Below are 57,062 nucleotides of genomic sequence, written 5' to 3'. Positions count from 1 at the left end.
ACCACCCACGACAGACTGGTGGTGGAGAAGTCGAGGGAGCGCTGGATGTGCGGCAGCGCGATGTTCACGATGGTGATGTCCAGGACCACCATGAGCTGGCACGAGGCGATGACGAGCAGCGCCATCGCGTTGCCGCCACCGCGGGGTTCCGGTGCGGTGGTCGTGGGGGCGGACGCGGGTTGCGGGCTGCTGCTCATATCGGTTCCACGCTCGGGGAGCGGGCGTCGTGGCCGCCGGCGAACCGGGGTGTCCACCGGCGCGTGCACCGTTCGACCGTACGCCGGTCGTGGAGGGGTCACCACTCGGGTGCGGGAGGGCCCCGCGGGGGGCGGCGGGGGCGGCGGGCGGCTCAGTAGGGGTCGCGCGGCCGGCGGGCGCCGGGGCCCGGGCCGTCGGCGTCGTACGTCTCGTCGTCGTACGTCTCGTCCGCGGGGCGGGGCGGCGGTGGTTCGCCCGCCGTGAGGTGTTCCAGGACCTCGGCCAGTTCCTGGCAGGCCCGCTCCACCGAGCGTCTGGTGTTGCGCTGCTCGGTGATCACCGCTGACAGCAGCAGCGCGGTGAGGGCCATCGCGCCGTTGAAGGCCTGCAGCTTCGCCATCACCTCGATGCGGCTCAGGCCCGCGAAGGGCCCGGTGCCCTCGGTGGCCGCCAGCGTGGCGAGCACCGAGGCGAGCAGGGCGCACAGCATGGTCCCGGCGAGCTGGAAGCGCAGGGCGCCCCAGATCAGCAGGGGGTAGACGAGGAACAGCAGGCTGACGCTGCTGTAGGTGGCCAGCGGCACCAGGACGGCGACACTGACGACGAGCGCGGTGGCCTCCTTCCAGCGCCACCTTCGGGGGTGCGGGCGCCAGCGGGCGTGGTACAGCAACAGCAGGACCGGCGTGACGATGAGGACGCCCATCGCGTCGCCCACCCACCAGGCCAGCCACACCGGCCAGAAGTGACCCGCGGCGAGCCGGTCGGTCAGGACGAGCACCCCCGCCCCGGTGGTCGCGCTGATCAGCATGGCCGTCAGCGCGCCGAGGAAGACCAGGGCGAGGCCGTCCCGGAGCCGGCTGAGGTCGGTGCGGAAGCCGGAGCGGCGCAGCAGCAGGTAGGCGCACAGCGGCGCGACGGTGTTCCCGGCCAGGGTGACGAGGACGGCCGGGGTCAGCGCGGTCGTGATCGACAGGATGACGAGGAAGGCCCCGAGGGCGATGCCGGGCCAGCAGCTCAGCCCGAGGACCAGCAGCGCGGCCACGGCCACGCCGGTGGGCGGCCAGATGGGGCTGAACACCGCGCCCTCGACCACCAGGTGCCGCAGCAGGCCGAGGCGGCCCGCGCCGTAGTAGCAGGCACCGACGACCAGCGTCCGCATCAGGAAGACGGCTGGTCGGCGCAGCTCCTCGGTACCCACCACAGGAGCCATCAGACACCGTCGGGCCGGGGACGGCGAGGCGAGGGCGGCACCCGTCCGGCCCTATGGCTGAACGGCCGGGGTACGGGCTCCGGGGGCGGGGCGCGCCGCCCGACGGGGGCGCGGGCGTGGGGTGTCACGGCCGTACTCGCCCGACGGCGCCCGGTCCGTCACGGCTGCCGCGCTCGGGACGGCCGTCCCGGCCGCCCTGACCGCCGTGGCCCTCTCGACCGTCCGCCCCGCCGCGACCACCGTGGCCCTCTCGACCGTCCCCGCCGCCGCGACCGCCGTGGCCCTCGTGGCCGCCCGCACCGCCGCGCCCCTCGTGCTCGTCGTGCCGGTCGTGGCCGATGACCAGGACGGCCGCGTCGTCCTCGTGGCCTACGCGTGCGGCGCCCTTGATCACGGCGGCGGCCAGGGAGGACGCCTCGAGGCCGGCCACAGCCGCTATGCCGGCGAGCCGCACGACCTGGTCCAGGCCCTCGTCGAGGTGCATGGAGGGCCCCTCCACGACGCCGTCCGTGAGGAGGACGAAGACACCGCCCGCGGTGAGGCGGAACCGGGTCACCGGGTACTCCATGCCCGCCACGATGCCCAGCGGCGGCCCGCCCTCGTCGTCGGCGATGCCGGACTTGCCGTCGGCCGTGGCCCACACGCTCGGTATGTGCCCGGCGCGGGCGCTCTCCAGGACGCCGGTGGCGGGGTCCAGGCGCAGGAAGGTGCAGGTGGCGAAGAGGTCGCCGCCCAGGGAGAGCAGCAGGTCGTTGGTCCGGGAGAGCAGTTCGCCGGGGTGGCTGGTGACGGAGGCGAGGGCGCGCAGGCCGACGCGGACCTGGCCCATGAAGGCCGCCGCCTCGATGTTGTGGCCCTGGACGTCGCCGATGGACAGGCCGATGCCGCCGTCGGGCAGCACGAAGGCGTCGTACCAGTCGCCGCCCACGTTCAGGCCGTGGAAGGCGGGCGCGTACCGGACGGCCAGGTGCAGGCGGGGGGCGACGGGCAGGTCGCGGGGCAGCATGCCCCGCTGCAGGGCGATGGCGAGTTCCACCTGGGTGCGCTGCAGCTCCGCCCGCTGGCGGGCCTGGGCGGTGAGCGAGCCCAGTCTGGCGAGCAGCTCGTCACCGTCGTCCGTGGGGCGCTTGCGGGGCATCGTCACTCCGGCCAGGGCGGTCGCCCGTCTCGGGACAAATCGCTCGATTTTATCTCGTTGCGGGGCACACCCGCTGTGATCACACCGGCTGCGGGCCCCGAGCAGGGGTGTGGTTAGCATATGAGCGCCACCTAGCTCGAAAGATGGATCCGTGACTGTCAACGACGACTCGTTCACCAACTGGAAGAACCGCGAGGAAACCGCGGAGGCGATGATCCCGATCATCGGGAAGCTGCACCGGGAGCGGGACGTCACCGTCCTCCTGCACAGCCGCTCCCTGGTGAACAAGTCGGTGGTCAGCATCCTCAAGACCCACCGCTTCGCCCGGCAGATCGCCGGCGAGGAGCTCTCGGTCACCGAGACCATGCCGTTCCTGCGGGCGCTCACCACGCTCGACCTCGGTCCGTCGCAGATCGACATCGGCATGCTCGCCGCCACCTACAAGGCGGACGACCAGGGCCTGACGGTCGAGGAGTTCACCGCGCAGGCGGTGGCGGGCGCCACCGGCAGCAACAAGATCGAGCGCGGCGAGGGCCGCGACGTCGTCCTCTACGGCTTCGGCCGCATCGGCCGCCTCGTCGCCCGGCTGCTGATCGAGAAGGCCGGCTCCGGCAACGGCCTGCGCCTGCGCGCCATCGTGGTGCGCGGCGGCGGCGAGCAGGACATCGTCAAGCGCGCCTCGCTGCTGCGGCGCGACTCGATCCACGGCCAGTTCCAGGGCACCATCACCGTCGACGAGGCGAACAGCACGATCGTCGCCAACGGCAACGCGATCCGGGTCATCTACGCGAACGACCCCGGCGAGGTCGACTACACGGCGTACGGCATCAAGAACGCCATCCTGATCGACAACACCGGCAAGTGGCGCGACCGCGCGGGGCTGTCGCTGCACCTGCGTCCGGGCATCGACAAGGTCGTGCTGACCGCGCCCGGCAAGGGCGACGTCCCGAACATCGTGCACGGCGTGAACCACGACACCGTCAAGCCGGACGAGCGGATCCTGTCCTGCGCGTCCTGCACCACGAACGCGATCGTGCCGCCGCTGAAGGCGATGGACGACGAGTACGGCGTCCTGCGCGGGCACGTGGAGACGGTCCACTCGTTCACCAACGACCAGAACCTGCTGGACAACTACCACAAGTCCGAGCGGCGGGGCCGGTCCGCGCCGCTCAACATGGTCATCACGGAGACCGGCGCGGCCTCCGCGGTCGCCAAGGCGCTGCCGGACCTGAAGGCCCGCATCACCGGCAGCTCCATCCGCGTCCCGGTGCCGGACGTGTCGATCGCCATCCTCAACCTCCAGCTCGCCCGCGAGGCGTCCCGCGAGGAGGTGCTGGACTACCTGCGCGACGTGTCGCTGACCTCGCCGCTGCGCCGCCAGATCGACTTCATCAGCGCGCCGGACGCGGTCTCCAGCGACTTCATCGGCTCCCGCCACGCCTCGATCGTCGACGCGGGGGCGCTGAAGGTGGAGGGCGACAACGCGATCCTGTACCTCTGGTACGACAACGAGTTCGGCTACTCCTGCCAGGTCATCCGGGTCGTCCAGCACGTCTCGGGCGTCGAGTACCCGACGTTCCCGGCCCCGGCTGCCTGACCGGCCCTCCCTCTGCACGCGCCCGTCGCCCCGGTGAACCAAGTGCCGCCGGGGCGGCGGGCGTTCGTGGTTCCGGGCGGCAGTCGGGCAGGTGCGCGCCGACGCTTGTGGGAGCGCTCCCCCGGCGGGATGATCGGGGCATGAAACCGATGCCCTTCGTGCGGCCGTACCGGGTGTCCGACCGCCCGGCGCTCGGGGAGGTCTGCGTCCTGACCGCCCACAACGGGCAGGACTCCTCGGGGGTCTACCCCGACCGGGAGTTGATGCCCACGCTGTTCGCCTACCCGTACGCCGACCACGAGCCGGAGCTCACCCGGGTCCTGGACGACGGTTACGGGCGGGCCGTGGGGTACGTCGTCGGGACGGCGGACACGCCCCGGTTCGTGAAGTGGTTCCGGGACGAGTGGCTGCCCGCGGTCGCCGACCGGTACCCCGAGCCCGGCGGGGCGCCCCGCACACCGACCGACGAGATGATCGGCCTGCTGCACGACCCCGAGCGGATGGTGCAGCCGCAGCTCGCGCCCTTCCCCGCGCACCTGCACATCGACCTGCTGCCGCCCTGGCAGGGCCGTGGCTACGGACGCGCCCTGATGGAGGCGTTCCTCGACGCGCTGCGCGAGAAGGGGGTGCCCGCGGTGCACCTGTGCATGGCGCGGGCGAACACCCCGGCGCGCGCGTTCTACGACCGGCTGGGGTTCCAGGAGATCGACGTCCCTCAGGAGCAGGGGCCGGTCTGGTACCTGGGACGGCCGACCGCGCGGTGACGGCCTGCCCGGTCCGCGGTGAGGCGGCGGACCGGGCAGGCCGGCGGCGGGTCAGCCGGTGGTGAGCAGCTCCGCCAGCGCCTCGCCCGTGGCCGGGTGCACGCCCAGCAGCGCGGCGCCCCGGGACGTGGCCGCCGGTGCCTGCTGCCACGGGTCGTCGCAGCCCAGCAGCCCGGCCAGCGCGTCGCAGACCGCGGGGTGGGCGGCGAGCAGCGAGACGCCCCGCCCGGCGTGCGGGCCCACGACCCCCTGCTCCCCCACCGGTGACGGCGGTGCCTCCCACGGCGGGGTCCAGGCGTCCAGGGCCGCGAGCCGTGCGGGGAACAGCCGGTCGGCCTCGCGGATGAGCAGCGGGGCCAGCTCCGTACCGCCGGAGCGCAGGGAGGTGATCAGGCTCGGCAGCCAGGGCAGCAGCACCTGGTCGGGCAGGCGCGCGAACGCCTGCGAGACGGCCTCCACCACGAAGTCGGCCAGCGCCGGCACCGGTTCCAGCGCGTGCAGGAACCCACTCAGGTAGCGGGGGTACGACGGCACGACCAGCGGGTTGCCGAGCAGGCCGGCGCAGCGGGCGCGCAGCTCGGTGCGGGAGAGCGTGCCGAGGTGGGTGCGGGCCGCCCACAGCAGGGCGGTCTTCGCCGGGTCCCCGGGCCTCGACTGGGCGACGGCCAGCTCCAGTTGGGTGCGGTCGCAGCCCAGGGACAGGGCCAGGCCCTCCATGCTGAACAGGAAGCCGAGCATCGCCCCGACCTGGCGGACGGTGGCGTCCTCGTCGGTGACCGCGGTGGGCAGCAGCGTGCAGTAGTGCGCGTACCCGGTGGTGACGAAGGACTCGATCCACGCGGGCAGCGCGGGCTCGTGCGTGCGGTGGTACGCGAGCAGCCGGCGCACCCGGCGCAGCACCTCGGGAGCCCCGTCGACGCCGCGTTCGCGGGCGAGGACCTCCAGGGCGCGGGTGCCGAGCTCGTCGGCGAGGCGCCGGCTGCGCAGGTGGAGCAGGGCGTCCTCGACGGTCTCCAGGACGGCGCCGGTGGTGGCCCGGGGGTCGTAGGCGGTGCGGCGCAGGCGCTGCTCCAGCACCTGCTCGATGCTGACGCCCTCGTAGCCGAGCTCGATCAGGGCCCGCTGGTGGGTGCCCAGGGCCAGGTCCCAGGACTCCTGGACGGGGCGTTCGCCCAGGCGCCGCTCCCCCATGATCGGCCGGGCGGCGCCGTGGGGCAGCAGGCGGCGCAGGATCCACAGGACGTCGGAACAGGCCTCCAGCTCCGGCCGGGAGGCGATGTCCAGCAGGGCCCGCTGGACGCCGCGCTGCTGGAGCTTGAGGGCCAGGGGGGCGAGCCGGTCGTGGACGTCACGGGCCAGCGGCGGCAGCGCGTCGTAGCCGACCTGGCCGACGCGGTCGCCGCCCATCATGCTCTCGACGAGCCGCCGCACGTCCCGCCGGCCCGGTACCACGTCCTTCTCGATGCAGGTGACGGCCGCGTCCTGGAAGTCGTACGGCGTCGGCTTGGCGCGGTCGCGCATCCCCGCGAGGAGGATGGACGTCTCGAACACGGCGATGGCGTCGGCGGTGGAGGCGAGGTAGCCGTTGCGGCGGGCGGCGCGCACGATGTCCACGGACCAGCCGAGCAGTTCGGCCTCGTCGAGGCGGTCCAGGGCCGGCGGGCGGCCCAGGAATCCCGAGAGCTTGTCGGCGGGCGTCCCGGACGGTGCGGGCACCGCCGGCAGTACGGCCTTGCGGCCCTGCTTCTTGGTGCCCGCCTGGCCCGCCAGCCGGAACGGTTTCACTCCGGTGCGCCGGACGTTCTTCGCCCACTCGGCGGCGGCGATCGACACCGAGCCGCCCGCCAGGCCGAACTGGGCCTCGATGGCGGCGTGGCTGGACGGGATCAGGCCGTGGCGCCACGTGGTGCCGCTGGGCGGGCTGATGGTGAAGGTGTCCGTGCCGTGGACGCCGAACTCCTCGACGCGGCTGGCCGCGTGGAAGGCGCCGCACACGTAGAGGCCGTCGGCGGGGTCGGTGCCGGTGGCGGTGAGGTGGGCGCGGATACGCGTCCACATGTACCGCTCGCGGTCCTCGTCGACCCGGACGCGGCGCGGGTCGCCGGGGGCCAGGCGGCGGAAGAGGCTGCCGATGAGCAGCATCACCTGGCGGTAGGTGTCGTGGTCGCCGTCGCCGAGGGGCACCTCGACGTACTGGTGCCACCACTCCGACCAGTGCCGTACCCGGCCGTGCCGCAGCAGGTGCTCCTCCAGCTCAGCGAAGCGCGGGCGCAGGTCGCCGATCTCCACGCCGACCGCGTCGCCGTGCAGGGCACCGTCCTCGCCGTGCGGCGCGTCGGGGTCGGCGGACTCACCGGGGGCGGCCGGGTGCTCGTCGCGGGCCTCCCACTGGAAGACGTGGTCGGAGGAGCGGTCGACGAGGACCAGCTGCACGCCGGGGGTGTCCAGGGCGTAGGCGATGGCCTGGTACTCGGCGGAGGCCTCGGTGATCGGGGCGACCACCGAGAGCGGGGACCAGTCGGCGGGGAAGCCCACGACCTCGCCCGCGAACGCCTGGACCGCCACCGGCAGGCGGCAGTTGCGCAGCTCGGTGAGCAACGGGGCCATGTCCTCGCACAGTTCGAGGTAGACCACCTTCGGCTGCTTCGCCCGCAGCCGCCGGGCCATGGCGAGGGCGGAGGCCGGCGAGTGGTGGCAGACGGGGAAGATCTCCAGGGGTTCGCGCACGGCGCGGTCGACGTCGTCGACGATGCCGCGCAGGATGCCCTCCAGCGCACCGGGGCCGTCGGCGAACGCGGTGGCCGCCTCGTGGAGCTGGCCGCGCAGCGCCTCGAAGGTGCCGGCGCTCACGAGAGGGTCGCGATCGCGTCGCGGCCGCCCTCCAGGAACTCCGGCCAGGAGCCCCCTTCTTCCTTGCTGCGCGGCTCGACCACGCCGTGCAGGTACTTGTTGAGCAGGGCCAGGTCCTCCGGGTCGCGGCGCGCGAGCGAGCCGACCAGGGACGAGGCGAGGGTGCGGGCGCTCAGGGTGCGTTCGCCGAAGAAGGTGCTGTGCAGGACGGCGTCCTCCAGCACGCCGATCTGCTCGGCGGTGGACAGGGCCGACTCCAGCTTCTCGTCGTCGCTGGTGGCTGCGGCCGCGGAGGCCCGCAGGTCGGCGAAGCTCTGCAGCAGCACGTCGAGCAGGGTGGGCGGCACCTCCAGCTCGATGCGGTGGCGCCGCAGCAGCTCCTCGGTGCGGAAGCGGACGATCTCCGCCTCGCTCTTCTTGTTCGTCACGACCGGGATGCGCACGAAGTTGAAGCGGCGCTTGAGTGCCGAGGACAGGTCGTTGACTCCCCGGTCGCGGCTGTTGGCGGTGGCGATGACGGAGAAGCCCGGCTGCGCGAACACGATGTTGTCGCTGTCGCTGTCGAGTTCGGGCACCGAGATGTACTTCTCGGACAGGATGGAGATCAGCGCGTCCTGCACGTCGCTGGTGGCGCGGGTCAGCTCCTCGAAGCGGCCGATGGCGCCGCGCTCCATCGCGGTCATGATCGGCGAGGGGATCATCGACGCCCGGGACTGTCCCTTGGCGATGACCATGGAGACGTTCCACGAGTACTTGATGTGGTCCTCGGTGGTGCCGGCCGTGCCCTGCACGACGAGCGTGGAGTTGCGGCAGATGGCCGCCGACAGCAGCTCCGCCAGCCAGCTCTTGCCGGTGCCGGGGTCGCCGATGAGCAGCAGGCCGCGGTCGGAGGCCAGGGTGACGATGGACCGCTCGACGAAGCTGCGGTCGCCGAACCACTTCTGGGAGATCTCCCGGTCGAGGCCGTCGGCGCGCTCGGAGCCGAGGACGAACAGCCGGACCATCTTGGGCGACAGCCGCCAGGAGAACGGCTTGGGGCCGTCGTCGACCGACTCCAGCCAGTCCAGCTCCTCGGCGTACTTGATCTCGGCGGGGGCGCGCAGCAGGTCGGACATGCGGGGGCCTTTCTGAGGTACGGGTGACGTGGGTGGGTGCGTGCTCGTGCGGTCCCGCTACGAGGCGAGGAACGTCTTCAGTTCGTGGACGAGCTTGCGGATGTGTCCGGAGAGGACCGGTGTGCCGAGGTCCTTGAAGCGCTCCCGGAACCACGGGTTGACGCTGCCGCGGCCGGAGCTGGTCACCGAGCCGACCGGGATGAACCGGGTGCCGGAGCGGTGCAGGGCGGCCATGCTGTCGTAGAGCTCCTGGCTGCGCCACTCGTAGAAGTCGGAGATCCACACCACGACCGTGTTGCGCGGCTCGGCGATCTTCGGCTGGGCGAGGGCCATGGCGACCGTGCCGTCGGTGCCGCCGCCGAGGTTGGTGCGCAGCAGCGTCTCGAACGGGTCGTGCACCCACGGCGTCAGGTCCAGCGCCTGCGTGTCGTACGCGACGAGGTGCACGTCGACGCGCGGCAGCCCGGCGAAGACGGACGCCAGGATGGTGCAGTTGACCATGGAGTCGACCATGGAGCCCGACTGGTCCACCACGACGATCAGCCGCTGCGGTGTGGTCTTGCGCGCGGTGTGGCGGTAGTAGAGGCGGTCGACGTAGAGGCGTTCCTCCTCGGGGCTGTAGTTGGTGAGGTTCTTCCAGATGGTGCGGTCCAGGTCGAGGTTGCGGAAGACCCGCTTGGGCGGGACGGAGCGGTCGATCGCGCCGACCGACGTCTTCTCCACCTGGGTGCGCAGGACTTGCGCGACCTCGTCGACAAAGCGGCGGATCAGCGCCTTGGCGTTGGCGAGGGCCACTCCGGAGAGGTTGTTCTTGTCGCGCAGGAGCTGCTCGATCAGCGACATGCTGGGGGTGAGCCGCGCGGCGAGCTGCGGGTCGGCCAGCACCTCGCGCAGCCGCATCCGCTTGACCAGGTCGGCCTCCAGCGCGCCGAGTTCGGGCCCGATCTGCGGGATCAGCCGGCTCAGGTCCGGTGTGCTGCCGCCGAGGCCGGTACCGGTCGGGCCGACACCGCCCGGGGCGCTCGTACGGCCGCCGCGCAGGTCGCCGGGGGCACAGCCGAGCGCGCGCTCCAGCCAGCCGGCGTCGGACTGCCAGCGGGCGAGCTGTCCGGCGCTGACGGCTCCGGAGCCGGTGGCGAAGACGTTGAGCAGCACCTTGGAGACGAGGGCGGCACGGCGGACCTCGGCGGCGCGGTCGCGGGCATCGCCGTCGGGGCTGTCGGCACCGCCGTCGGGGCTGTCGTCACCCTCGGGACTGTCGGCGCTGTCGGCGCTGTCGGCGACGACCGTGCTGTCGTCCTGCCGGTGGGCGCCGTCCTGCCGGTCGGTGCCGTCCTGCCGGTCGGTGCCGTCGGGGGTCATCAGGCCGTCGAGTTCGGCCGCCAGGTGCGGGTGGCGCTGCACGATCGAGTCGATCGAGACCTGCGGGTCGAGCAGTGCGGCCGGCAGGCCGATGTCCTCGACGACGGCGAGGCTCGCGGCTTCCAGGGAGGCGCGCTCCTCGGGGTCGAAGAGGCGGGCGAGCAGCCGCCAGTAGAGGACCTGACGGCGGTGGTCGTGGGCGTCCGGGGCGGGCGTGGTCTCGGTCATTTCCGCAGCAGCCTTCCGGCGCGCTCGCGCAGCACGCTCACGGCGTCCGTGGCGGCCTTCTCCGCCTTGGCGGCCGCCTTGTCGGTGGTGCCGCCGGCCCACGCGCCCGCGTGCACGGACACGGTCCTGCGGCGCACGGTGCTCTCCACGGCGAGCGGCTGGAGGCGGTACGTCCCGGCGTCCCAGCGCAGCAGGGCGACGCAGGCGGCCGACGCGGCGACCGTGTCGGGGGTGAGGGGGCCGGCCGCCGGTGCCCGGTCGGTGTCGACGGGCAGGGGGTGTCCGGCGACGGTGAACGTCACGGTGTCCTCGTGCCGTTCGACGGTGTAGCCCTCCAGGAACACCGGGACGGCGAGAGCCGCCGGGTGCCGGTCCAGGGGCGCCGTCGCGGCGGCGGTGGCGGTCGGCAGGGCGACACGGGCCGTCGCGAACGGGTCGGCGGGCTCGCCGGGACGGGCGTGCGCGTCGTCCCACAGGAGGTCGCCGTCGGTGGTGGCGGGCATGTCGGTCAGCTCCATCGCGCGACCTTCTCCGGCGGCGGCGAGGAGCGTCATGTGGGGGCGCAGCAACTGCCAGACGCCGGCGCCGACGACGGTGTCCGGCTTGGGGGCGGACACGCCGGCGCGCACCAGGCGGGAGGGGCCGCCGTCCGCGGGCTCGAACACGGCGTGCACCTGGGCCTGGACGGCGGTCGCGTGCTCGTGCAGATCCGTGCCCAGGGGCAGCAGCCGGCCGGTGAGCCGGTCGGGTGCGCCCGTGCCGAGGGCGCCCGGCAGCGTGAGCAGCAGGGCCCGCGCCCACAGGTCGCCCCAGCGGCGGGCCGGTATGCGCTCCAGTGTCGCTCCGGGGCAGGAGGCGGCGAGTTCGGCGGCGAAGCCGTCGAGGAGGACGGCGAGCCGACGCAGCGCGGGGTCGGGCAGCAGCGCCGAGACGATCGGCGCGGACCCGGCGATCAGCTCGTGGTCGATGCCCTGCCAGCCGCTGCGCGCCAGGTCGCACAGCCAGGAGCGGGCGGCGGCGAGGAGGTTGGCGGCGTCGGGCGCGTCGGGTGCCGACGGCTGCCGCTCGGCGGGCGTACGGCCGGTGAACTCCTGCACGCGGACCGCCAGGGCGTCGTGGACCGCGCCGAGGAGCGCGGCGCGGCCGGCGGCGAGCGCGACGAAGTGCTCCTCCCCGGCGGCTCCGGCCGACGCCTTGTCGGCGGCCTCGGCGACCCGGGAGGCGAGCGGGGAGGCGGCGACGGCGTGCGCGAGGTGCGTCAGGTCGGCGCCCTGCTCGGGCCGGGGGCGCAGCAGGCCGCCGGTGAGGGCACGGTCGACGGCGTCGACGGCGGCCAGGGCGTCGTCGAGGCCGTCGAGGGGTTGGGCGAGGGGGTGGGCGGAGGCCGCCTCGGCCTCTTCCGCGTCCGGCGCGGCCTGCCCGGTGGCGTCGGCACTGTCCGTCTCCGCTGCCGTCGCGCCCTGCCGGGACGGCGGGAACCAGTGCATCTCGGGCAACGGCGCGGTGCCCGGGGCGAGTTCGAGGTAGGCCAGGTGGCGCAGGAAGCGGCTGAAGACGGCGGCGGCCGCCGTGCGGTCGGCCTGCGGCGGGTGGGTGGCGGTCATCGCGCCGGTCAGGGAGGGGGCGTCCGCCGCGGCGTCACCGGTGTCCACGCGCAGGTAGCGGGCGACCCGCCGGCCGCCGTACTGGAGGACCGCCTCGGTGACCAGCGCGCGGATGTGGTTGCAGAACCCGCCGCGGGCGCCGCCGCAGGGGCGGTTGTTGTTGGTGCTGCACGCGAAGGCGAAGGTGCCCGCGGCGACCGACGAGACGTAGACCCGCTCGATGTCCGAGCCGCTGGACACGACGCCCTGCAGGCGTCCGTCGGCCAGTTCGACGAACGGGACCTTCGCGAGCTTGCGGGGCCGCGCGGGTGGGACCACCCGCGCGGCGCTCGACTTCTCCCAGACCGACAACGCACCAGCTCCTTTGCGGCAGCACGAGGGAATGCGCTCGCCGGACCGGCGAGGCGTGATCGAACTTAGCGGCGACCACTGACAACGCCGTGCGGAGCGGGTACGGCCGTCACCGGCCTTCGCCACCCTGGTGCCGGGCCGTGCGGACAAAGGGGCGGCCCCGCCACCGGGGGGATGGGTGGCGGGGCCGGTGCGCTCGGAGGGGGAGCCGAGCTGTCGACGTGCTGGTGCCCTGTGATGGCGCATATATGCAGGGCAGCTCGCGTTTTTGTTGACGGTGCGGAAGCGGTGGGCGCGTACCGGTGTGGAGACCCCGCAGTACGCGAGCATGGACGCCGCGCCGCCGAGATCGAGGCCGGGGCCCGGCGCCCGGTCGCCGAGCTGGTCGCCGACGTACGGGCGACCGCCGCGCGCTTCGAGGAAGCGGTACGCGCCCTGCCGCCCGCGGCCTGGCACGCCGAGGTGCGGATGCGCACCGGTGAGTGGCGCACGCCCGCGACGCTGGTCCCCACCCGGCTGCGCGGATCGGCGCCGGGGTAGCCCTCCAGCGGCTCGCAGCCGAGTTCCGCGAGCCGGTCCACGGCCTCGGCGGCGCGGACCAGGTCGGCCAGGCTCGGGCGCAGCTGGGGCACGAGTGGGAGTAGGAGTGGTGGCGCGCTGGGCGGGGTGGCCGGGCATAGCGGGGAAGACGACCCGGAGGGCCCCTTCGGCAGCCGCTGCTTCACCCTGACGCTCTCGCAGGCCATTGACAGGGTCATCACCCGCCAGCAGGACCACCTACGGCACGAAGCCCCGCACCTGTTCCACGAAGACGGCCGGCCCCGTTCCACCCGCATGGTGCTGTTCCCACCCCCGCCGCTCCCGTGCCGACGCATTCGGCGAGCGGCCGTACGACAGCGGCACAATCGGCTACTGGCTGGAGACCTGGCTCGACCAGTTCGCCGTAACCGACGAACACGGCAAGCCCTTCGACCCGGCACGGGTGTTCCCCTACGCCTCTTCGGCACACCTATGCCCAACTCCGCGCCGACGCCGGCGTCCCGCTCGACATCCTGCGAGTCCTCATGGCCCACCAGGACCCTCCACCACACAGGTCTACTACCGGCCTCGCACCCCCGACGGGTGGAAGCGGTACGCGCCATCGCCGCCAATTACCAGTTCGACCTCACCGGCGGCCGGATCCGCACCCGCAACCCGACGACGACCTTGCCGACCGGATCCGCGCCGGCGTCGGCTCTGTGCCCGTCCCCGCGGGACGCTGCCACGAAATGAACAACGTCCGCGCCGACGGACAGGGTTGCCCGGTATACAACCGCTGCTTCTCCTGCACCTTCTACAGGACTTCCCGCCCTGGGTCACGTGTTACGGATTCATGGCCCGCTGGGCGGCCTGCGGCGGCGTTGGGCATATCCGTGACCAGCTCCGCACACGCATGCGCCGCGAGATGGGCAAGGCGCCCGGAGCGGTCGCGACCGTCATCGACCCCCAGTCGGTCCAGGCCGCCAGCACCGTCGGCAAGGACTCCCGCGGCTACGACGCCGGCAAGAGAAGTAACGGCCGCAAGCGGCACCTAGTCGTGGACCCCAAGGGCCTGCCGCTGCCGCCCGAAGAACGTCCCCGGGTTCGTCGTGCTGCCCCGGCGCTGGGTCGTCGAACGCTCACACGCCGGGCCATGCACGTCACGCCGGCACGCGCGCGACTACGAACTGCTCATCCAGCACTCGGAATCGCTCATCACCTGAGCCGCGATCACCCTGATGACCAGGCGCATCACCCGCAGAAGCTCCCGCAGGAGCGGACAACCGGACTCCCGCGAAGCCCAATGCGACTGATCGCATCGCCCTGACGGTCAGCAGTCCAACCAAGAAGTCACCGGGCCCTCGATGCGGCCTCATTGACGGACCCGACTGCGGCAGCCAGCACCGTCCGCGCCCCTGCAGCGGCTCCCGGCCATGACAGCGAAAAAGGGGCGGCTGGCGCGCTCAAACCGCACCAGCCGCCCCGTCTCACGTTCCGTAAGGAAACCCCGCCTACGACGACCTTCACGGCCCCCGCCACCGTCATCGACAAGAACCTGGATACCGCGTGTGCCGCTCTCATCAGCGAGATCAACCGAACGGACGGCGAGGCGTCCCTTTTCTTAGAACTACTGGAAGGCCGGATCGACTGGAGCACGGTCAGTGCGGACTCGACCCCTTGCCGCGTCCATCAGCCACGATGGTTCGACCAGCCCCTCACGGCTGTGCCAAATCGTTCAGCACGTTTCCGTCTTGCCGTAGTTGCCGAAGGTGAAGTGGTAGGCCGCCCCCGAGCCCGGGGGAATGGTGAAGCAGTCGCTGTCCGGCCCCCAGCCGATAACGACCCGTGCCCGTTGCGTGTTGCCGCATGCGTTCCACACCCACGCGACCTGCCCGGAAGCCTCGTTGTAGATGTCCGTCGAGACGCACCACGGGACGTCCCCCATCACGGATGCGTCCTGGGCAGGGGCCGCGACCGCGGGTCCTGCCGCACAGGCGAGGGCGGCCGCTGCCACCAGAGAGGTGAAGAGAACTTTGCGTGAGGCCATAGGGCGCCCTCCGTTGTCGTGAGGTGGTGGCCCAGCGCCTGCGCGCCTGAGTAGGTGTTTTACGACGTCTACCCGGGCCGTTACCGGTCGTGTCCGGGTACGGCGTGTGCGGGTGACCAGGGTGCAGGCAGGAACCAGTAAAGACCGAGTCAGTATGTGATCGCAGAATGCCGCAGTCCAACGTTTCGATATTCCTAGAAAAGGTGGACGTGTGGACGCCCTCCTGCTAGCGCGCCTGCCCGGAGCTGGCTCGCTGGCACGTGTCGATGAGCTTGCCGGCCTGTCACCCGACGCTGACGTCAGCACTCTCCGTTGTGACGGTCATGGGATCTTTCTGGGGCCCACGTCGGGGGCCTGTGCTGGTAGCTGATGGCACTCGGGCCAACGCGGAGAAACGCCGACGCGGAACGACGGCTTCTGCACCACTGACAACACACCGCCTCTGACCTGCGGCATCGAGGTTGATAAACCCCTACTTACTGGTGTGGGGCACCGCCCAGTAGCTCAGCCGGTGTTCCTGCAGCGCCCTGATCGCGTTGAAGAGGGCCTGCACGGAGAACGCGATCGGCGTCATCGCGAAGCCCAGGCCCAGTAGACGGCGGTGAGCTGTCCGACCCAAGCGGATCGGACGTCCTCGCCTTCGGGGTCGCGGGGGTTGAAGGGCGGGAACGACCACGGATCGCGGCCGGCGATGTCCAGGTCGTCCCTCAGCATCTCACGTGCATGCTCGGGCAACTCTTTGACGGTGCCTGCTGCTTGGGGCGACAGACGGGCGGGCCAGGGCGGTTGTGCGTCGCTCACGTCCGGGCTCCGAGGACCTGGTCCAGGTCGATGCCGTCGGAGTCGTCGCACCCGCCCTCGATGAAGACGTCGACAGCCGGGGCCGAGGCGAGGCGGGCCCGCCAGGTGCGGGCGACCAGGTGGACCGGGGTGAGGCTGGGGAGTGCCGGGCGTCGTCCAGCGCGCGTGCCCAGTCCTGTTCGAACGCGGGCACCCACATGTCGGCCCGCCGGTCGGCGCGCAGCTGCCCGGCAAGGTCGCCGACTTCCTCCCGCGCCGCCGACCTGGAGCCCGACGAGCGGGCCGCGCTCGTCCAGGGAGTGGTCGTGCGGCGCGGCCAGGGGTACACCCTGCGCGTCACCGTGGTCCCGATCGTGCACCGCCGGCTCCTCGCTCTCTGCCAGCCGCTCGACGGCGGCCAGGGCACCCCGGCGGTCCCGGCTCAGCGCAAGGCCCGCCACGAGTACGAGAACCGGGTCAGCGCGCTCGCGCTGTACCGATGTTCCCCGATCGCGTTCGCCCTCGCCTACACCGAGCGGACCCGTGAGGATTACGCCGCCTTCACCCGGGCCATCGACGAGGGCCGCCTGCCCTCCGCCCGGTAGGCGCGGCGCCGGGCCAAGCCGCTTGAAAGATTTTGCGTCATCTTGCGCAAGGCCGGGCGGGCTCCTGCGGAGGCCCGCCCACCGACTCGAGGTGGCCCACGGGTGAAGCCCTTCAGGCCCTGCCTGTGCCCGCTTCCTCCACGACCAGCATGATCGACTCCCCGCCCGAACCGTCGACAGTTCGTTCAGGACTTTAAGGAAGCCGCGAGAAGAGTCGGCCTCCGCGGCCGGATCAGGTGCATCTCTGAACGCTGCGAGCGCATGCCGTCACCATTCGACTTCAAGGTGTGTTGGGATGTGCGCGGTCGGCGGGCGCAGGGACCCGCCGCATCGTTCGTCCTCATGCATCGAAGGGATGTCATGCTCTCGATACGTCACCGGGTGCCCGCCGCCTTGCGGCCGGTGCTCATGCTGGCCGTGCTCCTCGCCGGACTGCTCGCCGGCACCGCCCCCCACGCCCGGGCGGCCACGGCCCAGGACACCTCCGTCACCTTCCGGGTGAACGCCTCCACGCAGGGCGAGACCCTCCTGGTCACGGGCAGCGTTCCGCAGCTCGGCGGCTGGGACCCGGCCAAGGCCGTCCCGCTGGGCACCACCGCCAGCGCCTATCCGAACTGGTCGGCCGGCGTCCGGCTGCCCGTCGGCGCCACCGTCGAGTACAAGTACCTCAAGCGCTCCCCCACCGGCACGATCACCTGGGAGAGCACCGCCAACCGCACCCTGACCGTCGCCGCGGACACCACGGGCACCAACGACAGCTGGAACGTCGTCCCGGTCGCCGCGACCTTCCGCGCCACCGCCACCACGAGCTGGGGCCAGAACCTCTACGTCACCGGCAACCTGCCCGACCTCGGCAGCTGGGACCCGGCCAGGGCCGTGCGCCTGACCACCGGGTCCGGCACCTACCCGCTGTGGACCGGCGCCCACCCGCTGCCGCCGAACACCGCCGTGCAGTACAAGTACTTCAAGAAGAACCCCGACGGCTCCGTCACCTGGGAGAGCGGTGACAACCGCACCGTCGTCACCCCGCCCACCGGCACCCTGACCGTCAACGACACCTGGCGCTGACGTCCGGCGCCGGGGCCGAGGGGTATGTGATGGATACCCCCCGGCCCCGGCGCCCGTCAGTATCGCCCGTCCGGAAGGGTTCCCGCACCGCCGTCCTCACCGACCGGACACGGCCGCCGCTCGCTCCGGGCCGCCCGGAGCGGTCGCGGTCACGACCAGGGCCGCCTGGTCGTCGTCGATGCCCGTGTCGCGGGCGAAGGCGTGCACGGCCTCGACGAGCCTGTCGATGATCCGCTGGGGTTGTCCGTCGTGCCGCGCGGACAGGGCCCGGGCGAGACGTTCCTCGCCGAACTGTTCGCCGTCCGGGTCGCGGACCTCGGTGAGACCGTCGGTGTACAGCACCAGGCTCTCGGCCGGGCGGAGCCGCAGGCGGTGGGTCTCCACACGCGGGTCCGGCGTGATGCCGAGCAACGAGCCCTCGCAGTCGACGGTGCGTGCGGCGCGGCCGTCGGCCAGGTGCAGGGGGAAGGTGTGCCCCGCCCGGACGAGGGTGACGTCGAGACCGCCGTCGCGCGACGGCGATACGGAGGGAGGGGCCCGCCGTCGCCGCCCCCCAGTGCGGCGCGGGGCACCACCCGGTCGCACCTTCCGGAGTGCGGGCCGGAGGCCCCTGCCGGAGAGTCAGGGCAGGTCCCCCGACGACAAGGAGACACCCCATGCTCAGGCGCGTATCCCTCGTTCTCACCGGTCTGCTCGCGGCCGGGTTCATGGCCGCCGCTCCCGCCGCGGCGTACGGCGGCGACGACGACATCAGCTACTGCTGGCAGTCCGGCGGCGGCGCCGCAGCCGATGACACGAACGCCGTCTGGGGCGACGCGGGCTGCGCGCACGTCGGCGACTACCTCGACTGATCCAGTACGCCCCAGGAGACGGACAAACTCAGGCCGAACGGCCCCGGTACCTACTGTGAGGTACCGGGGCCGTTCTCTGTCTCAACTCTGCCACTGTCGGCTACGCACGTCCTCGTACACGTCCCCCGGCAGTGATCACAGGTGCCGACGGCGTCGTGCTTCGAGGGGTCGCACGCCCTCCCGCAGTGGTTGCCGACAACTCGTTCGGCAGCCAGTTGGACCTGCCCCGGGGCATACAGACCGCTGCCGCCTCGCAGGTAGCAGCCGGGGTCGGCAGCGAACATCCGGACAGGCGTGACGGTCAACGTCTGCTCCTTCTGCGGGCCTGCTAGGACCAGGACCGAGTCTCCGGCCCTGTGGTACTTCCGCATGAGCGGTGTGCTCTCCTCTCAACTGGCAGGCCAGTGCGTTGGCCTTGCTCGTGGCGGCGCGGCAGATGAACGCAGAGACCTTCCTGGAAACCCTCGACAACGGTGCTCACGGGACCGTCGGGTCGGCGAGGACGGCGAGGTCCTGTCCGGCCGCAGCCGTCCGTTGCAAAAAGGTCGCGACAGCCTCGGGGAGCAACGGGAGGGGGCTAAGGGCTGCGGAGGCATGAGCGATCTCGTCGAGCTGGTAGGTGCCGTGGTCAGGGTCGTCGATCTCCGGCCCGGTTCGGCCGCTTTCGGACCAGCGGGCGATCCGGGCAAGGTACACGTGGTCGCGTTGGTGGGTGTCGTCGAAGGTCAGCAGCCGGCCGAGGATGTCCGGGACACCACCGGTCTCTTCGCACACCTCGCGGGAGAGCGCCGCGCGAAGGTCCCGGTCATCGGGCTCGACGTGGCCGCCGGGCAGCGTCCAGTAGGGGACGCCGCCGGGCCAGGTACGGCGGATCAGCAGCAGCCGGTCGGCAGGAGTGAGTAGAACCGCGCGCACGCACTCGATCATGTGGATTCTTCCGTCCGAGGTGCTGCACCTGGTGGAGGAGTTCGGGGCCATGGTGCGCTCCCGGTCGCTTCGGTCGCTGGCGGACAGCTTGCCGGCGGCGAGGGCGATGTCGGCCGCCGGGACATGAAGGTCGTGCGGGGCACACAGGTGCCGGCGCCGCGGTCCTCGCGCAGCTGGGCGAGTAACTGCGCGGCGGCGGCCGGAGCCGGCGGGTCGGGAGCTTCCTCGGGCTGCGCGCTCATCGGCACCTCCTGACGGGTCGTACGGCCACCGTACGCGCGGGGCGGGACGGTGGGGGCGGACATGCGGTGATCCCTCCCGGCGCTCAACGGCGTCAGTCGACGCCGTAGTCGAAGACTTCGTCGTCGGTGTACTCGTCGAGGATCGCGCCGACGGCCTCGCGCAGTCGTCCGGCGATCTCGTCCGCGACTTCGGGGCTGCACACGGTTTTTGTCCATTCTCCGAAGGCTTCACCGGCTAGTGCGCATCCAACTGCTCCCGCAGTACTCGCTCCGGCAATGGCGCCAGCTGTCACCACTACACGGTCTCGCACCAGGATCGCGTCCGGCTTCGGCATATCCATCGGCACCGCCCACGCGTACGGCACCGCCCACGCGTACGTCACTGCCGTGACCAGCCTGCTTGCCGACTGTGCCCCGGGCCTGCTCAAGACTGTGCTCGAGCACGATCCGGAGTTCGTCCTGCTGGACGAGACCCTGGCCGAGTGCGACCGCGTCGGCGACAGTCGAGCCGACTACTCGGCCAAGCACCGCCAGCACGGCGTGAACGCCCAAGTCGTCACCGACCCCACCGGCGAGGTGCTGTGGATCTCGCCCGCACTGCCAGGCCGCACCCATGATCTGACCGCAGCCCGCACCCACCGCATCATCCGGATCTGCGAACGCCAGGGCGTCCCGATCCTCGCCGACCGCGCCTACCAGGGCGCCGGCCCCTGGCTGACTACCGGCCTCATTCGTCCACCCGGCGGCGAACTCACCATCACCCAGCGCACCGTCAACCGCGCCCCCGCCCAGGCCCGAGCACTTGTCGAGCGCGGCATGGCACGGCTGAAGTCCTGGCAGATCTTCCGCAGATCCCGCATCAGCCCCAACCGCATGAGCGTCATCACCGAAGCCGTTCTCACCCTTGAAAGGCAACGCTGAAAAGACTCATTGATTCGCCCATCGGCCGGGCGGACCGGACGATCACGCCTCGGCCGATCCCGAGTCGGACTGACCCAGCTCCCTGTCACCTGCGACGGCCGCGGCCGGCCGCCCGAGCCGGTTGGCGATCGGCGGACGTGCCCGGACTGGCCGGAACGCCATGGCGGCGCCGGACGGATCCGGGCCACTTACGCGCCCGGCAGGACGGTCAGTAAGTGAGCGGGCCCACACTGATGCTGGGCACCGGCACGCCGTTTTCGTCCTCGTCCGCCTCGGCGTCGGACGGGTCAAGGTCGACTTCCACGCCGGCCGGTTCGAGCGCGTCCCGAACACGCTGTCTCATCGGCTCGCTCAGGTAGTTGTGGTGCAGGTCGAGCTTCCTGAGGTGCGTCAGTGGCTGCCCGCCGAGCAGCGCCTCGGCGCCGGTATCGGTCAGTGTTCCGAGCGACAGGTCGAGCACGTCGAGGTTGGCGACGATGGGCGCCGCCCCCATGGCCGCCGCGACCTCGTCCTGCATCTCGCTGTTGCGCAGGGCGAGACTGCGCAGCCTCGGCAGCCGGTTCCCGGACAGGATCCCCGCGAGGTCGGCGATCTCGCCGTCGCCCCCGTCCTCGCGCGCCCCCAGCCACAGTTCGAGATGTTCCAGCGCGGGCAGCTCGCTCTCGCCCACCCCGCGCAGGACGTGGCCGCGCAGCCCGGCGCTCTCGACGACGAGCCTGCGTAGCCCATCGTGGCGTATGCGGGGAAACCTCAGCGGGTGCAGCCCTTCAATGTCGTAGGACTCGCCGGCCCGGACCGAGAACTCCTCCAGGGTCGGATAGCTCGCGAGCAGCGGCGTGACGTCGGTCTGGCCGATCCTGGAGATCCGGCACTCCTCGTCGGTGATGTCGCCGAAATAGAGCGATCGCAGCCCTGTCAGCCGGTCCCGCGCGCCCAGGAACGCCTCCATGACCTCGTCGGGTTCGGTGTCCTCCGGATCTCCCCAGATGCCGATGATCAGGGCGCGGATGCGCGCGCTGTCCACGGCCGCGCACAGCCGCTCGAAGGTGTCCGTCCACCGCTCGCCGGAAGCCCCCCGCTCGTATCCGATCCGCCAGGCCACGGCGTCGGCCTCGGGCAGCACGACGCCGGCCGCGTCCTGCTCCTCGGGGAATGTGAAGGCGGGGAGCCCGTAGAGCTCGGTGAGGTGATCGTCCTTGGTTCGCATGTGTCTGCCCGCTCCCGCCGTACGAGACATCCGGCGCGACCAGCGCCCTTGATCTGCACGGCAGTTCTACCAGCCGCAAGTGACAACGCCGAGGCTCACCTGCGGGGGTGCCGGCCGTCCCTCTGGGGCTCTGCAGTGTCGGCTTACTGGCTCTGACAAAAGCTGTTGATCACGAGTCTGTCGGCCTTTCTGCTCGTAGGTGCGGGCATGGGTAACCGTCAGTCGCGGCCGTGGATCGTGTCGGGCATCCATTTCCCATCTCGGCGGCGACGTGCGCGCTCGGGCGGGTACGGCAGCGCTCGACGAGCCGCCTGCGGCCTACAACGGACAGCGGCGCGTTGCGATGAACCATGCGTGTCAACGTGCGTCGGAGCGCATCTCGGCAAGGGTGTCCGCAGTGACAGTGACCGTGTTGGTGAGCGGTCGACCGAGCAGCTGGACGAGGTCGGCGCTGGTGCTGTTGAGGAACCCGTGGCGGACGCTGGTGGCGATGGAGGTGAGCATCGGTGGCTGGAACGGCAGCAGGCTGCCGTCGGCGAGGAGCCGGGCGCGGTACTCACCGAGTCCGATCGTCCGATGAGCGACTCCGAGCTTTTCGGCGATGTCGGTCACTGTGATCGGCGGGCCGACCAAGTCGTAGGTCTTGCCCGCGTGCGCGCCCGGATCGCCGGCCACGATTGCTGCGGCTGTGGCCAGATCCGCCCGCGCCACTGCAGAGAGAGCACCGTCGCCGAACGGCGACTCCAGGCCATCAGGGGTCCAGGTCAGCAGCGCGCCGAAGAGTTCGGCGTAGAGCCCGTTGCGTAGGATCGTCCATCCGAGTCCGCCAGCCTTGATCATCCGCTCGGTGGCTCGGTGGGCTAGTGCGAACCCGAGGTGGACCCCGTCCCCGGTCAGACTGGTGTAGACGACGTGGTCGACGCCATCGCGCCCCGCGGCATCGAGAACGGCCTTGTGGCGGGCGAGAACCTGGTCGTCCTCGGCGTACCCGGCCGAGACCAGGACCAGGGTCGAAACGCCGCTGAAGTCGAGGGTGGCGGGGTCATCGAAGTCGAGGCGGCGCTGCCCTTCCGTGGGGGTGCGACTGCCTCCGGCTGCGGGCACGTCGCGCTCGGCCAACTCCTGGAGCGTGAGGGAAGCGAGCTGGCCGTTCGCGCCGGTCACCATGATCATTGTGGTTCTGCCTCCGTACCGTGGTTCTCTTCAGTAACTACGGTGAGATCTTCAACCGGCCGTGGTCGGCTCACAAGGAGGCAGTTTCGTGTCAATGACGCACACCGGTGTAACCGCTGGAGCCGCCGAGCTCGAGCCCTGCGGGCAGCCCGACCACCCTGACTGCGGGATCCGAGACGTCCTCGACCGGGTTGGTGACAAGTGGTCGGTCCTCGTCATCGTCGAACTCGCCGGAGGGCCGCGTCGCTTCCGGCAACTCCAACGAGCCATCGACGGGATCTCCCAGCGCATGCTGACCCTGACGGTGCGCCGACTGGAACGCGACGGACTCGTACTTCGCACCGTGTACCCGACAGTGCCTGCCCAGGTCGACTACCGTCTCACCGAGACCGGCGCGAGCCTGACCCACCTCGTCAAGGCTCTCGCCGACTGGTCGCTGGAACACCGTGACGGCATCGCCCGCGCCCGCCGGACCTACGACGACCAGCACCCTGAGAACGAGATTCGATGAGTGCCGCAGCGTCAACATCCTCCCGACCCTAACAACTAGCGCGTGTCTTCTCCGTGTGGCACCCCGAAGAGGTTCACGGCGGAGGGTTCGCCGGGGGAAGGCCGGCAGCGCGTTGAGTGCGGCCTGGGGCTCGCATTGGGGCGTCCGGGGGCGCCGCTGACGTCAGCGCAGAATGGTCATGCGCGCACGTGCCCGGGTTGCAGGGTGGCCCGGACGGTCTTGCGGCGTCCGTCGGCGGCTACGGCTTCCGCGACATCCCGGCCGACGCCGCCCGGTGGATCGTCGAGGACATCGCGGAGGCGCTCGCCCGGCGGCCTCACCCCCCTCCGCTGCGCCTGGAGACGACGGACACCGGCCTGGTACGCCGGCTGGGGACGGGTGGCCCCACGGTCCGCGGACCGCTGGCCGACCTCCTGGCGTGGCTCAGCGGCCGCTCCCCCGGCACCGGGCTCACCGCCTCGGGCGCCGACGCGGTGCCCTCGGCGCCCTACTGGATCTGAGCGCGGCAGCGCCCTCGGTGCGGCCCGCGCTCGACGTCCGTTGCGGCACGGTACGGTCCGCTTCGGTCTGTTCGATGGACGGTCGTCCCGCAGTGCAGTAGACCCCTTGGCACAGCAGGCAGACCTCCGAGGGAGACCACATGCCCATCACGGTTCAGCAGTTCCGGGACTTCGTCTTCGCCTGGGTGCGCGACAACGGCGAGCGGGCCCGGCGCGTACAACTCCTCGAATGGGGCTGGGAGTGGTGGCTGCAGGCCGAGCTCGCCGGGAATCTGCTGGCGCAGGACTCGACCCGCGACGTGCGCAGGGAACAGCTCGTCTTCGACGGCAAGCAGCGCAGCGATCTGCTGCTCAACGGCTCCAGCAACGTGCCGGGCGAGCGGATCATCGTCGAACTGAAGACATTACGTGCCACCGAGTACCAGAAAGCCGCGTTCGTCAAGGAGATCGAGGCGGACGTGTCCAAGCTCTGGAACCACCTGAAGGCGACGCACCAGGGTGCTCAGCTCATCGTCATGGGGTTCTACTTCGACGCCAACGCCCCGATCCCCGACGGCTTCCAGCGCAAGGAGGACCTCCACCGGGACCTGGCCGTCTGCTGGCGCGACATGGTGGTCCTCGACTGACGGAGATACCAGGCCCCGAGGCCCGTGAGGGTCACCGCGGTCGCGGCCACGACGGTGACGGCGCGGGTGCGGTGGTGGGTGCGCCGGGCCAGGGCCGCGCCTGACGAACGGGCGGACAGCGCCGAACCCGTGCTCAGCCAACTGCCCGCCGATGCCAGCGACGCGGCCGAGCCGACGGACCCACGGACAGGACACTGCCGACCGAGGCGACGGACAGGACGCTGCCCACGGAGCCGACGGACAGGAAGGAGTCCACCGATCCGATCGACAGGGCCGACCCCTTCGACCACAGGGAACGCCAGGACGTCCGCGGGCCGTTCACGGCGGACAGGGCACTCGTGGCACCGGACGTGACACCGGAGGGGAGACGCGGCACGCTCATGCCCCGATCCTGCCAGAAGGCGCCTCGTCGCTTCTCTTGGCCAGAGGGTCCCCTCGACTCACTTGATCGCATGACAGGCCGGGGGAAACCTCGATCTCGCCGGGGCGCCCCATGAGGCGACGGGTGCAGGCAAGAGCGATCGCGTGTCGATCCCCTCGAGGGGACAACGCTCCACGGCAAGGTGTCGCCGACCCAAGACGGCCCTGTCTCCGCTCCCGCAAGGAAGCCAGGAGTCGAGATATAGATGTCCAAGTACTACGTCTCGGCTCAGCCGGCAGTTCCCCGTCATGATGCGCAACGTCATCGACGCCTGCGCCGAACACGGCACAAAGCTCGTCTTCTTCGACAACACCTACATGTATCCCGGAACGCCGACGCCCCAGACCGAGTCGACCGCGTTCGCACCGGGCGGGCGCAAGGGACGGGTCCGCGGACAGATCGCCGGCATGCTGCTGGAGGCCATGCGGGCCGACCGGGTCGAAGCCCTGATCGGCCGGGCGCCCGAGTTCTACGGTCCGGGCCGGACGAAGAGCTACACGAACTCGCTGGTGTTCGACCGGATCAAGGCGGGCAAGCGGCCGTTCGTCCCCGTCGACGCCCAAGCCAAGCGTTCCCTGATCTGGACCCCCGACGCGAGCCGGGCTCTCGCCCTGCTCGGCAACACGCCGGACGCCTACGGCCAGACGTGGCACCTGCCCGTCGACCCGGACCGCCGGTCCTACGCCCAGCTGATCGAGATCGCCGGCGAGGTCACCGGCCGAAAGATCGGCTACACGGTGCTGCCGATGCTCGCCTTCCGCCTCGGGCGCCGCTTCGTCAAGCCGCTCGACGAGATGTTCGAGCTGCTCGTCCGCTACCGCGACGACAACATCTTCGACAGCTCGAAGTTCGCGGCCCGCTTTCCTGGATTCCAGGTCACCAGCTACCGGGAAGGCGTGGAGCGGATCCTCGTCGGCTGACTCGCCGACAGGGCCTCGCGTCGGCTGACTTGTGCCGCGACGCCGAACCGGCGACGGTACTGCGACGACGTGACGCCCGTGGCGCGCACGTCCAGGTAGCCGACGCCGCGGGGGATCCGGGTGACCGGCATGATACGTCCCGGTCGGCGCGCCCGGTCCGCGTGCTCAGCCGACGTCCCACAGGAAACGGTGGGTGTGGATGGCGAAGTAGGGGAAGGACTGGACGCCGCTGACGCCCTCGACGGTGCGGACGACGTCGTTGACGAAGTCCAGCAGGTCCTTGGCCCCCGGCGCGACGACCTCGGCGAACAGGTCGAAGCCGCCGGAGGTCAGCACCGAGTACACCACCTCGGGGTGGGTGGCGAGGGCGTCGGCGACCGGGCGGGGGTCGCCGTCGACGGTGATGCCGAGCAGGGCCATGGCCTGGCCGCCCATCGCCATCGGGTCGGTCACGCCGACGACCTGAACGGCCCGGGAGTCCAGCAGCCGTTGCAGGCGCTGTCGGGCGGCCGAGGCGGACAGGCCGACCCGGGGACCGAGGTCGGCGTACGCGATGCGTCCGTCGCTCTGGAGCTCCCGCAGGATGGCGCGGTCGATCTCGTCCACGGGTGGTCCTCTCCGCCGGACAGTGTTGTCGGTCAGCCGGCCAGTTCCGCCAGGGCGGCGGCGAACAGCTCGGTGTGCCGGTCCACATCCTGCTCGGTGGTGTCGGGGCACATCAGCGCCATGTTGTGGAACGGGGTGAGCAGGATGCCACGGTTGGCGAGGTAGAGGTGGAGGAAGTCCTCCAGCTCCGTGTCACCGGCGGCCGCCGCCTCGGTCCCGGTGCGGGGCGCAGGGGAGCTGAACCGGTACTCGGTACGGGCGCCCAGACGGCTGACCGACCAGGGCAGGGCGTGCTTCTCGATGCCCACGCCGACGCCCGCCTCGAAGCGCTCGGCGAGCCGGTGCATGTGGGCGAACGCGGCGTCGGTCAGGACGTGTTCGAGCGTGGCGCGCATGGCGGCGACGGACAGGGCGTTGCCCGCGAGGGTGCCGCCGACGCCGCCCATGTCGACCAGGTCCAGGTCGTCGCGGCCCAGCAGCCGGTCGGCGAGTTCGGCCGACAGTCCGTAGGCGCCGGCGGGGATGCCGCCGCCGATCGCCTTGCCGATGGTCAGGACGTCCGGTGTGAGGTCCCAGGCCGCGGTGCAGCCGCCGGGCCCGGCGGAGAAGGTGTGCGTCTCGTCGTTGATCAGCAGGGTGCCGTGGCGGCGCGTCAGTTCGCGGACGCCGTCGAGGTAGCCGGGCTCGGGCAGGACGATGCCGATGTTGGTGAGGGCGGGCTCCATGAGGACGGCGGCCACGTCGCCGTGGGCGAGTTCCCGCTCCAGTTGCTCCAGGTCGTTGAACTCGGCGACGCGGCTGGTGAGGGTGACGTCGCAGGGGGCGCCGACGTTGCCCGGACGGGCGGTGCCCGTGCCGTCGGGGCCGGTCACGATCAGGGACTCGTCGACACTGCCGTGGTAGCAGTAGCTGTTCACGAGGATCTTCGGCCGGCCGGTGAGCGCGCGGGCGAGGCGGATGGCCCAGCGGTTGGCGTCCGTCGCGGTGAGGGAGAAGCTCCAACGGGTGAGGCCGAACCGGCGGGTCAGCTCGGCGCCGACCCACTCGGCGTCCTCGGTCGGCAGCATGGCCGTCGCGCCGCCCAGGTCGGCGAACCGGTGCTGCACGGCGGCGGTGACCGCGGCGGGCGAGTGGCCCGTCATGGCGCCGGTGTCACCGAGACAGAAGTCGACGTACTCGTGGCCGTCGATGTCGGTCACCCGGGCGCCGCGGGCGGCGGCCAGGTAACGCGGGAAGGCCCCGGCCGTCTTGTTCATCCAGGTCATCGGCACCCGGCCGAAGAGGTGGTCGGCGCGGGCGTAGGCCGCCTGCGAACGGGGGTTGCGCGCCTCGGCCTCCGCGCTCTCGCGGGCCAGCAGGTGACGCAGTCGGGCTCGGTCCATGGCGCACCCCGATCGGAGGGAAGACAAGAGAAGCAGGAATGAGGGAAACCTACGATCGGATGAGCTGCGAAGGCAAGACTCGACGCTCGATTCAGTCGTCGCGACACGCGAATCGAGCGAAGCGCTCTGGCCGGGTCTGCGCCGGAAGGCCAGACACGAGCGTCAAGGGGCCTCCAGGGCGGAAGAGGGGCCGGTATGCGGCTGCCCGGGCGAACCTCAGGCGCTCTCCGCGCGGACTCTCGCCACCGCCGCGGTGAGCTGGTCCCTGAGCTGCTCGCGGGGCTCGCCGCCCTCCGCGGTCGAGACGATGTCCTGGGCCAGGTGGTGGAGCTTGGTGTTGGCGTGCTGGGAGGCGGTGACCAGGACGCGCCACGCCTCCTCGGAACCCAGTCCGAACGACGCCATGAGGATGCCCCGGGCGAGGTCGATCACCGGACGGGTCTGCATGGCGCGCCGCAACTGCACCACCTCGACGCGCAGCTCCCGCAGGGCCTCGCCGTCGCCACCCCACTCCGTCGCGCCGTCGGGACCCGCCAGCAGGGACCGGGTGCCGGTGAGGTCGAGGATTCGGTCGACGGTCGGGGCACTCTCCCGCAGCTCCATCGTCTTGCCTTCCGCCAGGGCGCGGTGACGGGCCGCGATCAGCACGTTGAGCGCCGAACAGTCGCAGAAGCCGACCCCGGACAGGTCCAGGTCGACGCCGCGGACCGATGAGCCGAGGGCGGTGCGCAGCCCCTGTTCCAGCGGCCGTGCCGCGTCCAGATCCAGGTCACCGCGCACTCTCACGACGGCACGGTCACCTTCGGGGCGGACGTCGATCACCGGCCCGGGCACGGCCCGTACCGCCGACACACCATCCACCTCTGCCCGCACGGCGGCCTCCCTGCTCCGGGGGGTCATGTCGTGCGCAGGCTCCGGCATGACCGCCTCCCCCGGTCTCTTCCGTTCTCAGCTCAAGCGTCGCTCGGTTACCCACAACACGTCAACCAATACATGAACTGTGGTTCCGTCTTTTGAGTTCATGAACTAGACGCCATACAATCCCCTTCATGGAGGGAGTGCCCGAGCCGCACACAGGATGGACGTTCCTCACCAATCACGCGCGCGTCCTGGCGGCCATCGCAGACAATCGCACCGCCCGCATCCGTGACATCGCCGCGCACTGCCGGCTCACGGAACGCGCCGTCCAGAAGATCATCGCCGACCTCGAGCAGGACGGCTACCTGTCCCACACCCGCACGGGGCGCGGCAACACCTACATCATCGAGCCCGCCAAGGTGCTGCGCCATCCGGCAGAGGCCGGGCTGACCGTGGCCGCGCTGCTGTCCCTGCTCGTCCATGACGAGGCGGCCCGGCGACGGGTGCTGGACGCCCACCCCAAGGAGGGCGGCCCGCTCGCCACTTGAGGCCGTACGAGACGAAGGTCACGAAAACGTATCGGACATTCGAGGCGTGAATCTTCACACCAGTCACACAAGTTGGCTAGGTTGACGCCCGGGCCGCACGACCGACTCCGGCGAACCCCGCCGGACCGCGCGGCCTCCACCGAGTCCGCGACACCCTGACGGGTGCGGGTGCTGCTGATACCGCCCGCGCAGCCGGCACCACCCCTTCTGCCGGTACTGCGGGGACGCCTCCCCCGCACCGTGCCGAACGCTGGACCGGTGGAGCACGGAAGGAGTACGTCCGCCATGGCGACGGACCGCAGCCAGGACCTCATGGGAGCCGACCTCGTCGGCCTGCGCGGCTCCGCCCCCGCTGTGACGACCCTGCCCTCCGTGCCCGCCCGACCCACCGGCTCGGCCCGCCTCGAGGACCTCGTACCGCCCAGCCCGGCCGAGGTCCAGCAGCGGGTCAACGCCTTGTACGACCGCGCCGAGACCGACACCGGAACGTTCAACGCCACCCGCGCGATGACGTCCGGTGCGCGCCGCGGCTCCGGCGGCCGTACGGGCGACGCCGCCGTCAGCGCCGTCGCCCGGCAGTGGTTCGACACGGCCCGCAGCGTGCTCGGGCCGACCGTGCCGGCCGTCCTGCCCCGCGACCGCACACCCCAGCGTCCCGCCGTGACGTCCCGTCCGCAGCGCGCCGCCGTCGAGCCCGCCGGCGCCCGGGAGTTGGAGTCCGCCGAACGGCACCTCCCCGAACTGACCGCCCGCGCCCTGCCCGCCCTGCCCCCGGCGCCCACGGCGGACGGGCTACGCGCGTCACACGAGGACGGCGCCCCGGCTTCGATGGCCCTGGCTCCGGCGCCAGCGGCCGCCTCCGCTCCCCTGCAGGCCGAACTCCCGTCCCCCAGCGCACCGGCCCCCGAGCCGCTCGCGGCCGAAGCGACTTGGGACACCGGGCAGGTGCCGGCGTACGGCACCGGAGCCGTCACCTGGGGGACACAGGACAGCGACTACACGGCCCGGGCGGCGCAGGACGGCGGCGCCATGGCCGGAGGGATGCAGGACACCGGCGCCACCTCCTGGGCAGCGCAGGAGACGGACGCCCTCACCTGGGGAACCCAGGACACCGACGCCATGACCTGGGGAACGCAGGGGGCGGGTGCCGCGAACTGGGGCGCATGGGAGGCGAGCGCCACGCCTTGGGGAGCACCGCAGGACACCGGCGGCTTCAACGTCCCGTCCGCGATGACGGACACCGGCACCTTCGCCGCTCCGTCCACACCGATGGACACCGGCAGCTTCTCCGCTCCGTCCGCATCGATGGACACCGGCGGTTACGCCGTCCCGTCACCCTTCACGGACACGGGCGGCTTCTCCGCCCCGCTCCCCCTGAGCGACACCGGCTCCTTCTCCGCCTCGCTGCCGCTGACCGACACCGGCTCCTTCTCCGCCCCGTTCGCCCTGACGGACACCGGCGGCTTCACCATGCCCTCCGTACCGACGGACACCAGCGGGTTCGCCGTCCCCTCCGCACAGATGGGCACCGGCGGCTTCCTCACCGCGCCCGTCGCGCCGCCGGGCACCGCTCCCGGCGGGCCCGTCCCCGCTTCCTTCGCCCCCGACCCGGTCGGCCACAGCCCCGTCACCCCCGACACGGTCGACTACAGCCCCGCCCCCACCTACCCGGCCAAGGCTGACAAGGCCGTCGCCTTCGCCCGGGCGCAGCTCGGCAAGCCCTGCGTGTGGGGCGCCAAGGGGCCGGACTCGTACGACTGCTCGGGCCTCACCCAGGCGGCCTGGACGGCTGCCGGACTACCGCTGCCCCGGGCGACCGCCGACCAGGCCGGCGCGGGCACACCGGTCGAACTGGACGACCTGCGACCCGGCGACCTCGTCTTCTTCTTCGACGGTCTGCGCCACACCGGGCTCTGCACGGGCAACGGCCTCATGATCCACGCCCCTGGTCCGGGAGCCTTCGTCCGCGAGGAGTCGATCTTCCACGCGGGACAGGACGCCATCCGCGCCGCGGTGCGTCCCGCGTGAGCGGGCGCGCCGGACGACCGGCGCGCCCGCTCCTTCCACCCGGGTCAGCGCATGGCCGAACTCGGGCCCCGCAGGCTTCTTCTGGCGTTGTTGTAGAGGCGCAGCAGGTGCTTGGCCACGGCACACGGGACCGTGTCGACGGCACACTGCCGGCACGTGCGCTGATGGTCCTCGTACGCGGCGCGTGCCTGGTGCAGGGCGTCCTCGGGCGAGTGCATGGGGGGCCTCCGGGTGAAGGGATCAACGAGTCGGGGATGGAACGTTGCCTGTACAGACCATCCAAAACGCCAAGTTGATCATGTTACTGACGGTAGCGGAAGTCCCGTCTCCCCCTGCCCCCGCCCGGAGTGGGGAAGGTCACCGATGGGGCAGCGTCGGCAGTATCTTCCCTTTCGGACATGGCCAGTTGGTGACCCTGTGGCGGTGAGCAGCTCCCATGATCACCCGGGCACGCACGGTGATGGGAGCGGGCCCACCTGTGGACCCACCGGTCACCTCTTCGCCGCGCCTCCCCTGGCCCCGGCGACCGCCAGCACCGTCGCCGCCGCCCCCGTCCCGAGAACGGCGCCGGCGATCACGTCCCCGGGGTAGTGCACTCCGGTGTGGATCCGCGAGTAGCCGACCGCGACGGCCAGCAGGCCCAGCGGGATCGTCGCGGCAGGCAGGACGGGACTGACGGCGGCGGCGAACGCCACGGCCGACGCGGTGTGCCCCGACGGGAACGACGCCGACTCCGGCATGGGCACATGACGCCCCGGGAACGGCGAGTCCACGGCCCGGTGCGGCCGGGGGCGGCGTACGAGCTTCTTGCCCAGCAGGTTGGCCGTCGCCGAGGCCACGCCGATCGCCGCGACCCCCACGATGGCGGCCCGGCGCGTACGGCCGGGGCGCAACGCCAGCACCGCGGCGGTCGCGAAGGACAACTTGGAGTGGTCCGCGGCCGTGGACAGGCGCCGCAGCGCGCTGTCCAGGGTGGGCGTCCGCGTGACGGTCACCGCCTCGTACAACGCCCGGTCCAGTGCCGCGAGGTCACGCACCAGGCTGACCGCGGTCGTACGGGTCGAGGGACGCTGCTCAGGCATCGCCCGCCTCCTTGCTGCTCTGGGCCGGGGTACGACGCTCCACCGTCGTCGTCCTCCGTGCCGGTCGGGATACGGACGGGTCGATCACGCCCCTGTCCTGTGGGTCCTCGCCGTCGGGGTCGCGCCAGGGCCGGTTGAAGGCGAGGTCCACGATGTGACGCCAGTCGACGGAGGGCGGCGCGTACGTGGCCCCGGGGCGCCGCCGCGGCACCCGGACCCGCAGGACGCCCGGGCGCAGGGTGCACACCACGGGGGTGGGCAGGACGAGCGCCTCGCCGTCGACGGCGACCGGGATCCGGTCCTGGTCGGCCGCCACGTCCACGCGCCGGGAGGTGACGGAGGTGATGCTGCCGGCGCGCTCCCCGCGCAGGGCGAGTTCGGCGGCCCGGGCGGCGCCCTCCACGCGGACGCCGATCACGCCCAGCGTCCCGGAGTCCAGCCGCGGTCGGCGTCCGCCGCCGAGCGGGTCGGCGCGGGCGTAGGGGTTGTTGCTGACGAGGACCGCCTGCGGCGCGTGCAGGACGGTGTCGTCGACGCGGACGTCGAGGGTGGCGCCCGCCTCCCCCGCCAGCAGGTCGGGCAGGTGCTCGAGCGCGGTGGCCGTCTTCGCCTCCCGGTACTCGGGGCTCTGCACGATCTCGGCGTACGCCCCGAAGGACACCGTGTTGACGAAGGGCCGTCCGTCGACGTCGCCGAGGTCGACGCGCAGTTCCACGCCGTCGGTCAGTGCGTCGAGGCTCCGCACCGGGTCGGTGCGGTCGAGGCCCAGGTCCATGGCGAAGTGGTTGCGGGTGCCGGCGGGCACGACGAGGAACGGCACGCCGTGCTCGGCGGCGACCGCGGCGACCAGTGCCTGGGTGCCGTCGCCCCCCGCGACACCGAGGCAGTCGGCACCGGCGGCCAGGGCGCGCTCCGCCTCGGCGCCCGGGTCCGTCGGGGCGTCCGGGTCGATGAGGATCACCCGGCAGCCCAGTGACTCGGCGCGGGTCACGAGGTCGTGGCGCTCCACTTTGCCGCCGCCGGACCGCGGGTTCATGATCAGGACGGGCCGGCGCGGCCGTGGCGTCCTGCGGGTGCGCATGGCCCGTGGTCTGCGCAGCTTGCGCAGGGCGGACCGTGCGCTGGCCAGGGCGGCCGCCCAGAGCGACAGTCCGCCGACGGCGACGGGCCACAGTCCTGACGCCGCGTACATGATGATGACGCCCACCGGTGCGCCCACGGCCAGGACGGCGCCCAGCAGGCGGCCCAGACGTCGGTGCGTCAGCGCCCACCACAGCCCGGCGCCCGCGACTGCCAGCCCGGCCAGACCGCCGAGCAGCACCAGCCAGCCGCCGGAACCGGCGCCCACCGTCACCACGAGCGCCGCGCCGACGACCATCAGCAGGGCGACCCTGGCCCAGCCGCGCGCGCGGCGCACGTCGCGGTCGGCGGTGCGGTGCCGCCCGGTGCCGTCGGTACTGCCCGTACTGCTCATGTCGTGTCCGCCATGTCGCGTCGTCCCCCCATGGTTCCCTGCCGTCCCCTGCCGTTCCTTGTCGTTGCTTGTCGTTGCTCGTCGTTCCCGGCTGTTTTCTGCCGTTCTCCGCCGTGTTCTCCTGTGTGCCGCTGTCCCTGGGGCCGCTCCTGTCCTGCTCCTGCCCATCGTCGTGACGTGCACGCCGGACGGCATGTCGGAGCGGGGCGGAAGACGCCCGTGGGTCCTTCGATCGATGAACGTCCGCGGTGACGCGGCCGTGCCCGTCCTCTCCACGATCAGTCGTTCGAGTGACGCGCAGGTGTCGCGGGGGCCACGATCCGAGCGCCACCCCGGACAGCCGCAGGCCCGTTCGGACGCACCGGGAGGTGCGTCCGAACGGGCCTGGTGTGCAGTGCGCCGCCGGGTGTCCTGAGCTGCAGGTGTCAGAAGGAGCGGCGTCCGCGGCGGAACAGCAGGACGACACCGGCCAGCACCAGGACCGCGCCCGCGGCCGCGGGCCAGAGCTGCGCTCCCGTTTCGGCCAGACCGCCCTGGGCGGCCTGCTGTTCCGTGCCGGTCGACGTGTCCTGGGCGATGGGGGCCGGGGTGGACACGGAGTCGGCGGCGGCCGCGTTGCCACCAGCGCCCTTGTCGTTCGCCCCGATGCTGTCGTTGCCCGCGTCCTTCGGGGCGGGCGACGAGGTCGCGGCGATCGTCGGCTTCGCGTAGACGCGGGGCTGGTCCCCGGGGGTGGCGGCGCCGCCGCCGTCACCCGTCTGGGGAGCCGCGTCGGAGGGCTCGTCCTGCGGTGCCTCGGCGGTCGCGGTGGCCGGGGGCTGCTCCTGGGCGCCACCGGCGGAACCGTCGTCCGCGCCGCCACCGGTACCGTTCTCGTTGCCGTTGTCGCCGGTACCCGTGTCGCCACCGGTGCCGTTGTCGCCGGTCCCGGCTCCGTCGCCCGCGCCGCCAGCGTTGCCGCCGCCACCGTTGTTGCCGGTGTCGCCGCCGTTACCGCCGGAGCCGTCGTCCGTGCCGCCTCCGTCCTTGCCGGCGCCGCACTGGCGGCCCTCGTTGATGCAGTCGACCATCTGCCGCATCAGGCTCTCGTCGAAGACGTTGATGAAGTCGCCGTGGTCCGTGACCGGCTTGTGCAGCTGCTCGGGGAAGGAGTCCACCGCGAACAGCGGGGTCCTACGGCCGCCGTCGTCCAGGCTGGGCGCGTCCACGTCGTAGACGATGCGCTGCACGAGCTGCGGGATGGCGCGGAAGCCCTCCGGGCAGCCGCCGTCGGGGGCGGCGAACGCCACGTGCGTACGGTGGTTGGCGCTGTCGATGTTGCGGCCGTCCCAGCAGCTCTGGAAGTGGAAGGTGCGCACCACGTCGCTGCCGGACGGGCAGAGCGGGTACTTGTCCTTGAGCTGGCGGTCCTCGAAGCCGGTGCAGCTCCACGACGCGTTGGCGTTGGCCGGGCCGTTGACGAAAGCCTTCGCGTCGCCTGTGATGATGCGCAGCAGCCGCGGCATCCCGGTGACCTTGGACCGGGCGTTGCCGACGAAGGTCAACGTGACGTCCTTCGGCGTGACGATCTGGCCCGCGTTGCCCTCGACACCGCCGCCCGGGCTCTTGGCGTCGCGCTCCTGCGTGCCGTTCTGCAGGCGCAGCACGGGCCAGTAGTAGGTCGACCTGTCGCCCTGGTCCACGCAACTCGTCTTCGCCTTCGCCAGGTCCTCGTCGGAGGCGAAGGCGGTGTTCGACTGGTTGCCGACGTAGTCGTGGAAGTGGTGCGCGCCGTTGCTGACGCCCGGGGCGACGATGACGTTGTCCGAGTTGAACAGGCCGTTCTCGTTCACCCCGCAGCTCGTGACGAAGGTGCCGCGGGAGGGGCCGGAGGCCGGGTCCGCGGGCTGCTGCGCGGGCTGGACGGTGGTGATGTCCACGTAGTCGGCGGGCACAGGGCCGTTGCCGGCCTGACCGCCGTTGCCGTTCTGCTGGGCACCGCCGTTCTGGTCGCCCTGGCCGCCTTTCCCGTCCTGGCCGCCCTGCCCGTTCTCGCCGCCCTGCCCGTTCTCGCCGTTCTGGCCGTTCTCGCCGTTCTCGCCGTTCTGCGACTCGTCCGTGCGCAGCGTGCAGGCGGCGAGGTCCTTCAGCCCCTGCGGGCGGTCACCCGTGCGGTCGACGGCGACGGCGATGCGCTCGATCGTGGCGCTGCGCTTCTCCTCGAGCGGGTTCATGACCGCGTTGTCCGCGAAGGAGTCGTCCTGCCGTACGGCCTGGGCGTTGTCCTGGAGTTGCTGGTACGCGGCGGCTGTCTGCTGGTCCAGGAGGGCGAGTTCCTTGTCGACCTCGGCCCGCGCGTCGTCCGGCACGGCCGTCAACGCGCTGCCGACGTCGGGGCAGTCGATGGTGACGGCGCCCGTGGTCCAGGGCTTTCCGTCGGATCCCGAGCCGCCCTCGGTGGCGGAGGCATACACGTTCGCCGCCATCAGTCCCCCGCCGCCCAGGATCAGGGCGACTGCCGCGAAGGTCGCGCGTCGTCCGCCGGTCGGGCGTCTGCGCCTGTTGTGTCCCAAGAGTGCTCCTACGCTTCGTGGGCGGCTCGGCCTGAAATCCCCCCGGTCCCATACGGAGCCGGACCACGGCGTGTTCAACCGTCACTCCGATTCACAGAGATTTCTCATCGCTGTCGCCGAAGGATCATGTCGGCGAGGTCCGGACACGGCGGCTGACCAGTACAGTTGAAGACCTGTTCGATTCAGCGCCCGGCCGGCCGGTCGGACCGGCGGGCGGGGGTCCGGGGAGGAGGTCCTCGGTGGGCGGTTTCACCGAGGCCGTACAGGAGCGGGTGCGAGCGGCGCGTGCCGCACTCACGGCCGCACTGGAGGCCGACGACGCTTATCAGGTCGCCGTGGCGCAGGACGAGTTGGACGACGCGGTACGCATCGCCCGCGCGCACGGCATCGACGACGAGCCGGGAACGGACGTCGGCGCGGGCGACGGCGCGGGGGCCGGTGGAGGCACAGTCACGGGCGACAGGTGACCGGCGGGCCGTCGGTAGCGATCAGCGGGTGACCCGGGTGGGTCCGGCCCCCGCCGAGGGGCCACCGCACGGCTCAGGGGTACGGCTCCGGACGACGGCGGCGGTGCGCGGCACGGTCGGCGTCATGGCGGATGCCGCCGTGGACGCTGCTGCCGGTGCCGCGGTGGGTACGTCCCCAGCGGACGTGGTCATGGAGACCGTGGCGGGCGCCGGTACGACGACGGCTTCGGCCGCCGCTGCCGTCACACCGGCCCCGGCGGGCGCCGCCGCGGGGAAGACCCCGGTGGAGGCCCCGGCGGAGCCCGTCGCGGGAACCGCCACGTTCGCCCCCGTCCGCCGCGGCACCGGCCACAGCGCCCGCAGCCTGCGGCGCACGCCCTCGCCCCGCCCGTGCAGCAGGCCCAGGACGACCGCGGCGGCCACCGCTATCAGGTGCTCGCGGCCCGCCAGGTTCGGCTTGGCGATCGACTCCCACACCATCGAACCGCCGGTGAGGGTGAAGACCACGGGTGCGCGGCGCACGACCGACATGTAGGTGAACAGGCCGACCACGGCCGCCGAGGGACCGGTGTCCAGCACCTGGCCCGCCTCGGGCGGCAGGCCGAACCCCCACCAGCCCGGGCCCACGGCGATCATCACGCGCGCGGTGAGGGTGCCGGCGAGGGTCGTCACGTACGCGACGAGCAGGGTCCTGCGGCGGCCGAGGGCGACCTCGGCCAGCGCGAAGGCGAGGAACAGCTGGGTGATGCCGGCCCACACCGGCAGGTCGAGCGCCGGGACGTAGAGGGAGACCGGTGTGCGCAGCAGCGCCAGCCACAGCGGCAGGTCACCGCGCACTCCCCCGACGAGCCGTACGACCGTCGCACCGGCCGGGTGCTGGGCGATGGCGTGGAAGAAGATCACGCCCGCGCAGGCGACGAAGGCGAGGGACAGCGCACCCGGGCCGCGGCGGAACAGCTCGCGCAGCGGGTCGGCGATGATGCCCCGCCACTCGCCGTACACCGTGCGCCCGAGCCAGCGGACGGCACGGACCAGCCCGGCACGGATCAGCGCCGCACGTGTGTGCGCGGCGCGCGTACCGCGGTCGTCGTCGCGCCGCTGCGGTTCTGGACGCACAGTGCCCCCATCTTTCTCGTCGCCCGTCCTGCCGTACGGAACGACGTGCCCCGCGAGGGCGACGTCGAACACGGGCACCTCGGCAGACGTGAAAGCCGACGCACAGGTTGCTCGGGTGACGGGGCACACACCCGGCGAGCGGCGGGCCACCGTCCGGGCCGCGGGAGCGCACGGTGTTCCGGGTCAGCGGCGAAGACCACGCAGGTCAGCGCCGCCACGCCGGAGCGGCGGGGCACCGGGGCCACCGCCGGGCCGCGGGAGCGCACGGAGCCGAGCGGCGGGAGCGCACAGAGCCGAGCGGCAGCGTCACCCCCTCGCCGCCACCGCCGGCCGCGGCCGCGCCACGGCGCCGTGGGCTCTCGATCCACAGCCCGGTCCGACCGCTCCCGGCTCGGTTACAGTTCTGGGCCGGTGCCGAGGGGCGGCATGCAGGAGGGGGCGGCACAGTGCGGTTCGGGGTGCGGGCGAGGAGCGTCGGTCGTGGTGGGCCGGTGCCGGGCGGCGGGCTGGTCCTGGCGGTCGCCGGATGTCTCGTGGGGGCGCTGACGGCCTGTGGGGGCGGCGGCGGTCACGACGCGGCGGCACCGGCGGCGTCCGGCGCCGGTGCGAGCGGGGCCACGGCGGCGCGCGGCGGGACGATCGGCGGCCCGGGTTCCGCCTGCCGGCTGCCCGTCACCTTCGCCCTGGCCGAGAAGTGGAAGCCCGAGTCCACCGTCCCGGACTCCACGGGCTCCTCCGCCTCGCCCGCCGACGACCTGGCCGCCGAGATCGCCGACGCACTGCTGCACCAGGGCCCCGTCACCGCGGTCTGCGAGGTCGACGCCAAGCCCGCCGGGCACCTCGGCTTCCTGCGCGTGTGGACCGGCGAGCCCGGTGACGCCGACGCGCGGTCCGTGCTTCAGGCCTTCGTCGGCGCGGAGAAGGGCGCGAGTCACGCCACGTACCGGGCCTTCAGGACGGGCGGGCTGTCCGGCACGGAGGTGGAGTACCGGGTGACCAGCGAGCTCCTCGACGAGACGAAGACCGAGCGCGCCCTCGCGGTCGGCACGCCCGACGGCCCGGTCGTCGTGCACCTCGGCGGGCTGGACGACGAGGAGCACCGGGCGATGCTCCCCGCGTACGAACTCGCGAAGAGCACCCTGCGCGTCACCGCGTCCTGAGCGGCTCACGCCGGACACCACACCACGCCCCTCCCGCACGAACGCACGGACGTACCCACGCACGGACGGACGAACGCACGGACGGACGGCCGCACGGACGCACCCACGCCCGCCCGACAGCGCACGCACGCCGCGTACGGACCCGTCGCCCCCTTCCTGCGGATGCACCACACCACTCCCGTGGCGCATTCTTGCTGTGTCGCCGTGCGGCGGCGCACGGACGAGGCAAGGGCCGATGGCAGGGCCGATGACTGGGCCGATGACGGGGAGCGTCGGAGACGAGCGGGAGCCGCGCGGGCGGCTGACCGCACTGCTGACCGGGGCCGCGGCGGACGCGACGCGTGCGGCGGGCGGCCTCGCCGGCGGGGTCTACCTGCGCTCCAGCACCTCCGGGACGCTGCGGCTGGCCGTGCTCACCGGGCTGCCCGGGCCGCTGTTCCGGCCGTGGTGGCGGGTGCACGTGGACCGGCCGTTCCCGGTGGCCGAGGCGCACCGGCTGGGGGTGCCGGTGGTGCTGGCCAACGCCACCGAGACGATGCGCCGCCATCCCCAGCTCGCGGCCGGCCTGCCGTTCCCGTTCGGCTGTCTGTGCGTGCCGGTGGTGTCCGGCACGCACGCGTACGGCGTGGTGACCGTGCTGCGCCCGCCCGTGGACGACGCCACGCGGATCGCGGCGGAGGTCGAACGGCTGACGCTCCTGGCGGACGAGCTGGGCGCGGCGCTGGAGCGGCTGGAGGGCGAGGGGAAGGCCGTCGTATGGGACGCCGAGCCGCACTGCGTGCGTCCGCCGGCCACCGGCCCGGCTCCCGCGCGCGTCGGACACTTCACCTGGGATCCGGCGACCGACACGGTCCGCGCGGACGAGGACGCGCACGCCCTGCTCGGGCTGGACCGGGGTGCGTTCCCCCGGACGCTGGACGCGCTGGCCCGGACGGTGACGCCGGCCGGCGCGCTCGAGGTGCCCACGCTGCTGCGGGAGGCCGCCGCGGGGCGTCCGCCCCCGCTGCCGGTGCCCGTGTGCACCGAGCACGGGATGCCCCGGCTGCTGACCCTGTGGTCGCCCGACCGCTCCCGGCCGCCGTCCGCGGTCTCCGTCTCCGGCTTCCTGGTGGATCCCAGCCCCGGCGGGCTGGGCGACGCGGCCGCCGACCTACTGCCGCAGGGCGTGTTCTGCGTGGACCGCCTGGGGCTGGTCGTCTACGCCAATCCCCGGGCCGCCCACCTGCTCGGGGTACCCCCGCGGGACCTGCTCGGCCGGTCGCTGTGGGACGCCGTGCCCTGGCTGAACCAGCTGGCCTGCGAGGACCACCTGCGCGCCGCGCTGCTGACGTGCGAGCCGGCGCACTTCCACGTACGGCGGCCGCCCTCGGACGAGCCCTACGAGGGCGACTGGCTGAGCTTCGCCGTGCACCCGGGGCCGGACCGGCTGACCTGCACCGTCGTCCCGGCGCACCGGGTGCCCGACGGCAGCGGCGGCGGTCCCGCCGAGGAGGAGCCGGCGTCGGACACGGCGGCCCCCGTCTACCGGCCCATCGTCCTCGCGATCGCCCTGACGGAGGCGGTGACCGCGCGGCAGGTGTCGGAGGTGGTGATGCGGGAGCTGCTGCCCGCCTTCGGCGGCAACCGGCTCGCCATCTACCTGCTCCAGGAGAGGCACCTGTACCTGGCGTGGGAGTCCGGCTTCCCGAAGGGGTTCCTCACGCCGTTCGAGGGGGTGGCGCTCGACGCGCGGCTGCCGGGCGTGGAGACGCTCACCACCGGCCGTCCGCTGTTCTTCGACTCGATGCGGCAGCTCGCGGCCGCCTACCCGGGCATCCCCCTGGACGCGAAGGAGGGCACCCGGGCGTTCCTGCCGCTGATCGCCTCGGGTCGTCCGGTCGGCTCGTGCATCCTCGGCTTCGACCGCCCGCGCAGCTTCGGCGCCGAGGAGCGCACCGTGCTCACGGCGCTCGCGGGGCTGATCGCCCACGCCCTGGAGAAGGCCCAGCGCTACGACACGGAGGCGGCCCTGGCCCGCGGACTGCAGCAGGCGCTGCTGCCGCGACGGCTGTCGGCGCACCCGTGCGTGGAGACCGCGGGCCGCTACCTGCCGGGCACCGAGGGGATGGAGGTGGGCGGCGACTGGTACGACGTGGTGGAGGCCGGGGACGGGCTGGCTCTGGTCATCGGGGACGTGCAGGGGCACGGGGTGCAGGCGGCGGCCACCATGGGGCAGCTGCGCAGCGCGGTGCGGGCGTTCGCGCTCGGGGACCGGCCGCCCGAGGAGGTCATGGCCGGCACCAACCACCTGCTGATCGACCTGGACCCCGGTCAGTTCGCGAGCTGCTGCTACGTCCGCCTGGACCCGGCGCGGGGCGTGGCGCGGGCGGTGCGGGCCGGGCATCCGCCGCCGCTGCTGCGCTCGCCGGGCGGGCGGACCCGGGTGGTGGACCTGCCCGGCGGTGTGGTGCTGGGCGTCGATCCGCGCGCCCACTACCCGGTCACCGAGCTGCGCCTGGAGCCCGGCGCGATCCTGGCGCTGTACACGGACGGGCTGGTCGAGCGTCCCGGCCGGGACATCGACGACGGGATCACCGCGCTGCGTCTGGCCCTGGCGCGGACCGGGGAACCGGGTGTGCGTAGGCTGGCGGAGGTCGCCGACCGGCTCACCGCGGTCGCCCGGCAGGCCACCGACCGGCCCGACGACATCGCGCTGCTCCTCGCCGCACGGCACGGCGACGCGGACGCGACGGACCTTGCGCGAGGTGCTTCCCGTGATCTTCCGTGACCCCCCTCGCCCCGTGGGGCCGGGCGGTGTAGACATGGGCACATGGCCCGACCCCTGGGGCGCTCGGATCCACCGTCGGCCCGTCGTCCGCACGGACCGCGTGACCGGCACGTGTCCGAGCGCGCCCGGCCGGCGCGCGAGCGCCGGGTGACCCGGGAGCGTGCGTCCGTCCGCGCGGCGCGGCTGGCCGAGCGGACCCGGCAGGACGACACCGGGCGGCGGTCGCGGCTGGGCGGACTGAGCCTGGCCGCCCAGGTGTTCGTGCTCCAGGTGGTCATCGTGCTGCTGCTGATCGTGGCGGCGGTCGTGGCGTTGGTGCTCCAGGTCCGGCACGACAGCACCCAGGAGGCCCGCAACCGCTCGCTGGCGGTCGCCGAGACCTTCGCCAACTCTCCCGGTATCGTGCAGGCGTTGGCGAGCCCCGACCCGACGGCGGTGCTGCAGCCGAAGGCCGAGGCGACGCGCAGGGCCGCGCACGTCGACTTCGTCGTGGTGACGAACACCGACGGGATCCGCTACACCCACCCCAAGCCCGACCGCATCGGCAAGAAGTTCGTCGGCGACATCGCGCCCGCGCTGGCGGGGCAGTCGGTGGTCGAGGAGGTCGACGGGACGATCGGGCGGCTGGTGCAGGCCGTCGTCCCGGTGGAGGGTCCGGGCGGCCGGGTGGTGGGGCTGGTGTCGGCGGGCATCACCACGCGGCACGTGGGCGGCACAGCCGACCGGCAGATGCCGCTGCTGCTGGCCGCCGCGGCGACCGCGCTCGCCCTGTCGACCGGGGGCACGGCGCTGGTCAGCCGGCGGCTGCTGCGCCAGACGCACGGGCTCGGGCCGCGCGAGATGACGCGGATGTACGAGCACCACGACGCGGTGCTGCACACCGTGCGCGAGGGCGTGATCATCGTCGGCGGCGACGGCCGCCTGCTGCTCGCCAACGACGAGGCGCACCGCCTGCTGGACCTGCCCGGCGACGCCGAGCGGCGGCACGTGCTGGACCTCGGCCTCGATCCCGGCACGGCCGACCTGCTCTCCTCGGGCCGGGTCGCCACCGACGAGGTGCACCTGGTCGGCGACCGGCTGATCGCGATCAACCAGCGGCCCACCGACCTGGCGGGCGGCCCGCCCGGCAGCGTGGCCACGCTGCGCGACTCCACCGAGCTGCGCGCCCTGTCCGGCAAGGCCGACGCGGCCCGCGAACGCCTGGACATGCTGTACGCGGCGGGGGTGGGCATCGGCACCAGCCTGGACGTCACGCGCACCGCCGAGGAACTGGTGGAGCTGGCCGTGCCCCGGTTCGCGGACTTCGCGACGGTGGACCTGTTCGACGCGGTGCTGGACGGGGACGAGCCGGAGCCGGGCAGTGTGCTGCGGCGCACCGCGGTGACCGGTGTGCGCGAGGGGGCGCCGCTGTACGCGGTGGGCGAGCAGATCCGGTTCGTCGAGACCTCGCCGCAGGCGCGCGGCATGGCCCAGGGGCGGCCGGTGCTGGAGGCCCGGCTCGCCGAGTCGCCGGGCTGGCGGGCGCAGGACCTGGAGCGCACCGAGCAGGTCGTGGACTTCGGCATCCACTCGCTGATCGCGGTGCCGGTGCGGGCGGGCTCGCTGCTGCTGGGTGTGGTCACCTTCTGGCGGTCGGAGCGGCCGGACCCGTTCGACCGGGAGGAGGTGGCGCTGGCGGAGGAGCTGGTGACGCGGGCCGCGGTGACCATCGACAACGCGCGCCGCTACACGCGTGAGCACGGCATGGCGGTGACGCTGCAGCGCAGCCTGCTGCCGCGCACGCTGCCCGAGCAGAACGCCCTGGACGTCGCCTACCGGTACCTGCCCGCGCAGGCCGGGGTGGGCGGCGACTGGTTCGACGTGCTGCCGCTGTCGGGGGCCCGGGTGGCGCTGGTCGTGGGGGACGTAGTGGGGCACGGGCTGCACGCGGCGGCCACGATGGGCCGGCTGCGCACCGCGGTGCACAACTTCTCCTCGCTGGACCTGCCGCCGGAGGAGCTGCTCGGGCTGCTGGACGAGCTGGTGGCCCGCATCGACCAGGACGAGACGGCGGACGGCGGCACGAGCGGCCCGGTCTCGGGGGCGACCTGTCTGTACGCCATCTACGACCCGGTGTCCCGGCGGTGCACGGTGGCCCGGGCCGGGCATCCGCCGCCCGCGCTGGTGCGTCCGGACGGGCGGGTGGACTACCCGGAGGTGCCGGCGGGCCTTCCGCTGGGCCTGGGCGGGCTGCCGTTCGAGACGGTGGACCTGGAGCTGGCCGAGGGCAGCCGCCTGGTGCTGTACACCGACGGGCTGGTGGAGGACCGGGAGCGGGACATCGACGCCGGGCTCGCCCTGCTCAGCGGGGCGCTGGAGCGGGTGGGCGACGCCTCCCCCGACGAGACGTGCCGGGTCGTCCTGGACGAGCTGCTGCCGCCCCGCCCGAACGACGACATCGCGCTGATCGTGGCCCGTACCCGCGCGCTCGGCCCGGACCGGGTGGCCGAGTGGGACGTGCCGATGGAGCCGGCGGCGGTCGGCGAGGTGCGCGCGGCGGTGGTCCGGCAACTGGCGCGCTGGGAGCTGGAGGAGCTGTCGTTCAGCACGGAGCTGATCCTGAGCGAGCTGGTGACCAACGCGATCCGCTACGGCGGCGCGCCCGTGCGGGTACGGCTGCTGCGCGACCGGGCGCTGATCTGCGAGGTCTCCGACGGCAGCAGCACCTCACCGCACCTGCGGTACGCGGCGATGACCGACGAGGGCGGGCGGGGGCTGTTCCTGGTGGCGCAGCTCGCGGAGCGCTGGGGGACGCGCTACACACCCACCGGCAAGATCATCTGGGCGGAGCAGCCCCTGTCCTGAGCGGTCCGGCGCACCCCCAGGGGCTCTTTGGGTAGCCATAAAACGTGCTTATGACCTCATAGACCGGACCCGCGTACCGACTTAGGTTGCCCTTAGCTTAGGCTTCCCGACGAGCGATCTTTCGTCTCTCGAAGGGAACCTGCCATGCCCCGCCCCCTGCGGGTAGCCATCGTCGGAGCCGGCCCGGCCGGGATCTACGCCGCCGACGCGCTGCTCAAGTCCGATGCGGCCGCCGACCCCGGTGTGTCCATCGACCTCTTCGAGCGGATGCCGGCCCCGTTCGGACTGATCCGCTACGGCGTGGCCCCCGACCACCCCCGCATCAAGGGCATCATCACCGCCCTGCACCAGGTGCTCGACAAGCCGCAGATCCGTCTGTTCGGCAACGTCGACTACCCGAGCGACATCACCCTGGACGACCTGCGCGCCTTCTACGACGCGGTGATCTTCTCCACCGGCGCGACGGCCGACCGCGAGCTGCCGATCCCGGGCATCGAGCTGGACGGGTCCTACGGCGCCGCCGACTTCGTCTCCTGGTACGACGGCCACCCGGACGTGCCGCGCACCTGGCCCCTGGACGCCGAGAAGGTCGCCGTCCTGGGCGTCGGCAACGTCGCCCTCGACGTGGCCCGCATCCTCGCCAAGACCGCGGACGAGCTGCTGCCGACGGAGATACCGCCGAACGTCTACGAGGGCCTCAAGGCCAACAAGGCGCTGGAGGTCCACGTCTTCGGCCGCCGCGGCCCGGCGCAGGCGAAGTTCAGCCCGATGGAGCTGCGCGAGCTGGACCACTCCCCGAACATCGAGGTCGTCGTCGACCCCGAGGACATCGACTACGACGAGGGCTCGATCGCCACCCGGCGCGGCAACAAGCAGGCCGACATGGTCGCCAAGACGCTGGAGAACTGGGCGATCCGCGACGCCGGCGACCGCCCGCACAAGCTGTTCCTGCACTTCTTCGAGTCGCCCGCCGAGATCCTCGGCGAGGACGGCAAGGTGGTCGGCCTGCGCACCGAGCGCACCGAACTGGACGGCACCGGCAACGTCCGGGGCACCGGCAGGTTCACCGACTGGGACGTCACCGCCGTCTACCGCGCCGTCGGCTACCTCTCCGACAAGCTGCCCAAGCTGCCCTGGGACCTGAAGACGGGCACGGTCCCCGACGAGGGCGGCCGGGTCATCGAGGAGAGCGGCGCCCACCTGCAGTCCGTGTACGTCACCGGCTGGATCCGGCGCGGCCCCGTCGGCCTCATCGGCCACACCAAGGGCGACGCCAACGAGACGGTGTCCAACCTCCTCGACGACCACGCCCACGGCCGTCTGCACGCCCCCGCCTCCCCGGAGCCCGAGGCGGTCGACGCGTTCCTCGCCGAGCGCGCCGTGCGTTACACCACCTGGGACGGCTGGTACCGGCTGGACGCCGCCGAGCGCGCGCTGGGCGAGCCGCAGGGCCGCGAGCGCGTGAAGCTCGTCGAGCGCGAGGACATGCTGCGCGAGAGCGGCGCGTGACCCGGCGCGTCCACGCGTCCGCATGACGGCCCGGCCGGGGGCGGGTGCCCCGCCCGCCCGGGTCAGCTCCCGCGCGGATAGGTGTTGATCACCTTGCCCCCGACCGTCGCGGACAGGTGGCCGGAGCCGTAGGCGTCGGCCAGGTAGACGCCCAGGTAGGGGTCGGTGTCGAACACCGTGGAGGCCGGCTGCACCACGACGTAACGGGCGGTCGGTGACGGCACCTTCAGGGTGCGGGCGGCCTTCGCCAGGAGGGCCGGGACCGCGTCCCAGTCGTAGAGGTCCGGGTCCACCGGGACCTCGCCGCTCATCACCGTGCCGCCCGGTCCGCTCTTGACGGCGACATCGGCGCCGGCGTCGTAGCGGTAGGAGTCGTACAGCTCCGGGTCGCCCTTCACCGGCACCCCGGCGATCGCGTACTCGCCGTACACGGCGAGGCTGGTGAACTTCTCGCCGCCCGAGGCCGCCTTGATCTTCGCCACGGTCGTGCGCAGCCCCTCGGCGGTCAGCAGGTCGGTCGGGGCCGTGCCCTTGTCGTCGGCCGCCGGGGTGGCGCCGCTGGTGGCTCCCGCCGTCCCGTGGCCCCTGCCCGAGCCGGCACCCGTCGTGCGGCCGGCCGAGGTGCTCGCACCGCCGCCGCCCGACCCGGCACCGCCCTTCCCGTCGTCCGGGAGCAGCGTCCACACCAGGGCGCCCGCCAGGGCGACCCCGGCGACGGACGTCGCGACGGCCAGCGTCCGCGCGCGCCGGGCGGGACGGCCGACCGGGGGCACGCCGACCGTGACCGCCGGCCCGCCCGACGAGGGCCCCGGACCGGGCGGCGGCAGGTGGTACGAGGTCGGCGCGGCGTCCGCGGGTACGGACGGGCCGTACGCGGGGCCGTGCGGCGCAGGACCGTACCCCGGGGAACGGAGCACGGAGCCGTACGCGGGGCCTTGGGGCGCGGAGCCGTACGCGGGGCCGGGGGACGACGCGGTGGTCGCCGGGGGCGCGACGTCGTGCGGAGTCCGGCCCGGACCGGCGGGGCTCCCGCCCGCCGCCTGGCGTGCCTCGGCGAGCATCCGGTCGACCGTCGCGGCGTCCGGCCGGGCCTGCGGGTCCTTGACGAGCAGGGCCGACAGGACGGGCGTCAGCGGACCGGCCCGCCGGGGCGGGGGCACCTCCTCGCTGAGGACCGCCGCGAGCGTGGCCAGGGTGGAGGAGCGGCGCAGCGGGTGGTGGCCCTCGACGGCGACGTAGAGCATCATCGCCAGGGACCACAGGTCGGCCGCGGGGCCGCCGTCCTTGCCGCTGACGCGCTCGGGCGCCATGTAGTCCGGTGATCCGATGACCGCACCGGTGGCGGTGAGGCTGGTGTGCTCACGGATCGCGGCGATGCCGAAGTCCGTGAGCACGGGTCTGCCGTCCGGGCGCAGCAGCACGTTCGGCGGCTTTACGTCCCGGTGTTCGATCCCCACGGCGTGGGCCGCGCGCAGCGCCGCCAGCACCTCGCGCCCCAGGCCGGCCGCCTCACCCGGGGTCAGCGGCCCGCGCTCCAGGCGGTCCTGGAGGGAGCCGCCGGTGACGAGTTCCATGACGAGCCAGGGGAACGTGCCCTCGCCGCCGTCGACGACGTGGTGGATGGCGACCACGTTCGGGTGGTGGACGCGGGCCAGCGCACGGGCCTCGCGCAGCACGCGCTCGCGCAGCAGCCGGGCGGCCTGCGGGTCGTGCTCGGCGAGGCCCGGGTCCGACGGCCGGACCTCCTTGACGGCCACCTCGCGCAACAGGACCAGGTCACGGGCCCGCCACACCAGGCCCATCCCCCCGCTCCCCAACCGCTCCAGCAGTTCGAAGCGGCCGTCTATCACCCGTGCGCCGGATCCCCCTGAGCTCATGGAGGGAGCCTAAGGCGCGCCGCGCGCGGACGCGTACCCCGATCGGATAGGGAACGGGCCATACGTGCGCGTGTGCGGGGAACGAGAACGGGTCGGTGTGCCGTGAAGCGGGGTTTCTCCGGGTATCTCTCCCTCAGCGCACCTGCGCGCAGCACTCCCGACGACAGAAGGACACACGGCCTTGGCTCTCGCGTACCCTGACGCTCCCTCAACTCGCCGCCCGGGTCGGTCATGGACGATCCGGGTGACGGGGCACCGCGACCGGAGCGCCTCCGTCAGCTGCTCCTCGGGCTGCCGCATGCCCGCCCGTTCGCGGGACGTCGCCGCCCTGCGCCGCTTCGCCGAAGCCCATGCCGCCGCGCACGCCCGGGCGGCCACCGTCCGCCCCGACGCGTCCTGCGGCTGCCGGCAGTACAAGTGCTCCGCGCACGAGGGGGCCCGCGTCACCTGCGCGGGCTCGGTGGTGCTGGTCCTGCGGCACGACCCCGCCGTGGGCCAGGTGTGGACGCTCACCGAGGTCTGCTCCGCGTGCGCCCCGCTGATGACCCACACGCGCGTGGTCGGCCACGCCACCCCGCGCGCCCGGCAGACACCGGAGGCGTCCCTCCCCCACGAGGCCCCGCAGCCGGTCGTCGAACACCCCGCCGGTGTGCCCCAGGGCGTGGCGGCGGGCGCGGAGGCCCGGGCGGTACCCGGGGGGTTCAGCGCACCGGCCGCCTTCCCCGCCGAGGGTGTGCGGCGGGGCGGCGGGCCGGGCCGTCCCCGCGGCCGGTGACGCAGGGGGCCGTCCCGCACGGCCCCGGACCGGCCGTGCGGGCGAGCGGGCAGGACCCGCCCCGACGCGGATGGATGGGCGGGCCCTGTCCGTCCGGACGATTGTGGTGAGCGCGCGCCACCGTGGACACGGGTGCGCGCGCCCCGGCTGGTGTGCGCCGCACGCGCCCCGCACGCGTCACGCGCACCCCGTGTGTGCGGGGCGCCGTCGCCACCGCCCCCGTCCCCCCTGTCCACGGGGAGCCGTGGCCACCGCTCTGACCGGGACGGCCCCCCACGTGATCGAGTACGCGTGACCAAGAGCAATACTGGAACGCGCACGCCGCCCCCTTTTCCCAGATGGACTCATGCCGACCTCTTCCACCGCCCGTCCCGCGACGCCCTCCACGGTGTGGCTGGCGCGGGGCCGCCACACCGGATCCGCCCCGGCGCAGGAGCTCCTGGAGAACCTCCGGCGCCTGAAGGACGAGGGCGCCCTCCAGGACTTCATGGAGCTGTCCGAGGACGAGCGCGCACCCGACCTACGGGTGTTCGAGGCGCGCTGGCTCGTCCCCGACGGGGTGACCGTGCGCGCCCGGCTCGAACTGGCCGGGGCCGCGGGACGCGCGCCGGGCCACACCTGGACCCTGGTCGCCGAGGCCGAGGGACCCTGGGGCCGGCGGTGGCCCTCCCCCGCCACCCGGTTCTGGCCCGCCGGGACGGGCGCCGGCGCGGACGGTGACTGGGACCACGCGCCCGGCCCCGGGCTGCGGTTCCGGCACGTCAACCCGCTGCCCGACGACGACAAGGAGCTGCGCCGGGTCCTCAGGGGCGCGCTGCGCGACGACTGGAACGTCCACCTCGTCGTGCACGAGGCGATGACCCCGGACGCGCGGGGCCGCAAGCCCCTCGTCCGGTTCCTGCCGCCCGGTCTGCGCGACCGCGTCGTGGAGCACCGCGCCGCGCCGCACCAGCTCCGCGCGGTCAACTGGGCGCTGCGCGACTCCGGTGCGGAGGTGCCGCGCGGCGGCGCCGTCGTGCTGCCCGGTCCGGCCGGCGCGGTGGCCGCCGGCGCCGCCGACTTCGCCGTACGGACCGTGTTCCTCGACGGGTCGGAGCCGACGGAGCTGGTGGAGGTGGTCAGCCGGTTCGCGGCCGCGGTGAAGCCGCTGCCCGAGGGCGCCGAGGAGGTGCTGACCGCGCTGCGCGAGGAGTGGCACCTGCTGACGCTGGAGGAGGAGCTGGCCCGGCAGCGGCAGTTGGTGGCCCGTTACGCCGAGGCGCTGGAGGCCATGACGCGGTCCCGCGACCTGTACCGGGAGGCCGCCGAGCAGGCCCACGAGGCGCTCGCGGTGTACCGGGAGCACGCCGAGATCCCCCTGGTGCAGCCGCGCGGCGAGGAACCGCAGCCGGCCGTGCGCTCCGGCGGCTCACCCTTCCAGCAGCTCACCCGCACCCTGGAGCGCCTCAGGGACAGCGCCAGGTCCCTGCGGCCCGCCCCGGACGGGCCCGCCCCGACCGAGCCGCCCGGGACCCGGGCCGCCGAGGACCCGGAGCCGTCGGCGCAGCAGCGCTAGGGGGTGTCTCGTCGATCAGGCCGGGCTCAGGAGAACAACGGGAAGCGGTCCGCGTCGGCGCCCAGGGCGGTCCGTTCGCCCTGCGTCAGCGCGGCCCGGCCGGTGCCCACGCGCGCGTAGTGCTCGTCCGTCCACTCCACGGGCGCGGGCCGGCCGAGCAGTCCGTCCAGGGTGGCGCGTACCGCCGCCAGGGCGGCCGGGGCCGGGCGGGGCGCGTCCGGCAGGCACTCCACCAGGTCGAGGTGGTGCACGGCGGCCTCGACGGCGAGCGTCGCCATCAGGTCGCCCACGGTCAGCACGTGCCCCTGGGTGGCCACGTGCCGGTCGGCGGGCGTGGACCCGGTGGCCCGTACGGTGGCCGCGGCGGTCTCCAGGTACAGCGCGCGCAACTGGCGGAAGTCCGGGAACATGCTCGCGGCGACCCGGTCGAAGCGGCGCCCGTTCGCCGCGCCGACCGGATCGTGGCCCCAGTCCCGCCAGTACGTCACGGCATCCCGGTCGGGAGGCCCCTCGGCGGGGGTGTGCAGGGCGACGAGAGCGCGCTGGGCGTCGCCGACGCAGTGGAAGACCAGGTCGCGCACGGCCCAGCCCGTGCAGCCGGTCGGCAGCCAGGACTCCTCGTCACCGAGCGCCCCGACGACGGCCGCGAAGCCCTGGTAGGCGGCACGCAGGGCCCCTGCGGCACCGGAGCGGGGGTGCGGGAGCGTGGTCATGGCGGCCAGCGTAGACCGGGGCCGGGGCGGACGGGCGGGTCGGGGGCGGCGGGCGACGCCCGCTGAATCCGGCGGACCCGCGCAGCCGGCGCCACGGCCTGGCGAACCCGGACGGCCCCCGCCGGCAGGGCGGGGGCCGTCCTTCGTTCCCGAGGGGTCAGCGCGTCTCCGCGGGCAGGTCGGCGCGGACCGGCACGGCGCGCGGTGCGGGCTGCTGGAAGGCCAGCAGCAGGGCCGACAGCGCGGCCAGCGCCGCGCACACGGCGACCGCGCCGGCCAGCCAGGGCGGAGCGGCGGTGACCCGTACCACGTCGGACAGGGCCGACGGGCCGAGCCGGTCGACGAGGAGCTCCCCGACGGCCAGGGTCGCGGCCACCACCACCGCGGCGGAGAGGACCGCGAGGGCGGGCCAGACCAGCAGGACCATGGCCAGCATCCCGCACAGCACCGAGGCGCCCAGCGCGATGCCGTACGCCTGGCCGGTCGCGCCGACCGCGTGCAGCGGCAGGAACGCGGCGCAGCACAGCACGAGCAGGGCGCCGGCGAGCCGGCCGGGCCACAGCGAGGTCTCCTCGGCGCGCCGGACGGGCCTCGGGGCCGCCGCCGTGCGTTCCCGGCGCGGGCGGAGCTGCGGCGGGTGCGGTGCGTCGGCGTGCTCGGCGGGGAACAGGTCGTCGTCCTCGGGTGCCGGGAACGGCCCGACGGTCCGCTGCGGAGCCGCCGGACGGCTCAGCCGGCCGATCAGGTCGACGAGTTCCCCGAGCGGTCGGCGGGTGGCCGCCGCCCGGACGGCCTCCTGCTCGCAGTGGGGCTCCAGGGCGGCCTGGCGCAGCAGTTCCATCAGCCGGGTGACGTCCTCGACCGGGCGGCGCTCGGCCGCGGCGCGGATCACCTCGTCGGCGCCGTCGGCCGGCCGGGGCGGCTGTGTGAGAAGGGTCACGAGCCGGGCGACGTCGTCCACGGAGCGGTCCACCCCGGCGGCGCGCAGGGCGTCGCCCACGGCCCCGGCGTGCTCCGGGGACTGTTCGAGCAGGGTGATGAGTTCGGCGACCTCCTCCAGCGGCCGGTCCACGACAGCGGCCCGGACCAGCCCGTCGACCGTGTCGGCGCCCGCCAGGTCGAGGGGCGCGCGCACGGCGTCGGCGGCCCCGGGGCCGTCGGACGCGGACGCGGGGAAGGGGGACACCTCGCTCGGAGGTATGGCCGTGGGATACGGAGGGACGGACGGTGAGCGGGTGGTCATGGTGGCTCCATGGGAGGTTGCGGTCGGTCCTGCGCCCCCGATGTGCGGTACGCGACTACGCCTGCCATGGGACGTCCCCCTACGACGTCGCGCCACTCGGGTGCGCCACAAGGATGAGAGGGGTCCGCGGCCATGCTTCACCACCCGTCAGGAAGGGCTCCCACAACCTCCGCAGGGGTGGAGTACGGCGGGCCCGTGCCATAGGGGCGCGGTGGGCGGGTACTTCCTCAGTGGGGCCCGCGACGGGCGGTGCCCACGAGGGGCCGCCGCCGGCGGCACCCGGACTGGGGGGAGGGTCCCGTGGACACGACCACCACCGTGCTCGTCATCGCCGCGCTCCTCGCGGCCGTCGTGCTCGCCGTCGCGGTCGGGCTGGCCGTACGGCTGGTGCGCACCCGGCGCGACCTGCGCCGGGCCGGACTTCCGACCGGGCGTCGCTGGGTGTTCTGGGGCGCGCTCCTGTATCTCGTGCTGCCGACCGACCTGGTGCCCGACCCCGTCTACCTGGACGACATCGGGGTGCTGCTGCTCGCCCTGCGCAGTCTGCGCGCCCCGCACACCCCCCTTGCCGAACCGGAGCCCGAGCGGCCCCGGACGGTGCGTGCCACCGCGTCCGGCCACCGGCCGGACCGCTCCCTCTGACGTCGAGTCAACCTCCGCGCCCCGTTCCGCCGTCTCAGGACCGGGGCGCCGAACGCGTCGTGATTACTCAGTGTAAGGAAACCAATCACCCGTTCGATTCGTATAAGTAAGAGGAAGCCCAGAAGATCAGCGGGCGAAGCGGCGACACGGCAACGACGGCTCGGTCGGCGCAGCACCGAAAAGGGAGAGACGATGCAACCGTTCGCGCTCAACTACGCACGCCCGGCGGCGGAGTTGGAGGTCACCATTCCGTACGCCTACGACTCCGGTCTGCAGTTGAACGTACTCCTGGACGGCCGGATCGCAGCCAAGGACCACGCCCTGCTCCGGGAGCTGGGGACCACCACCTCCACGGCGGGTTCGAAGACCCACTTCGACGACTGAACGCGGCCCGGCGTCGATGACGGTGCTGATCCTGACCAGTGAAGAGGACGTGACGGCGGACATGGTGGTGGTCCACCTGAACGCGTCCGGGATTCCCGTGGTCCGGCTGGACCCCGCCGACCTGACCGGCGGGGTCGCCCTCTCGGGCGAGTACGTGCACGGGTCGTTCCGCGGGCACCTGTGGGCCGGGGGGCGGCTGGTCGGCATGGAGGGGCTGCGGTCGGTGTGGGTGCGCCGGCCCGGCGTCCCCGCGTCGCGGGTGCCCGAGCCCTCCGACTGGCTGAGCGAGGAGTCCTCACAGGCCCTGTACGGCATGCTGCGCGGGACCGACGCGCGCTGGATGAACCACCCGGACGCGTCCCACCGCGCCCGGCACAAGCCGTGGCAGCTACGGCTGGCGCAGCGCTGCGGGCTGCCCGTGCCGGCCACGCTCATCACGACGTTCCCGCAGGCGGCGCGGGAGTTCGCCGCGCGGTTCCCGGACCTGGTGGTCAAGCCGGTGTCGGGGGCGCACCCGCAGGAGCCGCCGCGGGCGGTGCCGACCAGCCGGGTGGCGCCGGACACGGACTTCACGGCGGTGGCGTTCGGGCCGACCCTGCTGCAGCGGCGGGTCGCCAAGCGGGCCGACATCCGGTTGACCGCGGTCGGCGACCGGCTGCTGGCGGCGCGCAAGGCGACGCCCCCGGACGCCGACCCGGACGAGGTCGACGTGCGGTTCGCCTCGGCGGCGACGCCCTGGACGCCGGTGGAGGTGCCCCCGCGGGTCGCCGACGGGGTGCGGGACTACCTGCGGCAGGCGGAACTGGCGTACGGGGCCTTCGATTTCGCGGAGGACGGGGACGGCACCTGGTGGTTCCTGGAGTGCAACCAGTCGGGCCAGTTCGGCTTCGTGGAGGTCGAGACGGGCCAGCCGATCGCCCGCACGATCGCCGAGTGGCTGGCGGGCCCGGACCCGGAGACGGGAACGCCCTGCGGGGGCGGCACCAACGGCGCGCTCTACCGCTGAGGGACGCGGGGGCCCGAGCGGCCGGCCCCCTCCCCCGCCGCCCCGGGCCCTGCCCGGCCCCAGCCCCCTGCCGTCTCAGGCGACCTGCCCGCCGTGCAGCGCCGCGTAGGCCCCGTCCCGGCGCAGCAGGTCCTCGTGGGTGCCGATCTCCCGGATGCGGCCGTCGTCCATGACGACGATGCGGTCGGCGCCGCGCACCGTGGACAGCCGGTGGGCCACGACGAACGTGGTGCGCCCCCGCAGCAGCCGGGCGAGGGCCTCCTGGACGAGCGCCTCCGAGCGGGTGTCCAGCGCGCTGGTCGCCTCGTCGAGCACGAGGACCCGGGGGTCGCGGATCAACGCGCGGGCGATGGCCAGGCGTTGGCGCTGGCCACCGGACAGGCGCGCGCCGCGGTCCCCGACCAGGGTGTCCAGGCCCTGCGGCAACCGGTCGACGAACTCCAGGGCGTTGGCGTCGCGCAGCGCGGCGCGCACCGCCTCCTCGTCGGCCTCGTCCTCCATGCCGTAGGCGACGTTCTCGCGGATCGTGCCGTCGAACAGGATCGACTCCTGCGGGACGACCGAGACGAACCGCCGGTAGGTGCGCAGGTCCAGGCCGCTCATGTCGGTGCCGTCCAGGAGCAGCCGCCCGGAGGTCGGCCGGATGAAGCCGATGACGAGGTTGAGCACGGTGGACTTGCCGGCGCCGGACGCGCCGACCAGCGCGACCGTCTCGCCGGGGGCGACCTCCAGGGTGAAGTCCTGCACGGCCGGGCGGCCGTCGTCCTCGTAGGCGTGGCCGACGCGGTCGAAGGCGACGGCGCCGCGTACGGCGGTGACCTGCGTCTTGCCCTCGTTGTCCTCGAGTTCGGGTGCCTGGAGCACCTCGCCCACCGAACTCACCGACTCCAGGCCCTTGGTGATGACCGGGGCCAGACCGGTCAGCGTGGTGGTGGAGTTGGTGAGCGTGGTCAGGAAGGCGCTGAGCATGACGACGTCGCCGGGGGTGACGCCCCACAGGCCGTAGTACGACACGAGCGCGGCCGCGGTGAGGACGGCGACGCCGACGACGTTGAGGACCACCCAGGCCAGCGAGCCGAAGCGGCCGTTGACCAGGTCCAGGCGCATCCCCGAGGTGAGCAGCCGGCTCAGGGTGCCGTCCATGCGGCGCAGCGCCTTGCCCTCCAGGCCGTGGGCGCGGGTGACGGGGATGAGCCGGGTCATCTCGGTGACGCGGGAGGAGAGGGTCTCCACCTCGTGCCGGAAGTGCTCGTTGTGGGCGCGCAGCCGGGACCTGAGGCGGGCCACCAGGAGGGTGGCGGCGGGCACCACGACGAGGAAGACGGGCACGAACTCCGGGGTGCGCACGGCGATGATGACGAGCCCGCCGATCAGCACGGTGACGGCGCCGAGTCCCTGCTCGGCGGTCTGCTGCACCATCTGCTCGACGGTCTCGACGTCCCGGACGACCTTGGCCTGCAGGACGCCGGCGCTGACCCGGGAGTGGTAGCCGATGGACAGTTGCTGCATGCGGGTGCACAGCGCGGAGCGCAGCGTGGTGCCCATGCGGCGGACGCTGCCGTACAGCAGGCGCACGTACAGCACGTGCAGCGGGTAGTTGACGAGAAGGATCACCATGATGACGCCGGTGGCCGTCCACAGCCGGGAGACCGGCTGGTGCTGGACGACGGTGTCGATGATGGAGGCGGTGATCAGCGGCAGCAGCCAGATCGGGCTGTGCTTGACGGTGAACACGACGACCGCCGCGGCGAGGCGGCGGCGGTCGGCGCGCAGCAGGTAGGCGAGTGTGCGGACCGGGTGTTCGCCCCGGTAGCGGTGGTCGAGCGGGCCGGCCGGCGTCGACGCCATGAGTGGTGGTCCCTCCCCGGGTGCCAGGTGTCGGCAAGCACTTCCCCCACCGCCGGGGCTCGCCGTACACCTGGCGGGGACGGTCCCTCGCGCGGGCTGTCAGACGGCGTCCAGCTCCGCCAGTTCCTCGGCGCTGAGCCGCAGTTCGGGCGCGGTCGCCGAGTCGCGGATCGTCTCGGGCCGGCTCGCGCCCGGGATGGGCACGACCACCGGTGACTTGGCGAGCATCCAGGCCAGGCAGACCCGCTGCGGGCTCACCCCGTGGGCCTCGGCGATCCGGGCGAACGGCGCGTAGGCCGAGCCGAGTTCGGCGGCGCGGGAGATGCCGCCGAGCGGGCTCCAGGGCAGGAAGGCGATGCCCAGCTCGTCGCACAGGCGCAGCTCCGGCTCGCTGGAGCGGAAGGCCGGGGAGAACTGGTTCTGCACGGAGACCAGCCGGCCGCCGAGGATGTCGTTCGCCTCGCGGATCTGCTCGGGGTTCGCGTTGGAGACGCCGGCCATGCGGATCTTGCCCTCGTCGAGCAGGTCCCGCAGCGCGCCGACGGACTCGGCGTAGGGCACCCGGGGGTCGGGGCGGTGGAACTGGTAGAGGCCGATGGCCTCCACGCCCAGCCGCTTCAGGGACTCCTCGCAGGCCCGCTTGAGGTGGGCGGGGCTGCCGTCGAGGGTCCAGCTCCCGTCGCCGGGGCGCAGGTGGCCGCCCTTGGTGGCGACCAGGACGTCGCGGCCCCGGTCGTGCCCGGCGAGGGCCTTGGCGATCAGGGTCTCGTTGTGGCCGACCTCCCCCGCGTCGCGGTGGTAGGCGTCGGCGGTGTCGATGAATGTCACTCCGGCGTCCAGCGCGGCGTGGAGGGTGGCGAGGGAGCGCTCCTCGTCCGGCCGTCCCTCGAT

Annotated in this window: 47 protein-coding genes and 6 pseudogenes (2 of these 53 only partly in view); 24 read left to right on the top strand and 29 right to left on the bottom strand. The window is 73.1% G+C overall.

The features are described 5' to 3' along the window. The 3 genes and pseudogenes from E4U92_RS15770 to E4U92_RS15760 all read right to left on the bottom strand — a co-directional run. Positions 1–197, bottom strand: partial view of an MFS transporter gene (locus E4U92_RS15770; protein WP_137300992.1) — the 5' portion only. 1,360 nt of this gene lie to the left of the window's left edge; the window shows 197 of its 1,557 coding nt (coding positions 1–197); its start codon is at positions 195–197; its stop codon lies off the left edge, out of view. Between the two features lie 152 nt (positions 198–349). After that, positions 350–1,399: an MASE1 domain-containing protein gene (locus E4U92_RS15765; RefSeq protein ID WP_137301138.1), complete on the bottom strand. Its 1,050-nt coding sequence runs from the start codon at positions 1,397–1,399 to the stop codon at positions 350–352. 337 nt (positions 1,400–1,736) lie between these two features. Continuing rightward, positions 1,737–2,546, bottom strand: a pseudogene (locus E4U92_RS15760) (PP2C family protein-serine/threonine phosphatase); the annotation flags it as partial. A 151-nt stretch (positions 2,547–2,697) separates the two neighbouring features. Here E4U92_RS15760 and E4U92_RS15755 point away from each other — a divergent pair. Together E4U92_RS15755 and E4U92_RS15750 are read left to right on the top strand one after the other, a co-directional pair. Next, positions 2,698–4,143: a glyceraldehyde-3-phosphate dehydrogenase gene (locus E4U92_RS15755; RefSeq protein ID WP_137300991.1), complete on the top strand. Its 1,446-nt coding sequence runs from the start codon at positions 2,698–2,700 to the stop codon at positions 4,141–4,143. Between the two features lie 140 nt (positions 4,144–4,283). Then, the gene (locus E4U92_RS15750) at positions 4,284–4,907 is read left to right on the top strand and encodes a GNAT family N-acetyltransferase (RefSeq protein ID WP_137300990.1); all 624 of its coding nucleotides are present in this window, start codon (positions 4,284–4,286) and stop codon (positions 4,905–4,907) included. A 51-nt stretch (positions 4,908–4,958) separates the two neighbouring features. Here E4U92_RS15750 and E4U92_RS15745 read toward each other — a convergent pair whose 3' ends face one another. The 5 genes and pseudogenes from E4U92_RS15745 to E4U92_RS36640 form a co-directional block, all read right to left on the bottom strand. Further along, entirely contained in the window at positions 4,959–7,757 is a 2,799-nt protein-coding gene (locus tag E4U92_RS15745) for a DUF5682 family protein (protein ID WP_137300989.1), read from the bottom strand. Continuing rightward, a complete protein-coding gene (locus E4U92_RS15740) occupies positions 7,754–8,872 on the bottom strand; it encodes an ATP-binding protein (RefSeq protein ID WP_137300988.1) in 1,119 nt (372 codons plus the stop codon). The genes E4U92_RS15745 and E4U92_RS15740 overlap by 4 nt, the downstream gene beginning before the upstream one ends. A 57-nt stretch (positions 8,873–8,929) precedes the next feature. Then, entirely contained in the window at positions 8,930–10,462 is a 1,533-nt protein-coding gene (locus tag E4U92_RS15735) for a VWA domain-containing protein (RefSeq protein WP_137300987.1), read from the bottom strand. Next, positions 10,459–11,799: a hypothetical protein gene (locus E4U92_RS15730; protein ID WP_229862138.1), complete on the bottom strand. Its 1,341-nt coding sequence runs from the start codon at positions 11,797–11,799 to the stop codon at positions 10,459–10,461. The genes E4U92_RS15735 and E4U92_RS15730 overlap by 4 nt, the downstream gene beginning before the upstream one ends. Positions 11,800–11,925: 126 nt before the next feature. Further along, positions 11,926–12,384: pseudogene (locus tag E4U92_RS36640) on the bottom strand (hypothetical protein); the annotation flags it as partial. Positions 12,385–12,705: 321 nt separating this feature from the next. Between E4U92_RS36640 and E4U92_RS15725 the strand changes: the two are divergent. Together E4U92_RS15725 and E4U92_RS15715 are read left to right on the top strand one after the other, a co-directional pair. Then, positions 12,706–12,957 carry a maleylpyruvate isomerase N-terminal domain-containing protein gene (locus tag E4U92_RS15725; protein ID WP_229862079.1) on the top strand — a complete coding sequence of 84 codons (252 nt, stop codon included), beginning with the start codon at positions 12,706–12,708 and terminating at the stop codon, positions 12,955–12,957. A 799-nt stretch (positions 12,958–13,756) separates the two neighbouring features. Next, a pseudogene (locus tag E4U92_RS15715) lies at positions 13,757–14,156 on the top strand (transposase); the annotation flags it as partial. Between the two features lie 515 nt (positions 14,157–14,671). Here the strand turns inward: E4U92_RS15715 and E4U92_RS15710 are convergent. The 3 genes from E4U92_RS15710 to E4U92_RS15700 all read right to left on the bottom strand — a co-directional run bounded on the left by E4U92_RS15710 (position 14,672) and on the right by E4U92_RS15700 (position 15,981). Then, complete coding sequence (locus E4U92_RS15710) at positions 14,672–14,983, bottom strand: hypothetical protein (RefSeq protein ID WP_137300983.1); 312 nt, start codon at positions 14,981–14,983, stop codon at positions 14,672–14,674. A gap of 472 nt (positions 14,984–15,455) precedes the next feature. After that, entirely contained in the window at positions 15,456–15,602 is a 147-nt protein-coding gene (locus tag E4U92_RS35915) for a hypothetical protein (RefSeq protein WP_168725126.1), read from the bottom strand. A gap of 178 nt (positions 15,603–15,780) precedes the next feature. Continuing rightward, complete coding sequence (locus E4U92_RS15700; RefSeq protein ID WP_137300981.1) at positions 15,781–15,981, bottom strand: hypothetical protein; 201 nt, start codon at positions 15,979–15,981, stop codon at positions 15,781–15,783. Here E4U92_RS15700 and E4U92_RS36635 point away from each other — a divergent pair, their 5' ends adjacent. Together E4U92_RS36635 and E4U92_RS15690 are read left to right on the top strand one after the other, a co-directional pair. Next, positions 15,982–16,368, top strand: coding sequence for a hypothetical protein (locus E4U92_RS36635; RefSeq protein ID WP_229862074.1), 387 nt, complete (start codon positions 15,982–15,984; stop codon positions 16,366–16,368). Between the two features lie 360 nt (positions 16,369–16,728). Then, complete coding sequence (locus E4U92_RS15690; RefSeq protein ID WP_168725125.1) at positions 16,729–17,436, top strand: CBM20 domain-containing protein; 708 nt, start codon at positions 16,729–16,731, stop codon at positions 17,434–17,436. Positions 17,437–17,532: 96 nt separating this feature from the next. Here the strand turns inward: E4U92_RS15690 and E4U92_RS15685 are convergent, their stop codons facing one another. Next, positions 17,533–18,021, bottom strand: a complete 489-nt coding sequence (locus tag E4U92_RS15685) for a PP2C family protein-serine/threonine phosphatase (RefSeq protein ID WP_137300979.1) — start codon at positions 18,019–18,021, stop codon at positions 17,533–17,535. A 71-nt stretch (positions 18,022–18,092) separates the two neighbouring features. Here E4U92_RS15685 and E4U92_RS15680 point away from each other — a divergent pair, with 71 nt between their 5' ends. After that, entirely contained in the window at positions 18,093–18,287 is a 195-nt protein-coding gene (locus tag E4U92_RS15680) for a hypothetical protein (protein WP_137300978.1), read from the top strand. 477 nt (positions 18,288–18,764) lie between these two features. Here the strand turns inward: E4U92_RS15680 and E4U92_RS15675 are convergent, their stop codons facing one another. Then, positions 18,765–19,214 carry an NUDIX domain-containing protein gene (locus tag E4U92_RS15675; RefSeq protein WP_168725124.1) on the bottom strand — a complete coding sequence of 150 codons (450 nt, stop codon included), beginning with the start codon at positions 19,212–19,214 and terminating at the stop codon, positions 18,765–18,767. A 554-nt stretch (positions 19,215–19,768) separates the two neighbouring features. On the opposite strand from E4U92_RS15675, the pseudogene E4U92_RS15665 reads away from it, so the two are divergent. Continuing rightward, a pseudogene (locus tag E4U92_RS15665) lies at positions 19,769–20,377 on the top strand (transposase family protein); the annotation flags it as partial. Between the two features lie 208 nt (positions 20,378–20,585). On the opposite strand, the gene E4U92_RS15660 reads toward E4U92_RS15665, so the two are convergent. The 3 genes and pseudogenes from E4U92_RS15660 to E4U92_RS15650 all read right to left on the bottom strand — a co-directional run bounded on the left by E4U92_RS15660 (position 20,586) and on the right by E4U92_RS15650 (position 22,757). Next, on the bottom strand, positions 20,586–21,584 hold the full coding sequence (locus tag E4U92_RS15660) for an STM4015 family protein (protein ID WP_137300975.1): 999 nt from the start codon (positions 21,582–21,584) through the stop codon (positions 20,586–20,588). 253 nt (positions 21,585–21,837) lie between these two features. Then, positions 21,838–21,936 (bottom strand): annotated as a pseudogene (locus tag E4U92_RS36340) (IS481 family transposase); the annotation flags it as partial. 5 nt (positions 21,937–21,941) lie between these two features. After that, entirely contained in the window at positions 21,942–22,757 is an 816-nt protein-coding gene (locus E4U92_RS15650) for an NAD(P)H-binding protein (RefSeq protein WP_137300974.1), read from the bottom strand. An 88-nt stretch (positions 22,758–22,845) separates the two neighbouring features. Here E4U92_RS15650 and E4U92_RS15645 point away from each other — a divergent pair, with 88 nt between their 5' ends. The 4 genes and pseudogenes from E4U92_RS15645 to E4U92_RS15625 form a co-directional block, all read left to right on the top strand. Then, on the top strand, positions 22,846–23,268 hold the full coding sequence (locus E4U92_RS15645) for a winged helix-turn-helix transcriptional regulator (protein WP_137300973.1): 423 nt from the start codon (positions 22,846–22,848) through the stop codon (positions 23,266–23,268). A 188-nt stretch (positions 23,269–23,456) separates the two neighbouring features. Further along, complete coding sequence (locus E4U92_RS15640) at positions 23,457–23,768, top strand: DinB family protein (protein ID WP_168725123.1); 312 nt, start codon at positions 23,457–23,459, stop codon at positions 23,766–23,768. Positions 23,769–23,908: 140 nt separating this feature from the next. After that, the gene (locus E4U92_RS15635; protein ID WP_137300971.1) at positions 23,909–24,394 is read left to right on the top strand and encodes a hypothetical protein; all 486 of its coding nucleotides are present in this window, start codon (positions 23,909–23,911) and stop codon (positions 24,392–24,394) included. Between the two features lie 651 nt (positions 24,395–25,045). Further along, positions 25,046–25,735, top strand: a pseudogene (locus E4U92_RS15625) (NAD-dependent epimerase/dehydratase family protein); the annotation flags it as partial. A gap of 165 nt (positions 25,736–25,900) precedes the next feature. Here the strand turns inward: E4U92_RS15625 and E4U92_RS15620 are convergent. From E4U92_RS15620 to E4U92_RS15610, 3 genes are all read right to left on the bottom strand, one after another. Continuing rightward, positions 25,901–26,341, bottom strand: coding sequence for an Lrp/AsnC family transcriptional regulator (locus tag E4U92_RS15620; protein ID WP_137300970.1), 441 nt, complete (start codon positions 26,339–26,341; stop codon positions 25,901–25,903). Positions 26,342–26,373: 32 nt separating this feature from the next. Further along, positions 26,374–27,723: a transaminase gene (locus E4U92_RS15615; RefSeq protein ID WP_137300969.1), complete on the bottom strand. Its 1,350-nt coding sequence runs from the start codon at positions 27,721–27,723 to the stop codon at positions 26,374–26,376. A gap of 216 nt (positions 27,724–27,939) precedes the next feature. Next, positions 27,940–28,509 (bottom strand): ANTAR domain-containing protein, encoded by a 570-nt coding sequence (locus E4U92_RS15610; protein ID WP_229862072.1) that lies wholly within the window; start codon positions 28,507–28,509, stop codon positions 27,940–27,942. Between the two features lie 263 nt (positions 28,510–28,772). On the opposite strand from E4U92_RS15610, the gene E4U92_RS15605 reads away from it, so the two are divergent. Further along, positions 28,773–29,129, top strand: coding sequence for a helix-turn-helix transcriptional regulator (locus E4U92_RS15605; RefSeq protein ID WP_168725122.1), 357 nt, complete (start codon positions 28,773–28,775; stop codon positions 29,127–29,129). A 285-nt stretch (positions 29,130–29,414) separates the two neighbouring features. Further along, a complete protein-coding gene (locus tag E4U92_RS37245) occupies positions 29,415–31,157 on the top strand; it encodes a C40 family peptidase (RefSeq protein ID WP_373311459.1) in 1,743 nt (580 codons plus the stop codon). Positions 31,158–31,201: 44 nt separating this feature from the next. Here the strand turns inward: E4U92_RS37245 and E4U92_RS35905 are convergent, their stop codons facing one another. The 4 genes from E4U92_RS35905 to E4U92_RS15585 form a co-directional block, all read right to left on the bottom strand. Beyond that, the gene (locus E4U92_RS35905) at positions 31,202–31,375 is read right to left on the bottom strand and encodes a hypothetical protein (RefSeq protein WP_168374926.1); all 174 of its coding nucleotides are present in this window, start codon (positions 31,373–31,375) and stop codon (positions 31,202–31,204) included. A gap of 273 nt (positions 31,376–31,648) precedes the next feature. After that, positions 31,649–32,239: a phosphatase PAP2 family protein gene (locus E4U92_RS15595; RefSeq protein WP_137300967.1), complete on the bottom strand. Its 591-nt coding sequence runs from the start codon at positions 32,237–32,239 to the stop codon at positions 31,649–31,651. Further along, complete coding sequence (locus E4U92_RS15590; RefSeq protein WP_137300966.1) at positions 32,232–33,713, bottom strand: diacylglycerol/lipid kinase family protein; 1,482 nt, start codon at positions 33,711–33,713, stop codon at positions 32,232–32,234. The genes E4U92_RS15595 and E4U92_RS15590 overlap by 8 nt, the downstream gene beginning before the upstream one ends. A 425-nt stretch (positions 33,714–34,138) precedes the next feature. Next, on the bottom strand, positions 34,139–36,178 hold the full coding sequence (locus E4U92_RS15585) for a DUF1996 domain-containing protein (RefSeq protein WP_137301135.1): 2,040 nt from the start codon (positions 36,176–36,178) through the stop codon (positions 34,139–34,141). 326 nt (positions 36,179–36,504) lie between these two features. Here E4U92_RS15585 and E4U92_RS15580 point away from each other — a divergent pair, with 326 nt between their 5' ends. Next, entirely contained in the window at positions 36,505–36,732 is a 228-nt protein-coding gene (locus E4U92_RS15580) for a hypothetical protein (protein WP_137300965.1), read from the top strand. 21 nt (positions 36,733–36,753) lie between these two features. Here the strand turns inward: E4U92_RS15580 and E4U92_RS15575 are convergent, their stop codons facing one another. Beyond that, on the bottom strand, positions 36,754–37,848 hold the full coding sequence (locus E4U92_RS15575) for a hypothetical protein (RefSeq protein WP_229862058.1): 1,095 nt from the start codon (positions 37,846–37,848) through the stop codon (positions 36,754–36,756). 491 nt (positions 37,849–38,339) lie between these two features. Here E4U92_RS15575 and E4U92_RS15570 point away from each other — a divergent pair, with 491 nt between their 5' ends. From E4U92_RS15570 to E4U92_RS15555, 4 genes are all read left to right on the top strand, one after another. Next, positions 38,340–39,008, top strand: a complete 669-nt coding sequence (locus E4U92_RS15570; RefSeq protein WP_137300964.1) for a lipoprotein — start codon at positions 38,340–38,342, stop codon at positions 39,006–39,008. 259 nt (positions 39,009–39,267) lie between these two features. Next, entirely contained in the window at positions 39,268–41,775 is a 2,508-nt protein-coding gene (locus E4U92_RS15565) for a SpoIIE family protein phosphatase (RefSeq protein ID WP_137300963.1), read from the top strand. Positions 41,776–41,886: 111 nt separating this feature from the next. Then, on the top strand, positions 41,887–44,619 hold the full coding sequence (locus E4U92_RS15560; protein ID WP_373311458.1) for a SpoIIE family protein phosphatase: 2,733 nt from the start codon (positions 41,887–41,889) through the stop codon (positions 44,617–44,619). 144 nt (positions 44,620–44,763) lie between these two features. Further along, positions 44,764–46,128 carry an FAD-dependent oxidoreductase gene (locus E4U92_RS15555; RefSeq protein ID WP_137300962.1) on the top strand — a complete coding sequence of 455 codons (1,365 nt, stop codon included), beginning with the start codon at positions 44,764–44,766 and terminating at the stop codon, positions 46,126–46,128. 62 nt (positions 46,129–46,190) lie between these two features. Here E4U92_RS15555 and E4U92_RS15550 read toward each other — a convergent pair whose 3' ends face one another. Beyond that, the gene (locus E4U92_RS15550; protein ID WP_137300961.1) at positions 46,191–48,005 is read right to left on the bottom strand and encodes a serine/threonine-protein kinase; all 1,815 of its coding nucleotides are present in this window, start codon (positions 48,003–48,005) and stop codon (positions 46,191–46,193) included. 298 nt (positions 48,006–48,303) lie between these two features. On the opposite strand from E4U92_RS15550, the gene E4U92_RS15545 reads away from it, so the two are divergent. Together E4U92_RS15545 and E4U92_RS15540 are read left to right on the top strand one after the other, a co-directional pair. Next, positions 48,304–48,780 carry a hypothetical protein gene (locus E4U92_RS15545; RefSeq protein ID WP_137300960.1) on the top strand — a complete coding sequence of 159 codons (477 nt, stop codon included), beginning with the start codon at positions 48,304–48,306 and terminating at the stop codon, positions 48,778–48,780. A gap of 346 nt (positions 48,781–49,126) precedes the next feature. Then, positions 49,127–50,335 carry a hypothetical protein gene (locus E4U92_RS15540; protein ID WP_137300959.1) on the top strand — a complete coding sequence of 403 codons (1,209 nt, stop codon included), beginning with the start codon at positions 49,127–49,129 and terminating at the stop codon, positions 50,333–50,335. A gap of 26 nt (positions 50,336–50,361) precedes the next feature. On the opposite strand, the gene E4U92_RS15535 is transcribed toward E4U92_RS15540, so the two are convergent. Further along, positions 50,362–51,048: a maleylpyruvate isomerase N-terminal domain-containing protein gene (locus E4U92_RS15535; protein WP_137300958.1), complete on the bottom strand. Its 687-nt coding sequence runs from the start codon at positions 51,046–51,048 to the stop codon at positions 50,362–50,364. A gap of 157 nt (positions 51,049–51,205) precedes the next feature. After that, complete coding sequence (locus tag E4U92_RS15530; RefSeq protein WP_229862055.1) at positions 51,206–52,291, bottom strand: hypothetical protein; 1,086 nt, start codon at positions 52,289–52,291, stop codon at positions 51,206–51,208. Between the two features lie 300 nt (positions 52,292–52,591). On the opposite strand from E4U92_RS15530, the gene E4U92_RS15525 reads away from it, so the two are divergent. From E4U92_RS15525 to tgmB, 3 genes are all read left to right on the top strand, one after another. Continuing rightward, on the top strand, positions 52,592–52,933 hold the full coding sequence (locus E4U92_RS15525; RefSeq protein WP_137300957.1) for a DUF1232 domain-containing protein: 342 nt from the start codon (positions 52,592–52,594) through the stop codon (positions 52,931–52,933). 192 nt (positions 52,934–53,125) lie between these two features. Beyond that, complete coding sequence (tgmA, locus tag E4U92_RS15520; RefSeq protein ID WP_137300956.1) at positions 53,126–53,317, top strand: putative ATP-grasp-modified RiPP; 192 nt, start codon at positions 53,126–53,128, stop codon at positions 53,315–53,317. 16 nt (positions 53,318–53,333) lie between these two features. After that, positions 53,334–54,323, top strand: a complete 990-nt coding sequence (gene tgmB / locus E4U92_RS15515) for an ATP-grasp ribosomal peptide maturase (RefSeq protein WP_137300955.1) — start codon at positions 53,334–53,336, stop codon at positions 54,321–54,323. Between the two features lie 75 nt (positions 54,324–54,398). Here the strand turns inward: tgmB and E4U92_RS15510 are convergent, their stop codons facing one another. Beyond that, positions 54,399–56,171, bottom strand: coding sequence for an ABC transporter ATP-binding protein (locus E4U92_RS15510; protein WP_137300954.1), 1,773 nt, complete (start codon positions 56,169–56,171; stop codon positions 54,399–54,401). 99 nt (positions 56,172–56,270) lie between these two features. Then, a protein-coding gene (locus E4U92_RS15505; protein ID WP_137300953.1) for an aldo/keto reductase crosses the window boundary here: on the bottom strand, positions 56,271–57,062 show its 3' portion. 66 nt of this gene lie beyond the right edge of the window; only the last 792 of its 858 coding nucleotides appear in the window; the start codon falls outside the window, past its right edge; the stop codon is at positions 56,271–56,273.

Source organism: Streptomyces galbus (assembly GCF_005280195.1).
Classification (GTDB): domain Bacteria; phylum Actinomycetota; class Actinomycetes; order Streptomycetales; family Streptomycetaceae; genus Streptomyces; species Streptomyces galbus.
This window is presented reverse-complemented; position numbering and strand designations above follow the sequence as displayed.

What these genes read in the sequence shown, in the direction of transcription:
- E4U92_RS15750 (WP_137300990.1), top strand. Translation starts at nt 4,284, where the DNA reads ATGAAACCGATGCCCTTCGTGCGGCCGTACCGGGTGTCCGACCGCCCG.
- E4U92_RS15740 (WP_137300988.1), bottom strand. Translation starts at nt 8,872, where the DNA reads ATGTCCGACCTGCTGCGCGCCCCCGCCGAGATCAAGTACGCCGAGGAG.
- E4U92_RS15735 (WP_137300987.1), bottom strand. Translation starts at nt 10,462, where the DNA reads ATGACCGAGACCACGCCCGCCCCGGACGCCCACGACCACCGCCGTCAG.
- E4U92_RS15710 (WP_137300983.1), bottom strand. Translation starts at nt 14,983, where the DNA reads ATGGCCTCACGCAAAGTTCTCTTCACCTCTCTGGTGGCAGCGGCCGCC.
- E4U92_RS36635 (WP_229862074.1), top strand. Translation starts at nt 15,982, where the DNA reads ATGTCGGCCCGCCGGTCGGCGCGCAGCTGCCCGGCAAGGTCGCCGACT.
- E4U92_RS15690 (WP_168725125.1), top strand. Translation starts at nt 16,729, where the DNA reads ATGCTCTCGATACGTCACCGGGTGCCCGCCGCCTTGCGGCCGGTGCTC.
- E4U92_RS15680 (WP_137300978.1), top strand. Translation starts at nt 18,093, where the DNA reads ATGCTCAGGCGCGTATCCCTCGTTCTCACCGGTCTGCTCGCGGCCGGG.
- E4U92_RS15675 (WP_168725124.1), bottom strand. Translation starts at nt 19,214, where the DNA reads ATGATCGAGTGCGTGCGCGCGGTTCTACTCACTCCTGCCGACCGGCTG.
- E4U92_RS15660 (WP_137300975.1), bottom strand. Translation starts at nt 21,584, where the DNA reads ATGCGAACCAAGGACGATCACCTCACCGAGCTCTACGGGCTCCCCGCC.
- E4U92_RS15650 (WP_137300974.1), bottom strand. Translation starts at nt 22,757, where the DNA reads ATGATCATGGTGACCGGCGCGAACGGCCAGCTCGCTTCCCTCACGCTC.
- E4U92_RS15635 (WP_137300971.1), top strand. Translation starts at nt 23,909, where the DNA reads ATGCCCATCACGGTTCAGCAGTTCCGGGACTTCGTCTTCGCCTGGGTG.
- E4U92_RS15615 (WP_137300969.1), bottom strand. Translation starts at nt 27,723, where the DNA reads ATGGACCGAGCCCGACTGCGTCACCTGCTGGCCCGCGAGAGCGCGGAG.
- E4U92_RS15605 (WP_168725122.1), top strand. Translation starts at nt 28,773, where the DNA reads ATGGAGGGAGTGCCCGAGCCGCACACAGGATGGACGTTCCTCACCAAT.
- E4U92_RS37245 (WP_373311459.1), top strand. Translation starts at nt 29,415, where the DNA reads ATGGCGACGGACCGCAGCCAGGACCTCATGGGAGCCGACCTCGTCGGC.
- E4U92_RS35905 (WP_168374926.1), bottom strand. Translation starts at nt 31,375, where the DNA reads ATGCACTCGCCCGAGGACGCCCTGCACCAGGCACGCGCCGCGTACGAG.
- E4U92_RS15595 (WP_137300967.1), bottom strand. Translation starts at nt 32,239, where the DNA reads ATGCCTGAGCAGCGTCCCTCGACCCGTACGACCGCGGTCAGCCTGGTG.
- E4U92_RS15590 (WP_137300966.1), bottom strand. Translation starts at nt 33,713, where the DNA reads ATGAGCAGTACGGGCAGTACCGACGGCACCGGGCGGCACCGCACCGCC.
- E4U92_RS15585 (WP_137301135.1), bottom strand. Translation starts at nt 36,178, where the DNA reads ATGGCGGCGAACGTGTATGCCTCCGCCACCGAGGGCGGCTCGGGATCC.
- E4U92_RS15565 (WP_137300963.1), top strand. Translation starts at nt 39,268, where the DNA reads ATGACGGGGAGCGTCGGAGACGAGCGGGAGCCGCGCGGGCGGCTGACC.
- E4U92_RS15555 (WP_137300962.1), top strand. Translation starts at nt 44,764, where the DNA reads ATGCCCCGCCCCCTGCGGGTAGCCATCGTCGGAGCCGGCCCGGCCGGG.
- E4U92_RS15550 (WP_137300961.1), bottom strand. Translation starts at nt 48,005, where the DNA reads ATGAGCTCAGGGGGATCCGGCGCACGGGTGATAGACGGCCGCTTCGAA.
- E4U92_RS15545 (WP_137300960.1), top strand. Translation starts at nt 48,304, where the DNA reads ATGCCCGCCCGTTCGCGGGACGTCGCCGCCCTGCGCCGCTTCGCCGAA.
- E4U92_RS15540 (WP_137300959.1), top strand. Translation starts at nt 49,127, where the DNA reads ATGCCGACCTCTTCCACCGCCCGTCCCGCGACGCCCTCCACGGTGTGG.
- E4U92_RS15535 (WP_137300958.1), bottom strand. Translation starts at nt 51,048, where the DNA reads ATGACCACGCTCCCGCACCCCCGCTCCGGTGCCGCAGGGGCCCTGCGT.
- E4U92_RS15530 (WP_229862055.1), bottom strand. Translation starts at nt 52,291, where the DNA reads ATGACCACCCGCTCACCGTCCGTCCCTCCGTATCCCACGGCCATACCT.
- tgmA (WP_137300956.1), top strand. Translation starts at nt 53,126, where the DNA reads ATGCAACCGTTCGCGCTCAACTACGCACGCCCGGCGGCGGAGTTGGAG.
- tgmB (WP_137300955.1), top strand. Translation starts at nt 53,334, where the DNA reads ATGACGGTGCTGATCCTGACCAGTGAAGAGGACGTGACGGCGGACATG.
- E4U92_RS15510 (WP_137300954.1), bottom strand. Translation starts at nt 56,171, where the DNA reads ATGGCGTCGACGCCGGCCGGCCCGCTCGACCACCGCTACCGGGGCGAA.